Source organism: Planktothricoides sp. SR001 (genome assembly GCF_001276715.1).
Taxonomy (GTDB): Bacteria; Cyanobacteriota; Cyanobacteriia; order Cyanobacteriales; family Laspinemataceae; genus Planktothricoides; species Planktothricoides raciborskii.
The window spans coordinates 1-56,118 of sequence record NZ_LIUQ01000015.1 but is presented as its reverse complement, the minus strand read 5'-3'; the positions used below and the strand labels follow the sequence as shown (position 1 = coordinate 56,118).

Annotated in this window: 69 protein-coding genes; 59 read left to right on the top strand and 10 right to left on the bottom strand. The window is 42.5% G+C overall.

The features are described from left to right. Nucleotides 1-45 precede the first annotated feature (45 nt). Nucleotides 46-1,032, top strand: coding sequence for a porphobilinogen synthase (hemB, locus tag AM228_RS11155; RefSeq protein ID WP_054466194.1), 987 nt, complete (start codon nt 46-48; stop codon nt 1,030-1,032). Between the two features lie 708 nt (nt 1,033-1,740). Further along, nucleotides 1,741-2,229 carry a GNAT family N-acetyltransferase gene (locus AM228_RS11150; RefSeq protein WP_369817713.1) on the top strand — a complete coding sequence of 163 codons (489 nt, stop codon included), beginning with the start codon at nt 1,741-1,743 and terminating at the stop codon, nt 2,227-2,229. Here AM228_RS11150 and AM228_RS11145 read toward each other — a convergent pair. From AM228_RS11145 to hetR, 5 genes are all read right to left on the bottom strand, one after another. Continuing rightward, complete coding sequence (locus tag AM228_RS11145) at nt 2,174-3,247, bottom strand: sensor histidine kinase KdpD (protein WP_054466192.1); 1,074 nt, start codon at nt 3,245-3,247, stop codon at nt 2,174-2,176. The genes AM228_RS11150 and AM228_RS11145 overlap by 56 nt on opposite strands. Before the next feature lie 95 nt (nt 3,248-3,342). After that, a complete protein-coding gene (locus AM228_RS11140) occupies nt 3,343-3,954 on the bottom strand; it encodes an L-threonylcarbamoyladenylate synthase (protein ID WP_054466191.1) in 612 nt (203 codons plus the stop codon). Between the two features lie 208 nt (nt 3,955-4,162). Further along, complete coding sequence (gene prmC, locus AM228_RS11135) at nt 4,163-5,068, bottom strand: peptide chain release factor N(5)-glutamine methyltransferase (RefSeq protein ID WP_231636754.1); 906 nt, start codon at nt 5,066-5,068, stop codon at nt 4,163-4,165. A 98-nt stretch (nt 5,069-5,166) separates the two neighbouring features. Further along, a complete protein-coding gene (locus tag AM228_RS11130) occupies nt 5,167-5,934 on the bottom strand; it encodes a Tic22 family protein (protein WP_054466189.1) in 768 nt (255 codons plus the stop codon). Between the two features lie 547 nt (nt 5,935-6,481). Then, entirely contained in the window at nt 6,482-7,387 is a 906-nt protein-coding gene (gene hetR / locus AM228_RS11125; protein ID WP_054466188.1) for a heterocyst differentiation master regulator HetR, read from the bottom strand. Nucleotides 7,388-7,811: 424 nt separating this feature from the next. Between hetR and AM228_RS11120 the strand changes: the two genes are divergently transcribed. The 43 genes from AM228_RS11120 (at nt 7,812) to AM228_RS10920 (ending at nt 45,349) form a co-directional block, all read left to right on the top strand. Further along, complete coding sequence (locus AM228_RS11120; protein ID WP_054466187.1) at nt 7,812-8,540, top strand: Uma2 family endonuclease; 729 nt, start codon at nt 7,812-7,814, stop codon at nt 8,538-8,540. Between the two features lie 548 nt (nt 8,541-9,088). Then, nucleotides 9,089-10,153 (top strand): NAD-dependent epimerase/dehydratase family protein, encoded by a 1,065-nt coding sequence (locus AM228_RS11110; RefSeq protein WP_054466185.1) that lies wholly within the window; start codon nt 9,089-9,091, stop codon nt 10,151-10,153. A 274-nt stretch (nt 10,154-10,427) separates the two neighbouring features. Next, nucleotides 10,428-10,715: a DUF4351 domain-containing protein gene (locus tag AM228_RS11105; protein ID WP_156331700.1), complete on the top strand. Its 288-nt coding sequence runs from the start codon at nt 10,428-10,430 to the stop codon at nt 10,713-10,715. Between the two features lie 238 nt (nt 10,716-10,953). Beyond that, nucleotides 10,954-11,202, top strand: a complete 249-nt coding sequence (locus AM228_RS11100; RefSeq protein WP_054466183.1) for a hypothetical protein — start codon at nt 10,954-10,956, stop codon at nt 11,200-11,202. Nucleotides 11,203-11,263: 61 nt separating this feature from the next. Beyond that, entirely contained in the window at nt 11,264-11,716 is a 453-nt protein-coding gene (locus AM228_RS11095) for a DUF29 domain-containing protein (protein WP_054466182.1), read from the top strand. 68 nt (nt 11,717-11,784) lie between these two features. Next, nucleotides 11,785-12,708: a DUF2887 domain-containing protein gene (locus AM228_RS11090; RefSeq protein ID WP_054466181.1), complete on the top strand. Its 924-nt coding sequence runs from the start codon at nt 11,785-11,787 to the stop codon at nt 12,706-12,708. A gap of 110 nt (nt 12,709-12,818) precedes the next feature. Continuing rightward, nucleotides 12,819-12,947, top strand: coding sequence for a hypothetical protein (locus AM228_RS36155; RefSeq protein ID WP_255353185.1), 129 nt, complete (start codon nt 12,819-12,821; stop codon nt 12,945-12,947). Then, complete coding sequence (locus tag AM228_RS11085; protein WP_054466180.1) at nt 12,944-13,372, top strand: DUF29 domain-containing protein; 429 nt, start codon at nt 12,944-12,946, stop codon at nt 13,370-13,372. Before AM228_RS36155 ends, AM228_RS11085 begins: the two co-directional genes overlap by 4 nt. Before the next feature lie 90 nt (nt 13,373-13,462). Continuing rightward, a complete protein-coding gene (locus tag AM228_RS11080) occupies nt 13,463-13,693 on the top strand; it encodes a hypothetical protein (protein ID WP_054466179.1) in 231 nt (76 codons plus the stop codon). Beyond that, nucleotides 13,690-13,863 (top strand): PIN domain-containing protein, encoded by a 174-nt coding sequence (locus tag AM228_RS34170; RefSeq protein WP_197285273.1) that lies wholly within the window; start codon nt 13,690-13,692, stop codon nt 13,861-13,863. The genes AM228_RS11080 and AM228_RS34170 overlap by 4 nt, the downstream gene beginning before the upstream one ends. A gap of 47 nt (nt 13,864-13,910) precedes the next feature. Beyond that, a complete protein-coding gene (locus tag AM228_RS11075; protein ID WP_231636753.1) occupies nt 13,911-14,078 on the top strand; it encodes a PIN domain-containing protein in 168 nt (55 codons plus the stop codon). A 36-nt stretch (nt 14,079-14,114) separates the two neighbouring features. After that, entirely contained in the window at nt 14,115-14,348 is a 234-nt protein-coding gene (locus AM228_RS11070) for a UPF0175 family protein (RefSeq protein ID WP_054466178.1), read from the top strand. Continuing rightward, nucleotides 14,341-14,493: a hypothetical protein gene (locus AM228_RS32390; protein ID WP_156331699.1), complete on the top strand. Its 153-nt coding sequence runs from the start codon at nt 14,341-14,343 to the stop codon at nt 14,491-14,493. Before AM228_RS11070 ends, AM228_RS32390 begins: the two co-directional genes overlap by 8 nt. 83 nt (nt 14,494-14,576) lie before the next feature. Continuing rightward, nucleotides 14,577-14,852 carry a hypothetical protein gene (locus tag AM228_RS11065; RefSeq protein WP_054466177.1) on the top strand — a complete coding sequence of 92 codons (276 nt, stop codon included), beginning with the start codon at nt 14,577-14,579 and terminating at the stop codon, nt 14,850-14,852. Between the two features lie 173 nt (nt 14,853-15,025). After that, nucleotides 15,026-15,316 (top strand): PIN domain-containing protein, encoded by a 291-nt coding sequence (locus tag AM228_RS11060; RefSeq protein WP_231636752.1) that lies wholly within the window; start codon nt 15,026-15,028, stop codon nt 15,314-15,316. A gap of 322 nt (nt 15,317-15,638) precedes the next feature. Beyond that, nucleotides 15,639-17,465, top strand: a complete 1,827-nt coding sequence (locus AM228_RS11055; RefSeq protein WP_054466176.1) for an ABC transporter ATP-binding protein — start codon at nt 15,639-15,641, stop codon at nt 17,463-17,465. A gap of 62 nt (nt 17,466-17,527) precedes the next feature. Continuing rightward, on the top strand, nt 17,528-18,535 hold the full coding sequence (locus AM228_RS11050) for an NAD-dependent 4,6-dehydratase LegB (RefSeq protein ID WP_054466175.1): 1,008 nt from the start codon (nt 17,528-17,530) through the stop codon (nt 18,533-18,535). Between the two features lie 13 nt (nt 18,536-18,548). Further along, nucleotides 18,549-19,724: a LegC family aminotransferase gene (locus AM228_RS11045; RefSeq protein WP_054466174.1), complete on the top strand. Its 1,176-nt coding sequence runs from the start codon at nt 18,549-18,551 to the stop codon at nt 19,722-19,724. Further along, a complete protein-coding gene (gene neuC, locus AM228_RS11040) occupies nt 19,721-20,890 on the top strand; it encodes a UDP-N-acetylglucosamine 2-epimerase (protein WP_054466173.1) in 1,170 nt (389 codons plus the stop codon). The genes AM228_RS11045 and neuC overlap by 4 nt, the downstream gene beginning before the upstream one ends. 1 nt (nt 20,891) lies before the next feature. Beyond that, entirely contained in the window at nt 20,892-21,965 is a 1,074-nt protein-coding gene (gene neuB, locus AM228_RS11035; protein ID WP_054466172.1) for an N-acetylneuraminate synthase, read from the top strand. Then, nucleotides 21,958-22,599 carry an acetyltransferase gene (locus AM228_RS11030; RefSeq protein WP_054466171.1) on the top strand — a complete coding sequence of 214 codons (642 nt, stop codon included), beginning with the start codon at nt 21,958-21,960 and terminating at the stop codon, nt 22,597-22,599. Before neuB ends, AM228_RS11030 begins: the two co-directional genes overlap by 8 nt. Next, complete coding sequence (locus AM228_RS11025; protein ID WP_054466170.1) at nt 22,599-23,654, top strand: nucleotidyltransferase family protein; 1,056 nt, start codon at nt 22,599-22,601, stop codon at nt 23,652-23,654. The genes AM228_RS11030 and AM228_RS11025 overlap by 1 nt, the downstream gene beginning before the upstream one ends. Then, nucleotides 23,651-24,349, top strand: a complete 699-nt coding sequence (locus tag AM228_RS11020; RefSeq protein WP_054466169.1) for a cytidylyltransferase domain-containing protein — start codon at nt 23,651-23,653, stop codon at nt 24,347-24,349. The genes AM228_RS11025 and AM228_RS11020 overlap by 4 nt, the downstream gene beginning before the upstream one ends. Before the next feature lie 79 nt (nt 24,350-24,428). Next, nucleotides 24,429-25,604 (top strand): hypothetical protein, encoded by a 1,176-nt coding sequence (locus AM228_RS11015; RefSeq protein ID WP_054466168.1) that lies wholly within the window; start codon nt 24,429-24,431, stop codon nt 25,602-25,604. A gap of 17 nt (nt 25,605-25,621) precedes the next feature. After that, on the top strand, nt 25,622-27,157 hold the full coding sequence (locus AM228_RS11010; protein ID WP_054466167.1) for a lipopolysaccharide biosynthesis protein: 1,536 nt from the start codon (nt 25,622-25,624) through the stop codon (nt 27,155-27,157). Between the two features lie 183 nt (nt 27,158-27,340). Then, nucleotides 27,341-28,324, top strand: coding sequence for a phosphoglycerate dehydrogenase (locus AM228_RS11005; RefSeq protein ID WP_054466166.1), 984 nt, complete (start codon nt 27,341-27,343; stop codon nt 28,322-28,324). A gap of 13 nt (nt 28,325-28,337) precedes the next feature. Further along, entirely contained in the window at nt 28,338-29,207 is an 870-nt protein-coding gene (locus AM228_RS11000) for an NAD(P)-dependent oxidoreductase (protein WP_054466165.1), read from the top strand. Beyond that, the gene (locus AM228_RS10995; RefSeq protein WP_054466164.1) at nt 29,185-29,859 is read left to right on the top strand and encodes an HAD family hydrolase; all 675 of its coding nucleotides are present in this window, start codon (nt 29,185-29,187) and stop codon (nt 29,857-29,859) included. Before AM228_RS11000 ends, AM228_RS10995 begins: the two co-directional genes overlap by 23 nt. Nucleotides 29,860-29,946: 87 nt before the next feature. Beyond that, entirely contained in the window at nt 29,947-30,699 is a 753-nt protein-coding gene (locus tag AM228_RS10990) for a cytidylyltransferase domain-containing protein (RefSeq protein ID WP_054466163.1), read from the top strand. An 8-nt stretch (nt 30,700-30,707) separates the two neighbouring features. Further along, nucleotides 30,708-31,868, top strand: a complete 1,161-nt coding sequence (locus AM228_RS10985; RefSeq protein ID WP_054466162.1) for a radical SAM/SPASM domain-containing protein — start codon at nt 30,708-30,710, stop codon at nt 31,866-31,868. A 49-nt stretch (nt 31,869-31,917) separates the two neighbouring features. Beyond that, the gene (locus tag AM228_RS10980) at nt 31,918-32,742 is read left to right on the top strand and encodes a sugar phosphate isomerase/epimerase (protein ID WP_054466161.1); all 825 of its coding nucleotides are present in this window, start codon (nt 31,918-31,920) and stop codon (nt 32,740-32,742) included. Then, nucleotides 32,729-33,499: an SDR family NAD(P)-dependent oxidoreductase gene (locus AM228_RS10975; protein WP_054466160.1), complete on the top strand. Its 771-nt coding sequence runs from the start codon at nt 32,729-32,731 to the stop codon at nt 33,497-33,499. The genes AM228_RS10980 and AM228_RS10975 overlap by 14 nt, the downstream gene beginning before the upstream one ends. 21 nt (nt 33,500-33,520) lie before the next feature. Beyond that, nucleotides 33,521-34,363: a class I SAM-dependent methyltransferase gene (locus AM228_RS10970; protein WP_054466159.1), complete on the top strand. Its 843-nt coding sequence runs from the start codon at nt 33,521-33,523 to the stop codon at nt 34,361-34,363. Further along, the gene (locus AM228_RS10965; protein ID WP_054466158.1) at nt 34,342-36,201 is read left to right on the top strand and encodes a hypothetical protein; all 1,860 of its coding nucleotides are present in this window, start codon (nt 34,342-34,344) and stop codon (nt 36,199-36,201) included. Before AM228_RS10970 ends, AM228_RS10965 begins: the two co-directional genes overlap by 22 nt. Nucleotides 36,202-36,213: 12 nt before the next feature. Then, nucleotides 36,214-37,113 (top strand): class I SAM-dependent methyltransferase, encoded by a 900-nt coding sequence (locus tag AM228_RS10960; protein ID WP_054466157.1) that lies wholly within the window; start codon nt 36,214-36,216, stop codon nt 37,111-37,113. Between the two features lie 6 nt (nt 37,114-37,119). Next, nucleotides 37,120-38,232 carry a CDP-glucose 4,6-dehydratase gene (gene rfbG, locus AM228_RS10955; protein ID WP_054466156.1) on the top strand — a complete coding sequence of 371 codons (1,113 nt, stop codon included), beginning with the start codon at nt 37,120-37,122 and terminating at the stop codon, nt 38,230-38,232. A gap of 34 nt (nt 38,233-38,266) precedes the next feature. Beyond that, nucleotides 38,267-38,707 (top strand): dTDP-4-dehydrorhamnose 3,5-epimerase family protein, encoded by a 441-nt coding sequence (locus AM228_RS10950; RefSeq protein ID WP_054466155.1) that lies wholly within the window; start codon nt 38,267-38,269, stop codon nt 38,705-38,707. Further along, nucleotides 38,704-39,468 carry a glucose-1-phosphate cytidylyltransferase gene (gene rfbF, locus AM228_RS10945; RefSeq protein ID WP_054466154.1) on the top strand — a complete coding sequence of 255 codons (765 nt, stop codon included), beginning with the start codon at nt 38,704-38,706 and terminating at the stop codon, nt 39,466-39,468. Before AM228_RS10950 ends, rfbF begins: the two co-directional genes overlap by 4 nt. After that, nucleotides 39,377-40,597: a DegT/DnrJ/EryC1/StrS family aminotransferase gene (locus AM228_RS10940; RefSeq protein ID WP_369817710.1), complete on the top strand. Its 1,221-nt coding sequence runs from the start codon at nt 39,377-39,379 to the stop codon at nt 40,595-40,597. The genes rfbF and AM228_RS10940 overlap by 92 nt, the downstream gene beginning before the upstream one ends. A gap of 4 nt (nt 40,598-40,601) precedes the next feature. After that, nucleotides 40,602-41,558 (top strand): glycosyltransferase, encoded by a 957-nt coding sequence (locus AM228_RS10935; RefSeq protein WP_054466152.1) that lies wholly within the window; start codon nt 40,602-40,604, stop codon nt 41,556-41,558. Between the two features lie 252 nt (nt 41,559-41,810). After that, complete coding sequence (locus tag AM228_RS10930; protein WP_054466151.1) at nt 41,811-42,962, top strand: hypothetical protein; 1,152 nt, start codon at nt 41,811-41,813, stop codon at nt 42,960-42,962. 277 nt (nt 42,963-43,239) lie between these two features. Further along, entirely contained in the window at nt 43,240-44,406 is a 1,167-nt protein-coding gene (locus AM228_RS10925; protein ID WP_156331698.1) for a glycosyltransferase, read from the top strand. Between the two features lie 25 nt (nt 44,407-44,431). Beyond that, nucleotides 44,432-45,349: an NAD(P)-dependent oxidoreductase gene (locus AM228_RS10920; RefSeq protein ID WP_054466149.1), complete on the top strand. Its 918-nt coding sequence runs from the start codon at nt 44,432-44,434 to the stop codon at nt 45,347-45,349. Nucleotides 45,350-45,360: 11 nt separating this feature from the next. On the opposite strand, the gene AM228_RS32385 is transcribed toward AM228_RS10920, so the two are convergent. Next, nucleotides 45,361-45,648, bottom strand: a complete 288-nt coding sequence (locus tag AM228_RS32385) for a hypothetical protein (protein WP_156331697.1) — start codon at nt 45,646-45,648, stop codon at nt 45,361-45,363. Between the two features lie 673 nt (nt 45,649-46,321). After that, the gene (gene ltrA, locus AM228_RS10910) at nt 46,322-48,058 is read right to left on the bottom strand and encodes a group II intron reverse transcriptase/maturase (RefSeq protein ID WP_054466147.1); all 1,737 of its coding nucleotides are present in this window, start codon (nt 48,056-48,058) and stop codon (nt 46,322-46,324) included. 763 nt (nt 48,059-48,821) lie between these two features. On the opposite strand from ltrA, the gene AM228_RS10905 reads away from it, so the two are divergent. The 7 genes from AM228_RS10905 to AM228_RS32375 all read left to right on the top strand — a co-directional run bounded on the left by AM228_RS10905 (nt 48,822) and on the right by AM228_RS32375 (nt 51,004). Further along, on the top strand, nt 48,822-49,085 hold the full coding sequence (locus AM228_RS10905; RefSeq protein WP_054466146.1) for a hypothetical protein: 264 nt from the start codon (nt 48,822-48,824) through the stop codon (nt 49,083-49,085). Beyond that, the gene (locus AM228_RS10900) at nt 49,082-49,492 is read left to right on the top strand and encodes a type II toxin-antitoxin system VapC family toxin (protein WP_054466145.1); all 411 of its coding nucleotides are present in this window, start codon (nt 49,082-49,084) and stop codon (nt 49,490-49,492) included. Before AM228_RS10905 ends, AM228_RS10900 begins: the two co-directional genes overlap by 4 nt. Continuing rightward, nucleotides 49,461-49,640 carry a hypothetical protein gene (locus AM228_RS32380; protein WP_190878772.1) on the top strand — a complete coding sequence of 60 codons (180 nt, stop codon included), beginning with the start codon at nt 49,461-49,463 and terminating at the stop codon, nt 49,638-49,640. Before AM228_RS10900 ends, AM228_RS32380 begins: the two co-directional genes overlap by 32 nt. Before the next feature lie 52 nt (nt 49,641-49,692). After that, on the top strand, nt 49,693-49,944 hold the full coding sequence (locus tag AM228_RS10895; protein WP_054466144.1) for a hypothetical protein: 252 nt from the start codon (nt 49,693-49,695) through the stop codon (nt 49,942-49,944). A gap of 207 nt (nt 49,945-50,151) precedes the next feature. Further along, on the top strand, nt 50,152-50,439 hold the full coding sequence (locus AM228_RS10890) for a type II toxin-antitoxin system RelE/ParE family toxin (RefSeq protein WP_054466246.1): 288 nt from the start codon (nt 50,152-50,154) through the stop codon (nt 50,437-50,439). 102 nt (nt 50,440-50,541) lie between these two features. Next, nucleotides 50,542-50,853: a HigA family addiction module antitoxin gene (locus AM228_RS10885; RefSeq protein ID WP_054466143.1), complete on the top strand. Its 312-nt coding sequence runs from the start codon at nt 50,542-50,544 to the stop codon at nt 50,851-50,853. Then, nucleotides 50,840-51,004, top strand: a complete 165-nt coding sequence (locus AM228_RS32375; RefSeq protein WP_156331694.1) for a hypothetical protein — start codon at nt 50,840-50,842, stop codon at nt 51,002-51,004. The genes AM228_RS10885 and AM228_RS32375 overlap by 14 nt, the downstream gene beginning before the upstream one ends. On the opposite strand, the gene AM228_RS10880 is transcribed toward AM228_RS32375, so the two are convergent. After that, a complete protein-coding gene (locus tag AM228_RS10880; RefSeq protein ID WP_054466142.1) occupies nt 51,001-51,219 on the bottom strand; it encodes a hypothetical protein in 219 nt (72 codons plus the stop codon). The two genes, AM228_RS32375 and AM228_RS10880, sit on opposite strands and share 4 nt — an antisense overlap. After that, nucleotides 51,209-51,472: a type II toxin-antitoxin system VapB family antitoxin gene (locus tag AM228_RS10875; RefSeq protein ID WP_054466141.1), complete on the bottom strand. Its 264-nt coding sequence runs from the start codon at nt 51,470-51,472 to the stop codon at nt 51,209-51,211. The genes AM228_RS10880 and AM228_RS10875 overlap by 11 nt, the downstream gene beginning before the upstream one ends. Before the next feature lie 104 nt (nt 51,473-51,576). On the opposite strand from AM228_RS10875, the gene AM228_RS10870 reads away from it, so the two are divergent. The 7 genes from AM228_RS10870 to AM228_RS32370 all read left to right on the top strand — a co-directional run bounded on the left by AM228_RS10870 (nt 51,577) and on the right by AM228_RS32370 (nt 55,761). Beyond that, the gene (locus AM228_RS10870) at nt 51,577-52,080 is read left to right on the top strand and encodes a DUF29 domain-containing protein (protein WP_054466140.1); all 504 of its coding nucleotides are present in this window, start codon (nt 51,577-51,579) and stop codon (nt 52,078-52,080) included. Between the two features lie 166 nt (nt 52,081-52,246). Further along, nucleotides 52,247-52,702 (top strand): hypothetical protein, encoded by a 456-nt coding sequence (locus tag AM228_RS10865; RefSeq protein WP_190883086.1) that lies wholly within the window; start codon nt 52,247-52,249, stop codon nt 52,700-52,702. 60 nt (nt 52,703-52,762) lie between these two features. Next, nucleotides 52,763-53,191: a DUF29 family protein gene (locus AM228_RS10860; RefSeq protein WP_054466138.1), complete on the top strand. Its 429-nt coding sequence runs from the start codon at nt 52,763-52,765 to the stop codon at nt 53,189-53,191. Nucleotides 53,192-53,447: 256 nt separating this feature from the next. Continuing rightward, entirely contained in the window at nt 53,448-53,702 is a 255-nt protein-coding gene (locus AM228_RS10855; RefSeq protein ID WP_054466137.1) for a type II toxin-antitoxin system Phd/YefM family antitoxin, read from the top strand. After that, nucleotides 53,699-53,959, top strand: a complete 261-nt coding sequence (locus AM228_RS10850; RefSeq protein WP_054466136.1) for a Txe/YoeB family addiction module toxin — start codon at nt 53,699-53,701, stop codon at nt 53,957-53,959. The genes AM228_RS10855 and AM228_RS10850 overlap by 4 nt, the downstream gene beginning before the upstream one ends. A gap of 245 nt (nt 53,960-54,204) precedes the next feature. Beyond that, the gene (locus tag AM228_RS10845) at nt 54,205-55,242 is read left to right on the top strand and encodes a glycosyltransferase family 4 protein (protein ID WP_054466135.1); all 1,038 of its coding nucleotides are present in this window, start codon (nt 54,205-54,207) and stop codon (nt 55,240-55,242) included. A 333-nt stretch (nt 55,243-55,575) separates the two neighbouring features. Then, nucleotides 55,576-55,761, top strand: a complete 186-nt coding sequence (locus AM228_RS32370; protein ID WP_156331692.1) for a hypothetical protein — start codon at nt 55,576-55,578, stop codon at nt 55,759-55,761. A 134-nt stretch (nt 55,762-55,895) separates the two neighbouring features. On the opposite strand, the gene AM228_RS35140 is transcribed toward AM228_RS32370, so the two are convergent. Next, nucleotides 55,896-56,118: hypothetical protein (locus AM228_RS35140; RefSeq protein ID WP_231636751.1), on the bottom strand; the 223-nt coding region annotated here is incomplete at its 5' end.

Below are 56,118 nucleotides of genomic sequence, written 5' to 3'. Positions count from 1 at the left end.
TTTACACTGGTTTTACTTAAGATTATTGAACTTACGTTAACTCCTATGTTTCCAACTCATCGCCCCCGTCGTCTGCGTAGTCATCCTCAGTTACGCCGGATGGTTCGAGAAAATATCGTGACGACCAATGATTTAATTTACCCACTGTTTGCCGTACCGGGAATTGGGATCGCCAACGAAGTAAAATCCATGCCCGGAGTTTATCAGCTTTCCGTGGACAAAATTGTTGAAGAGGCGAAACAAGTCTATGACTTAGGCATTCCGGCGATTATCCTATTTGGCATTCCCGAAAGCAAAGATACGGAAGCAACTGGCGCGTGGCATGATTGCGGCATTGTCCAAAAAGCTGCCACTGCCGTCAAAGAGGCCGTACCCGATCTGATTGTGATTGCCGATACTTGTCTATGTGAATACACCAGTCATGGTCACTGTGGCTATTTGCAAGTGGGTGACTTGACCGGACGGGTACTGAATGACCCCACCTTAGAATTACTAAAGAAAACCGCCGTGTCTCAAGTGAAAGCCGGGGCGGATATTATTGCCCCTTCAGGGATGATGGATGGGTTTGTGCAAGCGATTCGGTCTGGTTTAGATGAAGCCGGATATGAAAATATTCCCATTTTGGCCTATTCGGCCAAGTATGCCTCTGCTTATTATGGGCCGTTCCGGGATGCGGCCGATGGGGCGCCCCAATTTGGCGATCGCAGTACCTATCAAATGGATCCGGGGAATGGCCAAGAAGCCATCAAAGAAATTGAACTGGACATCGCTGAAGGGGCAGATATGCTCATGGTCAAGCCAGCTTTAGCCTACATGGATATTATCTGGCGGGTCAAACAAGCCACCAACTTGCCGGTAGCGGCTTATAACGTCTCTGGGGAATATTCTATGGTCAAAGCCGCTGCCCTCAACGGCTGGATTTCCGAAGAGAAAGTAGTGATGGAAACCTTAACCAGTTTTAAACGAGCCGGTGCCGACTTAATTTTGACCTATCACGCCAAAGATGCGGCTCGATGGTTAAAAAATGCTTAATATGAAAGCTTAATTTTTAGCCCATGATGGCTAAGATTTTACGGCTGGTGGATATTTGCTTTGGCGACCGTTTGCCAATGGATTCACCTTCAGGGGGCGAGGTTCTATTCCCAGAAACCCGCCCTGGTCTTTTTCCACCCACTGTCAAAATAAATATCAATGATCCTGGGATGGCGAAGATGCCTCATTCGTCGGCGATCGCAGTTCCCCTACCCTGTCCGTGTTATAAAACATAGACACAAAAATCTCTGAAAATCAATTCATATGTGTTATAACCTTAATAAAGGTATAAAATAATACAATCAATCGAACACTTGATTCAGTTACAATCCACAAATCCAATTTGGTTCTAAAATTTTGAGACCCAAAATGAGTAACCAATTAACTAGCTGTAAGCCTAAGAACAGATCATTGGTTTTCTGGAGAAATAATTTTGATCCCAAAATTAAAGTTGTTTAGAGCTACGTTTAGCCTATATTACTGGCAACAATACCCGGTAAGTATAGTTTTATTTCTCTAAAGAATATTGAGCCATTTAGTCTGATATTCATTGATATTAAGCACCGAAATCTTCAGAGCATTCTCTGAATGATTTCTCGATTCGACGCTAAATTAATTATCCGGTCAAACAGGGGCGCTTGAAGCTAAAAATCAAAATTTAGCGATTGTTTGACGTGGTAAGTTTTCTGATTCACTTGAGGTTCAACCATTAAAAAGATGAGAAGGGATTGCAGTCACATCCAATTTCGCGAAGGTCACGCATCAGTTGATCTGAATCAACTGAAATCCTTATTTGAAATAACAGCTTTTTGGGCAAAAAAACGAGAATTAGAAGGTTTAGCCGTGGCGATCGCCCATAGTAACCCAGTCGTCACCGTCTGGGATCGCCAGCGTCTAATTGGATTTGCCCGCGCTACCTCCGATGGAGTCTACCGAGCCACCATATGGGATGTGGTGATTCACCCAGAATATCAAGGAGTCGGTTTGGGACGAAAGCTCGTGGAAACAGTCCTCAGTCACCCATTGATGAATCGAGTAGAACGGGTATATTTAATGACCACCCATCAACAGCGTTTCTATGAGCGGATTGGATTTGAGGAAAATTCCACCACCACAATGGTTCTATACAATCAGCCTGAGTTTAATCCGATTCCGGCGGTGGAGGCACCAAGGGAAGTGAGCATTGAATCCTGGTGAGATTAGGATCTTCAGCATCCGCAGGGGTTTCGAGAATTTCTAACCGCCCCTGCATTAGATCCAGGATGCTACAAGTCATCACTAAGTTAAGACCCGCAGAAACATGAGGATTAAGTTCTAAAGGGTCTTGAGGATTAAACTCCCTCGGCGGCTGCCCCTCAGTTAAAATATTGAACTGGGATTTTTTGGCCGCCCCAGAGTTGGACGCTTTGCTGCCTCGATTCAGTTCTTTGGTCAGTAAATCTAAGGCCTCTGTCCAACTTTCATGGGGACGAGGGGCTTCAATCCAAATATGAATTTGCTCCGAATATTGATCAACTTGGGCTGAGACCGAAATACTACCGAGTTCTTCGGGAGTAATGGCGCTTTCTACCAGGTTGACCAGCACAGGGGTCAGCCATTGCTCATCGGCCAGGACATAAATATTTGGGTCTGGAAGGACGATTTTTAGAGGAATATTCCGATTAGCCGCTTGCATCTCGCTGAGATAACGGACTTCCTCAAAAACTTCGGCTAATTGCAACGGTTCCAGTTTAATGGGACTTTTCCCCGATTCAGTTCGGGAAACATCTAATATTTTATCGAGCATATCGATCATTTTGACCGCAGAGATATTGGCATTAGCTAAAAACTCTCTTTCTTCCTCTGGAGAATCGCACAGATCCGACAAAATTAGCTGATGTGTACCAATCAAGCCATTCAAAGGCGATCGCAACTCGTGAGTCACCCTAGCCAAAAACCCGGCTTTAAACTGGCACATTTGCTGGGCCATGTAATAATCAAGCGTCAATTGTTTAACCTGTGCTTTCAGATCGGCAATTAACTGAGTTTGTGATGGATCGACGGCAGGCAGAGAAACTTGGGCTTCTGAAACGGGGCTGAAGGCAAACGGGTTTGAGGGCTCGATAATTTTTTGTCCTTTCCTGGGGTTGAGTAAACGCCGAGAACCCAATAGCCAGCCCAAGCTAAAGCCGACTCCCAGACCCACAGCCAGATTCACCAAGTTACTCCAATCCATAATCGATTTATCCTGATTAATTTAATTGAATAAAGATGCTTGGATGTTGCCATCCATCGTCTTTGTTTAAGATTGCCAATGTAATTTTCCGCTACTCAGAGATCATTTTCCGAGCGGTGGGTTAAATTCTGGGTTAAATTCACAGATCCTTGACGCAAAATTTGCCAACCCTCACCAGTCCACTTAGCCACCGTCGAAGGTAATCCCGATCCGGATTTTCTTTTATCCCCGTTCAAAGTAAAAACTTCTGGGAACGCTGCCGCAATTTCTGCCATCGTCGTTAGGGGCGGTTCTCCGCTTCGATTGGCACTTGTGGTCGCCATTGGGCCTGTTGCCGCCAGAATTTGGCAAGTTAGTTCACAGTTAGGGACTCTGATTCCCAAGGTGCTGGGGTCGATCGGGTTCATGGCTTTTGGCGCGATCTCTGATGCCGGTAAAACCAAAGTCAAGGATCCAGGCCAGTAGGTTTTGGCGGTTTGCTGCCAAATCTCTCGTTCTGCCGCCGTACCACTGACATAAGGCCAAAGGTCTTCAGGACTTGCCCCCATTAAGATCAGTGGTTTATCCGCCGGACGCTGTTTCGCTGCGAAAATTAACTCTGCTTGATCCGGGAGGGTTGCTAATGCGGGGACTGTATCTGTAGGAAAGCTGACAAGATTTCCAGATTTCGCCTGAGTAATTAGTTCGGTTAGAGAAACTTGACTCATCAATCGGTGATTCAGAAACGATTTCTTATTTACAGTTTGATCATAATAGGCTTTTTGCCGTTATGAATCAGTCATTGGCCAAACATTTGAGAATTAGGCATGACCGAATTGAAAATTATATATTGAAAATTATATTGAAAATTAGAGGGATTGAGGGTTTTGATGCGCTGAATCTCCAGATAGATAAAATTCAATTAGATTTTTTGATTTATTTTCGATACGCCAAGGCAAATCTTTCTATGCCCGCGAGATCCCGGTGAATGGTAATTTTTTGATAGCTGCCTTGGCTGTTTAATAATTGTCTCACTTCTGCGGCCTGACCAGCCATCATTTCAAATAGCAAAATGCCCTCTGGTTGTAAATAGTCTGGGGCTTGGTTAATTAAATGGCGAATACAATCTAGTCCATCCGCACCCCCATCTAGGGCTAGGTGCGGTTCATGGTGGGCGACTTCCGGTTGCAGTTGGGGAACAATCTGACTGGGAATATAGGGGGGATTGCTGACAATGCCATTGAGTTGACCTCGAAGTGCCTGTAATGGTTCAAACCATGAGCCTTGATTGAAGTGAATCCGGTTTGACCACCCAAGAGTTTGAGCATTTTTTTGGGCGATCGCCAATGCTGCTGCGGATATATCCACTGCATAAATTGTCGCATTTGTCAATACTTCCGCTAATCCAATGGCGATCGCCCCACTGCCAGTGCCCAAGTCTGCCCACTGTTCTGGGATTTCTGAAATAGATCGGGGATCTACCTGATCGTGAGCAGCGGCGATCGCCAGGTCGATTAAACATTCGGTTTCTGGACGGGGAATCAGCACCGCATTGCTGACCTGCAAAAAAAAGTTTCGCCAGGGGGTGATCCCGGCGATATACTGAACCGGCAAACGTTCTTCAAGTCGTCGTTGCCAAAGCTGAGTTAACTGGATCAGAGGGATTTGCATATTAATCTGCGATCGCGTTTTAAAAGATTGCAACCGTAACTCCAACTTTTCCAAATCCGCCACTGTTTGCAGCAGCCAATCTATCTCTTGCAGGGGGACATTAAACTCCGCTGCCTGAGAACGAGCCTCTTGACACCACTGCCACAGTTCTAATCCAGATACAATTACCACTCGCGATCGCCCTTGATAAATTAGTTCGATAAATTAGTTCGATAAATTAGTTCGATTAATTAGTTCGATTAATTAGTTCGATTAATTAGTTCGATTAATTAGTTCGATTGTTGGTTTGGCTGTTGATTTGGCAGAGAGCGAATATAATCTATAGATTCTTGGGGGGGAATTAACACAATCTGATTTAATTCCTGAGCGTTGCTAGTTTCCAACAGATTAATCACTCCCTCAAGATTGACCACTTGAATTTTCACCGAAGCCGCCAAATCTGGCTGTTGTTCTCTTAAACGATTTAACATCGTTTGCAACTGTTCTTTTTGGAAAAACAAGGGAATAATTTGATTGTTGCCTTGTTGAATAGTCAAATAACCGTTATCAGCACCACCTGTGGCCAAAAACAAAGGAACTCCACTAAAGTTATCCGGAGACTCACCGTTATTCTGAAGCACTTGTAAAGCTGACTGAACTTGTGTCTGTGTCGGTACATAGTCAAATACAACGGCTTCTTCAGGATTATTTTCACTTGCTTGTTCCATTTGGTAAATCTCCGCCAGGGAAACAGGAGTTACCCGGACATCACTCAAATTCGGATTATTTTGACTTAATAGCTGCTGAACAAAATTATCCGCATCTTGTTTGCTAATAAATACTCCAGCAACCGATGTAGTATTATTATCCTGACTCACCGACGCTAACAGCGGTGAACCTTGTGAGTTGGTAATAGTAAATACTGGAACCGGAATCAGCTTTTTGATAATCTGTTCTTGCGGCAAAGCGATCGCCCGCAGATTACCCAGAAAAGATGCCCCGACTAATGTACTGGTCAAGAAACCAAACATGGCGCCCCAGCGCAGTAATTTTTTCATAATTTTACCTATTTTTACCTATTTTTACCTATTTTTGATGACGACTGTTCTATAACTTGAATCAAATTCATGGAATTTGTCAGTTTTTTCAACCCTGGGATGAGATTTTCCCGGTGCTTCACTTGATCGAGACATCAGTTATTGCCAGACTGATTCCGCAAAAATGAGTCAATTCTGGGGAAACAGTAAAACCTACAAGAAAGATTGCCGATGCAGTGCCACCTCTCAATGATAAACTTTTGTCCACCAATTTTTGTGGCTGTTGACAGACCTGACCCATTTAATTTTTTTAATTTTGAGTAAATTTTCTCGAATCACCGGATGCATCAAGGGATAGATAATTTCCGTATTCTGATTCAAGATACCTATGCATGAGTCACTACAGACAGACTGGGGTAATTCCGCCAGAGTTCCCTTTATCTGAGGATTCCTCTGATCAACACTTTTGTATAAGTCAAGCTAATTTTGCCTGGGAAGTTAAGAAATAGAATTGAGGAAAGGCTCATCTCTATTTGTCCACATTTATCAACTTCCCAGATACCTACATTTATATATCGTCTTCCTTTTCCCCAAAAACCATTTGCAGGATCATCGGCTTTCCTCCGGGTTTATGGTATCTATCAGCCCAAGCGCGGATGACTTCATCCAATTCTTCCATCGCTTGTTCATGGCGTTCTGGAGGAATATCGAGTTCTTCGATCACTCGCATCACTTGGGGTTGTTTTTCTGCCCAGTCCTTCATCATTCTAAAGTACCGTGCAGTATCTTCCACCATTACATAAGTCCGCTCTTGATCGTCCGGAGGGGAGTAAGACGAGCGACTCAGGGCGAAAAAGGGCATTCCCCAAGGTGAATCGATTTTAGTCACCGTCCCGGAGTAGATTAATCGGCGCTTGATATGTTCTGCGAGTGCTTCACTCAGAGGCATTTGTCGCTCCGGTGGGAACACTTCTTGAGCGCGATTATGCAAATATTCAATCAGTTCCATAAATTGGAACGAGTTAATCACTTGAGCATCTGGCAGATATTGGGGAAGTTTTTTCTCTAACAACCGTTTTTCATCACTGGTTAGATTATTCCCCGGAATTCTGGCCATCCCCGGTTGCCAAGGATAGCGTTCTAGCCAGATATAAGGAAACTGAATTAAATAGCGAGGTTCTTGGGAACCCAACATTTTTAACAGTTTTCCTTCAGTCAGGGCTTGCTGAACTTCTTTGACAATTGCTTTAACCCGCTTAGGCTCAATATGATGCAGATGACCTGTCATCCGCAGGTTTTGACCCTGCTCCATGTAGGTCATATAAATTGCACATTTAGCAGCGGTGGCTGCCGCATCCAGAAATGCTCCGTGACGGTGCCCGCTTGTTCTCATGGCACTGAATGCCAGGTATAACATGATCTGATCCATGGCGCTGGGGCTAAGACTTTTGATCAGATCGAGGTCGTTACTCATTGCCGCTTCCTTTGAGTTGCTGATTTTACCCAGTTTCTAGCACTATAAGCCAATTGCTAGGCTAAATTACCTTGCTTTGGCTATAGGGGAACCGATCAGTAGCTGCACCTTGTTGCTTTGATGATGATCTTGGATTTGGAAACCCATTTGGGATCCTATCACATTTTCCCTGTTTGCCATTTTCCGTAAAAGTTACAATTTACGGAAAATTTGCATTAAATAAATTTGAGATGCACGTAAGGCATCCTTGGTTTTATTCTTTCCTCAAGTGTAGCAAAGAAAAACAGAATCAGTTGCTTTTGAATCATTAAAAATCCCATGAGCTTTTAGGGCGATCGCCCAAAAGCTTCCCAGATCCCAGATCCGCCGACACCACGGATGCGATCGCCTAAAATCAAACTAGAACCCAGAGAAGATAAAGCCTATGACACTCTCTTTAGACCGTAACATCATTTATCCCGATAGCGATGGACAACCAATGGCAGACAATACCCAACAATTTCGCTGGATTGTTTTAATCAAAGAAAATCTAGAATGTTTATTTGCCCAAAATGCTGAAGTATTTGTAGCCGGAGATTTGCTTTGGTATCCCGTAGAGGGACGACCAGACATTCGCGTTGCCCCAGATGTATTCGTAGTTTTTGGCCGCCCCAAAGGAGACCGGGGGTCTTATCGCCAATGGGTTGAGGAAAATATCGCCCCCCAAGTGGTCTTTGAGATTTTATCCCCTGGTAATACCTTCAAGGAAATGACCAAGAAGTTGCAGTTTTACGAGCGCTATGGGGTCGAGGAATATTACATTTATGACCCCGATCGCAATCATTTGACCGGATTACAGCGACAAGAAGGAAATCTCACATTTTTAGAAAATGTATCAGACTGGACTAGCCCTCGATTGGGGATTCGTTTTGTCCTCGAAGCAGATACCTTAGCCATTTATTACCCTGATGGTCAGCGCTTTCTGACAACTGTTGAGTTGACCCAACGCGCCGAACAGGAAAAACAACGCGCCGAACAGGAAAAACAACGCGCCGAACAGGAAAAACAACGCGCCGAACAAGAAAAACAACGCGCCGATTCCGCAGAGGTCGAAATTGCTCGCCTAAAACAACTGTTGCAACAGGCGGGTATCAATGCGGATGAAGTGAAATAATTACTTTTTTCTGGTTTCCCCCGCCCTCAAATTGACTAAAAATTAGTAAAATTTGGGGGCGGGGAGGACGAAATCAGTAAATCCCGCAATTGTACGCCCGGTCGATAAACCAATCTGCCTGAGACGATATTTGCCAAATCTTTTCCCCTTGAAATCGGACAAATTTTAGCTCCGAGTTTTTTCCCAGAGTAACATGAATTAAAGGAAATCGTGTAAATCACTATGCCTTTGTGATTTTCAAAATCAATTTTCATAAGTTAATGGTCAATTGTTAATTATTTTACCCTGTTCCCTACACCCTACACCCTAGATATCAATGATGCGATCGCCTTCGGGATAGCACTCTCCTGCACGTCCATCTTCACCCAGGGGCATCAAGCGAAGCAGCGTAACAGCGAATCCCTTATAATGATTGCCAATAGAGCGTAATGAAACCCCAGATTTGAATTTATGTCAAACAAATTTAACCAAACCCTCTCTCAAGATAACCAGACCGATCGTGGTTATTATTGTTATTATAAGTTTTCGGATAAATTAGAAAATAAATTATGAAAAATAAAAAAATTTTGGTTACGGGTTCCAGTGGCTTAATTGGTAGTGAGGTGGTTACTTTTTTCGCCCACGAAGGCTACCAGGTTCATGGCGTTGATAATAATATGCGGGAAACCTTCTTTGGCTCTCAGGGCAGTACCCGATGGAATCAGCAACGCCTAGAAAGTCAATTTGCCAATTTTTTCCACCATGAGTTGGATATTCGCGATCGCAGTGGGGTTCAATCTCTGATCGCCGCCATTAAGCCAGATGCGATCGTTCATACAGCAGCCCAACCCTCCCACGATCGCGCTGCGGCCATTCCTTTTGATGATTTTGATACCAACGCCGTCGGTACTCTCAACCTGCTGGAAGCAACTCGACAATATTGCCCTGAGTCTCCCTTTGTTCATATGTCCACTAATAAGGTCTATGGGGATGCGCCAAACCAACTACCATTAATTGAACTGGACACCCGCTGGGAGTTCGCCCAAGAACCCTGGATTGATGGCATTCCCGAAACTTTCACCATCGATCAGTCGAAGCACTCCCTGTTTGGGGCATCTAAAGTGGCTGCGGATATTCTCGTTCAAGAATATGGTCGCTACTTTAATATACCCACCTGCTGCTTGCGGGGAGGGTGCCTCACTGGGCCTAGCCATAGTGGGGTAGAACTACACGGGTTTCTTAGCTATCTAATTAAGTGCAATGTTGAGGGTAAGCTTTATACTGTCTATGGTTACAAGGCTAAACAGGTGCGCGACAATATTCATGCTTGGGATGTGGCCACTTTTATCGCCTCATTTATCCAATCACCACGAGTGGCGGAAGTATATAATCTTGGGGGAGGTAAGAATAATAGTATTTCCATGATGGAGGCTTTCGCACTGATTTCGTCTATTAGTGGCAAACCCATGAAATATGAGTATTCTGAACGGGCTCGCGAAGGAGACCACATTGTTTACTATAGTAATCTGGCAAAAATGCAAGCGCATTATCCCCATTGGCAAGTCAGCAAAGATTTGAAGACAATATTTACAGAGATATATGATAGTTGGCAAAACCGCTCGATGTTTAGTTAACATCTGGCATCTATGAGCAAAATCATTTTTCACATTATGACGGGGTGTAGGGTGTAGCCCTTCATCCCTTAGACCCTTCGACAGGCTCAGGGTTAAAGGCTTAGGGTAAGAGGTGTAGGGTGTAGGGGCTGTGTGCAATGCCAAATCGATTTTAAGCCGTACCCAAACCCAGAAAGACTTTGAAAAATACCTGGATTTGATCGTAGGGGCGAACGGCCGTTCGCCCCTACTGGTAAATAAATTCGATAATTTGAGCATTGAGGAGATACGCAATATGTTGGATCTCAGAGAAGCAGATGTTACCAAAACCCGCTTTTATCAAGAAGTGATTCAAATTGGACGGCAAGAAGGTCGCCAAGAAGGAGAACAACTAGGACAACAACTGGGAGAAGCGAATTTGATTGTGCGTCAGATATCTCGCCGTTTTGGGGCGCTGACTCCCGAACAAGTTTCACAAATTCGTAGTCTGTCGATTCCTCAACTGGAGTCTCTGGGTGAGGCTTTGTTAGATTTTCAATCTCTTGGGGAGTTAGATTCTTGGTTGCAAGCAAATTCCCTGTAGGGACACAGAGGACACAGCATTGCTGTGTCCCTACGGCTAGGTTTGGATTATTGCGATCGCCTCCCTCGCCTGAGCTTCGCTTCACGCCTTCGGAATAGCTTTGAGGAACAGAAAAAATGATCTCGCCTCAAAAGACTAGCGATCGCCATTGATTCCCAAGGGGTGAGATATCGAAGAATTTCCGACCAGTCGGTACAAAGATTAGAGTGAATCATTGCGGTGAAGGGAGGAAAAAATTATGGGGAATCTTATGATGGAAGCAATTTCGTTTGAAGCCACTATTGAAAATGGAATGATTGGAATTCCATCACAATATCTGGCGCAATTACAGCCACGGCTGAAAGTGATTGTTTTGCAAGAAAAGTTAGAGGAGACAGCAGCGGAGATCAAGAGAAAGGATGAATTTTTAGCGAAGGTAGCGCAGCATCGTTTCGTTCTGCCCCCAGACTATTGCTTTAAGCGGGAAGAACTTTATAAGCGAATCTAGATGCTTTTTTGATGCCAAGTAATTTAACTTAGGCTAAATATTTGAAAAAGAAGGAAAGAAAATGCCATCGGTAAATGTTATTTATCAAATTTATGAACAAGATTATCCTGAATGGTTAAACATTACTCTCAAGCAGTTGCAAAATAGAGAGCTAGAAAACGTTGATTGGGAACATTTAATTGAGGAAATAGCCGCTTTGGGAAATGAGCAAAGACATAAAGTAGAAAGTTATTTGTTAAGGCTTTTAATTCACCTGCTGCTTTATGATTACTGGGAATCGGAAAAAGAGTGGTCTGGTAAGGGATGGGAAACAGAAATTGATAACTTTAGATTGGAATTAGATTTGCTATTTGAGTCTAAAGTTCTTTATAACTATTGTGTCCAAGTCCTAGATAAGATTTATCAAAAAGCTAGAAAGAATGCTATTCGGAAATCTCAGCTATCTCCAGACATATTCCCAGACAATTGCCCGTATTCTTTAGCAGAAATTCTCTCTCCCGAATGGTTGCCTTGATGAAAAGACCAGTTTCTCAAGTGCGTAGTCTCTCGATATTTAAAGAAATCTGTTAAAGCTGTTAAAAGATGAAAACAGATAAGTTATTTTACCGAATTTTCTTAAATCAACCTAGTCTAATTTCCGAACTATTACAGGGAGTACCCCCAGACTGCGAATTTGACTATAGTGCGCCCGTGGTGAAGGAAAAAGAAATCCGTCTCGATGGTTTGCTTACCCCGATCTCCAATGATGTCAGCTTACCCTTGGTGTTTCTCGAAGCCCAAATGAAGACTGACACCGAATTTTACGGTCGCTACTTCGCGGGAATCTTTGTTTACCTGCATCAATATAAAATTACAAGACCGTGGCAGGGATTGTTAATCCTACGCAGTCGCAGTCTGGACTTGGGGCCAAAAATTCCTTATCAAGGCGTGTTAGATAGTTCCGTCACGCGGTTGTATCTAGAGGATTTACTGTCAGTAGAAAAGCTCAGTCCGAATTTGTCCTTGCTGAAGTTGGTGGTGATGCCTAAGCGAAAGGCTGCTGCGATCGCCAAATCGATTTTAACCCGTGTCCAAAGCCAGAAAGACTTTGAGAAATACCTCGATTTGGTCGTAGGGGCGAACGGCCGTTCGCCCCTACTGGTAAATAAATTTGATAATTTGAGCATTGAGGAGATACGCAATATGTTGGATCTCAGAGAAGCAGATGTGACCCAAACTCGTTTTTATCGGGAGGTGCTGCAAATTGGACGCCAAGAAGGTCGCCAAGAAGGTCGCCAAGAAGGTCGCCAAGAAGGTCGCCAAGAAGGAGAGCAGCTAGGACAACAACTGGGAGAAGCGAATCTGATTGTGCGGTTGCTCTCTCGCCGTTTTGGGGCGCTGAGTCCCGAACAAGTTTCCCAAATTCGTAGTCTGTCGATTCCTCAACTGGAGTCTCTGGGTGAGGCTTTGTTGGATTTTCAATCTCTTGGGGAGTTAGATTCCTGGTTCCAAGACAATTCCCTGTAGGGATACAGCAGTAGTAGGGGTGGCAAAATGCAAGCCCACCCTACCCGTGACTCCAGTAGTAGGGTGGCAGAAGTGGCGAATTTAGAAAAACTTTTGGGCGATAAAAAGAAATGATTGTGGTTGCCAATTCTAGCCGTTTAATTGCTTTAGCTAAGATTGGAAAGTTTGAACTGTGGCATTCTTTGTATGAGGAGTTATTGATTCCTGACGCGGTTCGAGAGGAGGTGGCGAGAGGATGAGTCTTTATGAGACAGACTTTTATGCTTGGACACAACGCCAAGCGGAAGCCCTAAAACAGCATCAATGGGAACTGTTGGATCTGCCAAATTTGCTGGAGGAAATTGCCGCCTTGGGAAGACGAGAACGGCAGGAACTGAGAAATCGTTTGGGGATTTTGCTGGGACATTTACTCTTATGGCAGTACCAGCCTGAATTAAGGGGAAATAGTTGGTTGGCGACGGTTCGAGCGCAACGGCGTGAAATTCTCACTCTATTGCAAGAGAATCCTAGTCTTAAACCCTATCTGCAAGAAGCGCTGGCGTTAGCTTATCAAAGTGGGCTAGACCTCGCTGTGCGCGAAACGAGTTTATCCTACACCAAGTTTCCCGAATCCTGCCCCTATACTTGGGAACAAACTTTAGATGCAGAATTTTTTCCGAATTGAAAATCGCACGCTTTGATTACACCCAATGGCGGCAAGATGGTTTGCCCAAAATTAGCCTGAAGGAATTAGCAGCAGCAAACGGAGTCAATCATGCAAGCACAGCGTTTAATCTTAGAAACGGACGAGCGAGGAAATCTTAAACATGTGCCTAAATTACCACCCAACCAGCATTTTGAGGTAATTTTCCTCGTGCTGGCAGAACCCGCAGAACCTTCAATTAAGCGGCGGACTCCTCACCCCGATCTGGCTGGTAAAGTTCAGATATTGGCAAGTAATATTATTGATAGCGTTCCAGATAGTGACTGGGAACTTCCCCAATGATTGTGCTGGATACACATATTTGGTTGTGGTGGGTTAATCAAGATTTTAACTCCCTGGCAGTTAAAAGAAAAGAACAAATTGAACTAAGTGATGTGGTGGCGGTCTCTGCGATTAGCTGTTTTGAGGTGGCATGGCTGTTTCACCATCAACACATGACAAACAATGCTTAATAGCTGATTGGTTTGAGAAGGCGTTGAATGGTTCTGGGATTCTTTTGTTGCCTATTACTCCGAAAATTGCTGATATTTGCGTAGAATTACCAGAGCATCACCGCGATCCACAAGATCGACTGATTATTGCCACAGCAATCGCCCATGATGCCTATTTGATGTCATCAGACAGCAAGTTTAAGCAATATGCAGAACTCCAGGGTAAGTTGCTTTGACTTTGACTGGGTGATTAATATATGGGAGGAATACAAATGAATCAGCGCATCTTACAGTTAAATTTTCCCAACACGGTTGCCCAAACCGATGAAGAGTTACGATTATTGATGGCGGCAAAATTATATGAAAATGGGACATTAACATCAGGTCAAGCAGCGGAGTTAGCAGGGTTAAGTAAAAAAGCATTTATTGAAGCGATCGGCAATTATAATGTTTCCGTTTTTAGTGGATTAGTTGCCGACTTAGAAGCCGACATTCAAAATGCCTAAAGTTGTTATTGCTGATTCCAGTTGTTTGATTATTTTCAGGAAAATTGGAGAGCTAGAACTATTACATTTGCTTTACGAGATTGCATCCGCAACGCTTCGCGATCGCATCTCTATTACCCCTGAAATTGAAATAGAATTTGGGTAGAGTTTGCCTGAGTGGATTGGGCTGACCAATGACCCATTACCCATGAGATTACTAAAACCGTAGTTATTTAGATATTAGCCACAATGCAAAATATTCAGTTAAAAACTACAATCCCAGAAGATGGCATTTTAAGAGTGCAGATGCCAACGGAAGTAAAGAACACCGAATTAGAAGTCTTAGTGGTGTTTCAGCCTACTATGACTGCAAAGGACGAACAAAAAGCCAGACACCAAGGATGGCCACCAGGATTTTTTGAAAGAACTTGGGGCAGTTGTGCTGACGCGCCCATAACCATTGATGAATCTGGAGTTTCTCCAGAATTAGATGACCAATTAGAAGGAATGTTCACGCATCAATAAATCCCAGTGCTTGATCTATTAGATACTAATGTCATCGCCATCTATTTAAATCGACGTTCTCTAATTCTAATGTAGGGGCGAAGCATTTCGGCAGATATTTATCGGTTAAAAACATTAACGTATTATCGAAATGCGCGGGCCAGATTAACCCAGAAGATATCGCCGTTTGTTCTGTGGTGAAATTTGAGTTGTTTTATGGGGCAATGAGAAGTGGCAATCCCCTGAAACATTTATCCCGACAACAAGAGTTTTTGGATTTGTTTGTTTCTTTGCCTTTGGACGACTTAGCGGCAAAAAAAGCTGGAAAAATTAGAAGTAATTTAGCCGCTTTGGGAACGCCAATTGGCCCTGATGATTTACCGAGCGCGGCTATTGCTATAGTCAATAATCTCACATTAGTCACTCATAATACCAGAGAGTTTGAGCGGGTGTCAGAGTTAAGAGTAGAAGATTGGCAGGTGTAAGGAGAAAAGCGATCGCCCTCTTTTAAAGAAAAATATGTGCGATCCATCGCTTTCTTTGCCCTCTGTGTCCCGAAACCCTTTTGGGAATCCACCACAGCGCAAGTCTGTCATTCCCGCGCAGTAGTAGGGTGGGCAAAATTTGCCCACCCTACCCGTGATTCTGTTCCCCTGCTCCTCTGCCCCTCTTCACAACAATTTCTCCCAACCAGGAACATTTCCTCGCAACCCCTGTCTTCCTACGAGACAAGGTAAATGAACGTTATTCACCCATAAGTTCAAGCTGTGATACTCTTAGGCAGATAACCACGAGTCAGACTAATCGATGAAATTTTTCCAAAAATTACTCTATTTATTTACAACTAGAGAACGGTGGCAAATCGCAGGGCTGTTTATCCTGATTCTGATTGGCGGTGGTTTTGAAACTTTAGGAGTTGGTTTAGTTCTGCCATTAATCTCACTTTTGGGAAATCCAGAACTGATTGAACAGCAGGGCATTTTGCGCTGGATTTATCAAGTAGTGGGAGAACCAGCACCCCGTCAGTTTTTAATGGGATGTGGGTTGGCATTTATTGGTCTTTATATTATAAAAAACTCTTACTTAACGGCACTTCACTATTTACAATGCCGTTTTATTTATGATAAACAAATTGAATTATCTTCCAGACTTTTTCGGGCTTATCTATATAGTCCTTATACTTTTCACTTACAGCGAAATACAGCGGAATTAATTCGGAATCTGAGTATTGAAACCACTCTTTTCTTTGTTAATGTTTTAGCTCCTGGTCTATTAGCTTTCACGGAACTGACAATTCTCGCTTGCATTGGTTTATTTTTATGGCTGATGGAGCCAGTGACTTTTTTAATGGCGGGTGGAGTTATTGGTTTAGCAACTGCCAGTTTCTATCGCGTTGTTCGCATTAAGTTAAGTCAGCTAGGTAAATCTCGACAATATCACCAAGGTCAAGGGATTCAAACGATTAATCAAGGATTGGGAGGCATCAAGGAAGCAAAGGTTTTAGGGCGAGAGCAATTTTTTCTCAATGTTTATCATCATCATCATGTTGCATCAAGTCGCACCTTTCAGTATTTTGAAGTTGTAAGGCAGCTACCTCGATTTTTTATTGAGACTATCGCTGTTGTCGGATTAATGCTAATTTTGGTGTCCGTTTTAGCTCAGGGTAGAGATTTAAGCGACGTAATCCCCACGCTCTCATTATTTGCCGCAGCAGCTTTTCGCTTGATGCCCTCGATTAATAGAATTTTGAATTCAGTTACAGCGATGCGTTTTAGTTCTCACACTGTTCATGTTCTTTATCAGGATTTGAGAGAACTAAAACCAGTGCTAGAAAATAGGCAATTAGTTAATTTAGTTAATTCTCGCAAAGTCGCGGAGGTGCAGCCCGTTTTAGAAACGGAAATCGCATTACAGAATGTGTTCTATCGTTATCCAGGAGCCAGCGATCGCGCCCTCAAAGGAGTATCTTTAACCATTCCTAAAGGAACATCCGTAGGCTTTGTGGGGTCTTCTGGGGCAGGGAAAACCACGATTGTGGATGTGATTCTAGGGCTATTGCCACCCACTGAGGGGCAAGTTTTAGTCGATGGTCGCGATATTTATGACGATTTATCCGCTTGGCAGCGTTTGATTGGTTATATTCCCCAAAGTATTTATTTGTGCGATGATACCCTGAGAAATAATATTGCTTTTGGGATTCCCGCAAATGAAATTAATGAGAATTGGATTGAGTCTGCGGTAAAATCAGCCCAGTTGACTGAGTTAGTCCAAAGTTTACCCGAAGGTTTGGATACTTTAGTGGGTGAACGAGGGGTGCGGCTGTCAGGGGGGCAACGGCAGCGGGTGGGGATTGCTAGAGCGTTGTATCATAATCCAGAGGTTTTGGTGATGGATGAGGCTACGGCAGCTTTGGATAATCAAACTGAGGCTGGGGTGATGGAGGCTGTGGAGAAGTTGAGTGGCGAGAAAACTCTGATTATGATTGCTCACAGATTGAGTACCGTGAAAAATTGCGATCGCCTCTATTTTATGAGTCAGGGACAGATTGTAGATTCAGGCACTTATGATGATTTATGCCAACGCAATCGAGAATTTCAGCAGATGGCTCAAGCAGTTAGTTCACTCAACAATTAAAGCGAAATCTATTATTACTTTGGATATGATAATCATAAATATTCAGTGCTGAGGAAAATCAATTGAGTTATAAGCAAAAAATTTTAGTTACTGGTGCAGACGGTTTTATTGGCTCTCACTTAACAGAAGAATTGGTGAGGCAGGGTTATTCTGTAAAAGCTTTTGTTTTATATAACTCGTTCAACTCCTGGGGCTGGCTAGATCATTCTCCAAAGGAAATTTTAGAAAAATTGGAAGTATTTTCTGGCGATATTCGCGACCCTTATGGGGTTAAAGAAGCCATGAAAGGCTGCGATATCGTATTACACCTAGCGGCATTAATTGCTATTCCTTATTCCTATCATTCACCCGCAACTTATGTGGATACGAATGTAAAAGGAACGCTAAATGTAGTTCAGGCAGCCAGAGAATTAGACATTGAAAAAGTTGTGCATACTTCCACCAGTGAAGTTTATGGCACGGCTCAATTCGTGCCCATTACAGAAGCTCATCCCTTGCAAGGTCAATCTCCTTATTCAGCAAGTAAGATAGGGGCTGACCAAATTGCCCTGTCTTTTTACCAATCTTTTAATACTCCTGTGTCCATTATTCGTCCTTTTAATACCTACGGACCTCGACAGTCAGCGCGGGCTGTGATTCCTACGGTGATTACTCAAATTGCTAATGGAACAAGGAAAATTAAGCTGGGTGCATTGCATCCCACAAGAGATTTTAATTACGTCAAAGATACAGTTCGGGGATTTATTGCCATAGCTGAGTCGGACAAATCCATCGGAGAAGTGATTAATATTGGCAGTAATTTTGAAATTTCTATTGGTGATACAGTAAAGCTGATTGCAGAAGCGATGGGGGTAGAGATAGAGATAGAAACTGATGAGGTTCGTTTACGTCCTGAGAAAAGTGAAGTGAATCGTTTATGGGCAGATAATACCAAGGCAAAACAGCTTGTGGGATGGGAACCTTTATATGGTGGACGTGAAGGGTTTAAGCGGGGTTTGGCAGAAACGGCAGAATGGTTTATGAATCCAGCAAATTTGGCAGGATATAAGAGCGATCGCTACAATATTTAGGGGTATTTGAAAAGTGGACAAACTAGAACAGGATTTTTTACGGGGGCTGCAAACTGTCTTAGGACAGCCGAATCCTTTTGTGCCACTCCACGAACCTGAGTTTATGGGCAATGAGTGGGAACTTGTCAAAAATTGCCTTGATTCCACTTTTGTTTCATCCGTTGGTAAGTACGTCGATCGCTTTGAAGTCATGCTGGCGGAATATACAGGGGCGAAGTATGCCGTAGCAGTGGTAAATGGCACGGCAGCCCTGCATATCGCTTTATTATTGGCAGGGGTTAGACCAGGAGATGAGGTATTAATTCCCACTTTATCTTTTGTGGCTACAGCAAATGCGGTGTCTCACTGTGGAGCAATTCCCCATTTTATCGATAGTGAATTTAAGACCTTGGGGATAGATCCTCATGCTTTGGATGACTATCTCAAGCAATGTAGCTTGTCTGGTTCAGAGGGATTAACGAATCGATTTACAGGACGGCGCATTGCTGCTGTTGTGCCTATGCACACTTATGGTCATCCGGTAGATATGGCCTCTCTGCTTGATGTAGCGAATCGTTATCATTTGCCCGTTGTAGAAGATACAGCAGAATCTTTAGGCAGCAGATATCAGGGGCAACACACGGGAACTTTTGGCCAGTTGGGAACCTTGAGCTTTAATGGCAATAAGGTGATTACCACAGGTGGAGGCGGAGCGATTTTAACCAATGATGCAGAATTAGCTCGACAGGCCAAACATTTGACCACAACTGCGAAACAGCCTCACCGTTGGGAATTTTTCCATGATGTTGTTGCCTGGAATTATCGCTTGCCTAATTTGAATGCTGCCTTGGGATGCGCTCAGATGGAGCGTTTATCTGATTTTTTGGGTCGCAAACGGTTATTAGCCCAGCAATATCAGGAAGTATTTAGAGATATTGAGGGAATAGGTTTTGTAGTTGAGCCTGCCAACAGTCAGAGTAATTATTGGTTGAATACTCTTCAGTTAAGGCAACCCAGTTTGGAAATGCGCGATCGCCTCCTAACCGCTGCCAATGATGCAGGGTATCAATGTCGTCCCACTTGGACATTACTGCATAAGCTGCCTATGTATGTTGATTGTCCTCATGCTCCCTTACCTGTTGCAGAGCATTTGGAAGCGAGTTTAATTAATGTGCCAAGTAGCGCAAAACTCGCAGGAGGAGGAAGATGACACCAAAGCGCAAAATTTGCATTGTCACGGGAACTAGGGCTGAGTATGGTTTGCTGTACTGGATGATGAAAGAAATTGCTGATGATGATGAGTTAGAGTTGCAAATTATCGCTACAGGGATGCACCTTTCTCCTGAGTTTGGCTTGACCTATCAGCAAATTGAGGCGGATGGTTTCAGCATTGATGCCAAGGTGGAAATGTTGTTATCCTCTGATACTCCAGTAGGTATTGCTAAGTCCATTGGTTTAGGTGTGATTGGCTTTGCTGATGCTTTGGAGCGATTAAAACCTGATATTTTAGTAGTGTTAGGCGATCGGTTTGAAATTCTAGCCGCAGCGCAAGTAGCTATGGTAGCTAGAATTCCTATTGCTCACATTCATGGGGGAGAGACTACAGAAGGGGCATTCGATGAGCAAATTCGCCATGCTATTACTAAATTTGCCCAATGGCACTTTGTCGCCGCAGAACCTTATCGTCAGCGCGTGATTCAATTGGGAGAATCCCCCGATCGCGTTTTTAACGTTGGTTCTCCAGGTCTAGACCATCTACAATATATGGACTGGCTCGATCGCCCTACTTTAGAGCGATCTCTAGGGCTGAAACTGCGATCGCCCCTCTTCCTGGTGACATATCATCCGGTTACGCTGGATCAACAGTCTCCGTCAATCGCCATGCAGGAGCTATTAGCGGCTCTGGATGGTTTTCCAGAGGCAACGGTCATCCTAACCTATCCCAATGCTGATACAGGGGGGCGCGTTTTGATTGAGCAGATCGATCAATGGGTAAGTCAAAATCAGCATCGAGCGAAAGCATTCGTTTCCCTTGGTCAGCAACGTTATTTAAGCCTGATGGGTGAAGCTGATGTCATTATCGGGAATTCCTCCAGTGGATTGACCGAAGCACCCTCCCTAAAAAAAGCAACCGTGAATATTGGCGATCGCCAAAAGGGTCGTCTCAAAGCCAAATCAGTGATTGATACGCCAGAACGCAGCCAGGATATTGTGGCTGGCATTCATCAAGCCCTATCTGACGAGTTTCAATCGATGCTACCCTCAGTCAAATCCTTGTATGGAACAGGAAACGTGAGTCAGCAAATCAAGGAAACACTAAAAGCTGTGCCACTGCAAACTCGAAAAGCCTTTTTTGACATTAAACATAATTTATAAAATGTCCACATTTATCATTGCAGAAGCAGGGGTAAATCATAATGGCGACATCAGTCTCGCCAAGCAATTGATTGATATTGCTGCTGATGCAGGGGCAGATGCCGTTAAATTCCAAACCTTCCAAGCCGATCAGGTTGTGAGTCGTCATGCACCCAAGGCTGAGTATCAAACTCAAACGACAGGCAAAATGGAAAGTCAATTAGAGATGATCCGTAAACTGGAATTGAGCAAGTCGGATCACGAACTTTTGATTAGTCATGCTCATTCCAGAGGTGTTCAATTTCTCTCAACCCCCTTTGATGTTCCTAGCTTATATCTCCTGACGCGAGATTTTGGTTTAAAAACGATTAAAATCCCCTCTGGAGAGATTACTAATGCCCCTTTTTTACTAGAAATTGCTCGTTCTGCTGAAAAGATCATTCTCTCGACGGGAATGAGTACCTTAGCGGAAGTAGAAGCAGCGTTAGGGGTTTTAGCCTTTGGGTTTAAAACGGATAAGGCGATTCCCCAGCGGGGAGATTTTGAGCAGGCTTTTGCTTCAGACCAAGGACAACAGGAGTTGCGCGATCGCGTCACCCTCCTCCACTGCACTACTGAATATCCAGCCCCCTTTGCGGAGGTGAATTTACGGGCGATGGATACTCTCGCAGCAGCTTTTGGGCTTCCGGTAGGTTATTCTGACCATACTCCGGGGGTTCACGTTTCCTTGGCGGCGGTGGCACGGGGTGCTAGAATTATTGAAAAACACTTTACGAGCGATCGCAGTCTTCCAGGTCCCGACCATCAGGCATCCTTAGAACCCCACGAATTAAATCAGCTAGTACAACAAATTCGCGAAATTGAGCAAGCATTAGGGGATGGGATTAAGCGACCTACAGCCTCGGAGTGGAAAAATCGAGATGTTGCCCGTAAGAGTTTAGTGGCAGCTAAGGCGATCGAGGCTGGTGAAGTATTTACAGAAGAAAACTTAACTTGTAAAAGACCAGGAACAGGAGTTTCTCCTTTTAGCTATTGGCAAACAATTGAGCAATTAGCAACCCGAAGTTACGATATAGATGAAACCTTAGATGTCTGAATCCGTCTATGTTTTAGGTGCAGGTGGTCACGGGCGAGTTGTTTTGGATACACTACTGGCTAACGGGATTCAAGTGACAGGTATTCTCGATGCCAAGGCTCAACTCTCAGGGCAACTACTCGGAGTTCCCGTTTTAGGGGGAGATGAATATTTAGATAATGTGTCAAGTGCCAACTCTTTTTTAGTGAATGGATTGGGTGCTAATCCTAAAATATTCAGACGCCGAAATATATTTACTGTTATGAAAACACGGGGATTTACATTTAAGTCATTTAAACATCTATCAGCAATTGTGAGCAGTGCCATCAGTATGGGAGAGGGGTGTCAGGTTATGGCTGGAGTCGTTATCCAAGCTGGAGTGACTCTGGAAGAGAATGTGGTCATTAATACAAGAGCCAGTATCGATCATGACTGTATGATTAGCGCCCACTCCTTTATTGCGCCTGGGGTAACGCTGTGTGGCAATGTCACAGTCGCCTCATCTGCTTTTATTGGAGCAGGTGCCGTAGTAATTCCTAATATTCATATTGGAGAGAATGCGATTGTTGGCGCGGGTGCAGTGGTGACAAAACCCGTCCCAGATGGCTGGATTGTGGTAGGAAATCCTGCGGTTAAGATTGGGGTCAATAACTAATGACTAAAGCGAACTGGAAAGATATTGTTATTTCTCCTGAAACATCCTTGGGAGATGCGATCGCCAGAATAGACAAATCAGCCCTTCAAGTTGCAGTAGTTTTAAATCCTGACCAAACCCTAGCGGGAATTTTGACAGATGGCGATATCCGTCGGGCAATATTAGCGGGAAAAAGTCTTCAGGTTAAAGTGTCAGAGGTGATGAATCCCAGACCGACTGCGGTTCCTATGTCCATGCCCCGGAATAAAATGTTGGCACTAATGCGCCGTAAAACCATCCACCACTTGCCGCTCATTGATGAGAATCGTCGGTTGGTAGGTCTGGCAACCTTGGACGACCTGGTTGGTGCAGTCGAACGCCCTAACTGGGTTATTATTATGGCAGGAGGTTTAGGAACTAGGTTACACCCATTAACACAAGAATGCCCGAAGCCTCTGTTAAAAGTAGGGGGCAAGCCCATTTTAGAAATTATTCTGGAAAGCTTTGCCGAACAAGGTTTTAAGCAGATATTTCTATCTGTCAACTACAAGGCGGAGATGATCCAGGACTATTTTGGGGAGGGCGATCGCTGGGGCGTACAAGTTAATTACATCCATGAAAAAGAGCGTTTAGGCACTGCTGGAGCCTTGTCTCTCTTGCCAGAACGACCTACCACCCCAATGATTGTGATGAATGGGGATATACTAACCCGCACCAGCTTTGATAGTCTGCTAAAGTTCCACGAAGCACAAAATGCTGTGGCAACGATGGCAGTGCGCGAGTATGATTATCAAGTACCTTATGGTGTAGTGCGGATGGATGGTACAAAAATTAAGGCGATTGAAGAGAAACCTTTACAGCGTTTCTTCGTCAATGCAGGCATCTATACCTTAAGCTCAGAGGTTTTAGAGTATATCCCTAAGAACACTTTTTTTGATATGCCGACATTATTTGAAAATCTAATTGCGGCTAATCAATCAACTGCTGCCTATCCGTTAAGGGAATATTGGCTGGATATTGGTAGAATGAGCGATTTAGAAAGAGCCAATCAGCAAATAGGAACTTTAATTCAATGATTCAAGGTAAAACAGTTTTGGCGATCGTGCCTGCTAGGGGAGGATCCAAGGGAATTCCCAGAAAAAACATTAGAGAAGTAGCTGGAAAACCATTAATTGCTTGGACTATTGAAGAAGCCAAAAAATCTCGCTATATAGATAGACTAATTCTTTCATCAGACGATGATGAGATTATTGAAGTGGCTAAAGCATGGGGGTGTGAAGTTCCATTCAAGCGTCCCATAGAATTAGCTCAAGATGACACTCCTGGAATCGCTCCTGTGCTACACGCTCTGGAATTTTTACCCAGATACGATTATGTCATTTTACTACAACCTACTTCTCCCTTGCGACAGGCAGATGATATAGATAGTTGTTTGGAAAAATGTCTGGCAGCAGATGCTAAGGCTTGCGTTTCAGTCACAGAAGTTACAGAAAATCCCTACTGGATGTACACTCTTGAAAAAGATGGAGCAATGCGGCAATTAATTCAAACTAATGATTTTTTTTATAGAAGGCAAGATTTACCCCAGGTGTATAAGTTAAATGGTGCTATTTATGTGGCCAATTATGAGTGGTTATTGCAAAGTAAATCTTTTTTGAGTCAGGATACTTTGGCTTATGTGATACCTTGGGAGCGATCAATAGATATTGATACTGAGAAGGATTTACAATATTTGAATTATGAATATTTCCCAAAAAATTCTAAAACCTGAATATATAGAATAGATATGTCATCTAATCATTTTCAGTGAAAAGAGAAAAAAGCAGCAAAGATATAAAAAAATAAAAGATATGATAAAAAGAATCGTTTTTTTTATAGAATCACCATTAACGAAAAGGGATTACAATCGTTTTGGAACTGAAATCTTAATCAATAATGGCTTTATTGTCGAATTCTGGGATTTTACACCTTTCATTAATCCTCTCGTTTTCGCCAAATATACTCCTCCTGATAAATTTACTTTTGAGGGATTAAAATTATTTTACTCGAAAAGTGCCGCCATAAAATCTATCAAAAAACTTTCCTACAAAGAAACGCTGGTAGTGACTTTCTTGGATTACCAAATTAAAACTCTTGAAATTTATCAAACTCTCTCTTTCAGAAAGATACTATACGGTACTGCTGCTATAGGATCTTTGCCTTCTAATTTTTCTTCAAAACGCAACATAATAAACTATCTTCTATTGAAATTGAGCAACCAGCCTTTATCCTTAATTAGGGCTATTTTTAATAGACTTACTCCTCAATGGCTAGGAGTTAAACCAATGAATTTTGTCTTGTTAGGAGGAGAAAGGGCAGGGAAAAAAAATCCTACAGATATAAATACAGAAATGATCCATGCCTGTACATTTGATTACGACTTATACTTACAAGAAAAATTTCATAAAGAAAATGAATATGAAGGTAGCATAGTTTTTCTTGATGTATATTTGCCTTTTCATTCTGATTATTTGCATATGGGAGTTCCTGCACCATGTAAGCCGGAAGAATATTACCCACCATTAGTTAATTTTTTTGAGACAATTGAATCTGCGCTTAACAGTAAAGTTGTCATAGCTGCCCATCCTCGTTCTTCCTATGAAAATCATCCCGACTATTTTGGTGGCAGAAAAGTATTGCGTGGACTGACTTCTAGACTTGTTAAGCAATCTAAGTGTGTTATTGCTCATGGCAGCACCGCTCTCAACTTTGCGGTTATTTACGAAAAGCCAGTATTATTTGTGACTTTGAACATTTTACAAAATTACAAGCATTATCAACTTGGTAAATTCTATGAGTTAATGGCAAATACTCTTGGCAACGAACTGATTAATTTGGATGAGCCAAGAAACATCGACTGGCAAGCTGAACTAGAAATAGATCATGCAGCTTATAAGATGTATCGTGATTCATATATTAAAAGTCCTTTAGCTCCTGAAAAACCTTGTTGGCAAATATTTGCAGATTATGTCAAAACCATAAAATAATATTTTTTAAAGTTTTAATGAAAGGTAATTTAACCTCAAAAAAAGAGGATTCTCTAAAAAAAAGATATTTATACAAATTGACTGCAAATCTGATCGGATTAGCGATAAATCTTGTCACTCAAAGTATAATTCCGCGTGGTCTTGCTCCAACAGCATACGGTAGCTTTAGCTTTTTAAGTGCGTTTTTTACTCAGATTGTAGGTTTTTTTGATGCTGGAACATCTATAGGATTTTACACCAAACTTTCTCAAAACCTCGAAGATGTTGGATTGATAAAAATTTATAATTTTTTTGCTGTTATTCTCAGTGCCTTTACTATTTTAGTTGTTGCCATAATTTTAACTACAGGATTTGGAGATTCGCTCTGGCCAGATCAAGAAGGTATTTACATATGGATGGGACTTTTTTGGGCTTTGTTGACCTGGTATTCCCAAATTATTAACAAAATATTGGATGCCTACGGAATCACAAGCAAAAGTGAAATTGTCCGAACTCAACAGCGATTTTTAGGGATGATCCTAGTCTTACTAATGTTTGTCTCTAATCAATTTAGTTTAACTAATTTTTTTTTGTATCATTATCTTATTTTATTCTTTCTCTGTTTTTCTTGGTGGAATCTTTTGCAAAAGCAAGGTATTGAACTTTTCCCAAAAGTTCAACAGACTGCAAGAGAAATAAGACAATATATTAAAGATTTTTACACTTATTCATCTCCTTTAATAATTTATAGTTTTGTTGGTTTACTGGTTGGTTTACTGGATCGTTGGATGCTCCAAAAGTTTGCTGGTTCAGTTCAACAAGGATTTTACGGTTTATCTTATCAAATAGGCGCAATTTGTTTCTTATTTACGAGTGCTATGACTCCCTTGTTAACGCGAGAATTTGCCAAGGCTTTTGGTGAGACAGACTTACTCAAAATGCGATCGCTATTTCAGCAATACATCCCTATGCTTTATGCGATCGCTGCTTATTTCGGTGCATTTGCATTCATTCAAGCTAAAAAAATCAGTTTACTTGTTGGCGGTCAAGACTATACTGAAGCATCAGTAGCGATTGGACTAATGACTCTTTATCCGATTCATCAAACTTATGGGCAGCTAAGTGGTGCAGTATTTTTGGCAACAGGGCAAACTAAACTATATCGAAACATAGGGATACTTTTCATGTTGTTGGGACTACCTATGACAATTCTTTTGATTGCTCCAAAAGAGTGGTTAGGATTAAACTTAGGTTCTACTGGACTTGCTATAAAAATGGTCATCATTCAATTTTTTGGAGTGAACTTACAACTTTGGTTTAACACCCGTTTTTTGAGTATGTCGTTCTGGAATTTATTGAGACATCAAATATATTCTCTTTCTTTACTGCTGGGGATCGCCTGGATTGCTGCTTTTATAGTCGATATGCTGATCGAGAATACTTTGCTGGCTTTCTTAACAAGTGGCTTAATCTACAGTATTGGCTCTATCTTACTTCTATTTTTGGTTCCTTCAGTATTTGGCATTAGCAGAAAACAATTAAATGGTATAATAAATAGACCAGTGAAAATATAAATTTTCGTTGTTAATTTTTAAGGATTACCTCAATTTTCAATAGTAATACAAACAAATTTGTGGATTTTCATGATTAGGCTTACAAAATTATGAAAAATCATCCTGATGATTAGCATAAAAACATGAAAGTTATTTTGCAGGAAATTCTCTATCGGATTTATAAACTCATCGATAATCAATAATATGCCTAAAGTTCTCATCACCACCGTTCCCTTTGCAGAACGCAACAAATTCCCTCTAGAAATGCTCGAATCCAACGGAATCGAGTATGTCATCAATCCCTTAAATAAAAAACTCACAGAAGCAGAACTAGCAGATTTGATTCCCGAATTTGATGCACTCATCGCAGGAACAGAACCCATTACCGAATATGTAATGAGTTGTGCCCCTCGATTGAAACATATCTCTAGAGTCGGAATTGGCTTAGATAGCGTTGACTTGCTGGCCGCAGAAAAACGAGGAATTAAAGTTTCTTATACTCCTGATGCACCTGCTCCTGCTGTAGCTGAATTGACTCTGGGGTTAATGCTATCTTTGCTCCGTTCTATCCACATTGCCAATACCCAAATGCACCAAGGTCAGTGGCAACGAGTTTTTGGTCGGAGAATTTCGGAAATCACTGTGGGTATTATTGGTGTGGGTCGCATTGGGACTAGGGTTTTGCGGCGAATGCGGGGCTTTGGAACTCCAAAAATTATGGTTAATGATATTCTACCCAATTTGGAATTAAACAGAGAATTTAAACTCAATTGGGCATCAAAAACCGATATCTATAGAGAAGCTGATTTAATCAGTATTCATGTCCCCCTGACTGCTCAGACTAAAAATATGATTCGCAAAGAACATCTACTACAGATGAAGCCTGATGCTTTGTTAATTAATACTTCACGAGGGGGCATCGTTAATGAGCAAGATTTATTGGAAGTGCTGCAATCGGATCATTTAGGAGGGGCAGCGATCGATGTTTTTACAGAAGAACCTTATCATGGCGATTTGGCCAAAGTCGATCGCTGTATTTTGACCTCTCATATGGGTTCTATGTCTGTAGACTGTCGGACTCGGATGGAGATTGAAGCCACTCAAGAAGCCGTTCGTTTTCTAGTCGGTCAACCCTTGCAAAGTCTTGTTCCCGAAACTGAGTACAATGTGCAACGTCAAGGTTTATGAGTTATAAGAAAGTATGCAAAAAGTTTGTGTAATCGGAGGATCTGGTTTTCTGGGTTCCCATGTGTGCGATAAACTCAGTGAAGGGGGTTATCCGGTGTCAATCTTTGATCGCACTCCCTCACCTTGGCTGCGTCCCGATCAAGAAATGCTGGTGGGCGATCTTTTAGATGAAGCAGCTTTAGATCGGGCGATCGCAGGTAGTCAAGTGGTTTATAATTTTGCAGCGATCGCGGACCTTGATGAAGCCCGCGATCGCCCGTTAGATACGATTCGGGTTAACATCTTGGGGAATGCTCAGGTGTTAGAAGCCTGTAAGCGTCATCAAATCAAGCGTTTTGTCTATGCCAGTACCGTCTATGTGTATAGCAGAGAAGGGGGATTTTATCGCTGTAGCAAACAGGCTTCTGAGCATTATGTGGAAGAATATCAACGAACCTATGGGTTAGATTACACGATTCTGCGCTACGGCTCTCTTTATGGGCCTCGTTCTGACCACCGTAATGGATTATGGCGCATTGTAAAAAGTGCCTTAGAAACTGGTAAGGTGTCCTATCAAGGTAGCCCAGAGGCAATGCGAGAATACATTCATGTAGAAGATGCGGCTCGTGCTAGTGTTGCAGCTTTAGGTGAGGAGTTTCGTAATCAGAGTGTAGTTCTAACAGGGCAAGAACCGATGCGGGTCTTGGATTTATTGAAAATGTTAGCGGAAATTTTAGGCATCCCTGATGCAGTGGAATTTATTGAAGGGGATCATATTGGGCATTATGTTCGCACACCCTATGCTTATCAACCCAAGTTAGGGCGGAAGTATGCTCCTCCGTTGCACGTCGATTTAGGGCAGGGGTTATTGCAATTAATTGATGAAGTCCGCCATTGTGTGTAAAGCAATTCAGTTACTACAGAAATCCGATCTTATCTTCTGGGACTTTGATGGAGTCATTAAAGATTCTGTTACTGTTAAATCTGTGGCATTTGAACAGCTATTTTTAACCTACGGTTCAGATATTGCCAAACAAGTTCGCGTTCACCATGAGAATCATGGCGGAATTTCCCGATATGATAAAATACCCATTTATTTAGCTTGGGTGGGTGAGCCTACAGATAATTTCACCGTAGAAAAATTTTGCCAGCAATTTTCGCAACTGGTTCAGCAAGCGGTAATTGATGCTCCTTGGGTGCCAGGGGTAGAATATTATTTACGGAAGAATCCCCATAATCAAATCTTTATCTTAGTCACAGCTACGCCACAGGCAGAAATTGAAACCATTTTATCAGCCTTGCGTTTGCGTGAATGTTTTACGGCAATTTATGGATCTCCTGTAAGTAAAAAACAAGCAATTCAAAATACTTTAGAAACTTACCAAGTTGAGCCACAAAATTCTGTGATGATTGGAGATACCAAAACAGATTGGCAAGCAGCGCTGGCAAATAACGTTCCTTTTCTTTTCCGTTGTTGCGATCGGAAAGAGCGAGGAATGGAAAATTATATAGGAGAGTCAATACCCGATTTTACAGATATTGTCAAAAACCTCTGAGCAATTCAGGGAAATTTCATCATCAATTTCTTCGTCTAAACCCAGCTTTGCACTAAAACCTCAATATTTCATATTTAATTTAATTCAATGATTTGTGCCTTAATGATTGGTCGTGCCGGTAGCACAGGTTTTCCCGGTAAGAATACTTATCCGATTTTGGGTCGTCCCCTTTGTGCTTATCCCCTGATGGCAGCCCGCAATTCCCGTTATATCTCTCGGCTCTTTGTTTCCACCGATTGCCCAAAAATTACTGCTGTTGCCCAAGAGTTTGGGGCTGAATTTATACAGAGACCGTCAGAACTAGCCACGAAAGAGGCTTTAGGGGAAGATGTCTTTGCTCACAGCTATCGAGAAATTAAACGTCAATTAGCTGCTGATGGTGAGAGCATTGAGTTGATGGTGTTACTTTTTGCTAATGCAGCGACCATTACATCTGAACTCATTGATCAAGGGATTGAAGCGTTACGTCAGGATTCTTCTTTAGATTCAGCCGTTACGACCTCCGTCTATAATATGTGGAGTCCACTGCGGGCGCGGAAAATAAAAGAAGATGGCTGCTTACACCCTTTTGTCCCTTTTGAAACATTTGGCGATCCCAAAACACTCAATTGCGATCGCGACTCTCAAGGTGAAGTTCATTTTGCAGATATGTCCGTCTCAGTCGTTCGTCCCCATTGTTTAGAACATCTTGAAGATGGGCTATTACCCCAAAAGTGGATGGGACAAAAAATTGCGCCAATTCGCTCTTGGGGAGGATGCGACATTGACTATGAATGGCAAGTGCCAATGGTAGAGTTTTGGCTGAAAAAGCACGGTATCAAAGACGCGAGTGAGGAGTGACTAAAACTATGAAATCCCAAAGTCAGCTTTACCAAAAACACAATAGCTTTGTGGAATTACGCAACCACAATCGTCAGGGAATTGAAAAAACTCTCAACAGAATTTCCACCCTGCGATCTTCTACCTCTGAACGGAATCCATTATTAAGTAGCGACCAACAGTCAATATTACAACGGGTTTATCGAGACTTACTCGATGGGGGTGTACCAGAAGAACCACAATTTACCCTCAGTCCTAATGTAGTGGAAGAAATCGATCGGATTGAAGACTCAGACTTGCCCCGTTACCTTATTCACCGCTATCGTTATGAGATTTATCCCCAGAATCATACCTTAGACGGCTATCCCCCTTATTTACAAATTGAGCCTACTTCAATCTGTAATTATCGTTGTGTTTTCTGTTATCAAACCGACGATGTTTTCACACAACGCAAGAATGGATTTATGGGACACATGACCCTTGAAACATTTCGTAGGATTATCGATCAATCTGAGCGAAATATTGAATTTATCTCCCTAGCTTCTCGCGGTGAGCCACTTCTCTGCCCAGAGATTGAAGAGATGTTAGCTTACACGCGGGGCAAATTTCTCAATCTCAAAATGAACACGAATGCTTCTATGTTAGATGAGCGCAAAGCTCATGCAATTTTACAAAGTGGTATTCAAACCTTGGTATTTTCTGCTGATGCGGCTCAAGAACCCTTGTATAGTCAGCTACGAGTCAATGGCAAGTTGGAGCGGGTTTTAAGTAATATTAAGCAATTTCAAAAAATCAAGGAAACCCAATACAGCAACTCAAAAATTATTACTCGTGTTTCAGGAGTTAAGTTTGATGAACGTCAAAATCTAGATGATATGGAACAATATTGGGGAGAATTAGTCGATCAAGTAGCTTTTGTTAACTATAATCCCTGGGAAAATGTTTATGAAAGTTCACCCATAAAAGTTCAGAAACCTTGCTCTGACCTTTGGCGAAGGATGTTTGTGTGGTGGGATGGAAAAGTTAATCCTTGTGATGTGGACTACCGCTCCACTCTTGCTGTTGGATTTATAGGTGATAGTGATTTATCGTCGTTATGGCGTTCACCAGCTTACGAACGTTTACGGATTTCTCACTTAGAGCAACGTCGCAGTCAAATGTCTCCATGCGATCGCTGTACTGTTATTTAATAACATTCAATTGCGTAATCGGGAGAATCTCTAACTTATCAACAAACTAATGAAATTAGCCATTTCCAATATTGCTTTACCAGCTTACGAACATACATCCTTCTTTCCAAAAATCAGAGAAATGGGAGTGAAAGGGCTAGAACTGGCTCCTAGTAGAGTATGGATGAATACATGGGAATCCTTAACATCTCGGCAGGTTTCGCAGTATAGGCAATCTATTGAAAATTCAGGATTAAAAGTAGTTGGGTTACATTCTCTATTTTTCGATCGCCCAGAATTAGGCTTATTTAGCAGTTCAGACATTACTCAGAAAACCCTTGATTTTCTGATTCATCTTTCTAAAGTTTGTCGCGATCTGGGAGGAAAAACACTGATTTTTGGCTCCCCTGCGGCTCGTCGCCGCAATAATATTCCCTTCGCTCAAGCTGAAGCGATCGCCGTTGACTTTTTTGGCACTCTATGCAATAAAATTGTCGCTCATGGTACTTGCATTTGTTTAGAGCCACTCACGACTAATGAATCAGACTTTATTAATTCAGTTACAGATTCTCATCGCATAGCAACTATTATTGACCATCCGGCATTTAAAATTCAAATTGATGCCAAAGCATTAACAGATGCTCAAGAAGTAAACTCAGAAACTTTTAATAAGATTAGCTCTCAGCTAGTCCACTGCCATGTCAATGAACCGGGTCTTGGTCTGCTTGGTACGGGAATAGTAAACCATCCACAGATCGCCAATTTTCTTTATTCAATTAATTATTCAGAATTTGTTTCTTTAGAACAGCGTATGTTGGATTGTGCCAATCCTCTTGAAGCTATTAAGTTAAGTGTATCTTTTATGAAAAAAATTTACTTAAATGAGTCGAATTGAATTCCCAAATTGGGTTCCCAAATTAGAGAAACATCAACGTATTCTTGTTACTGGTGCATCAGGAGGAATTGGTCGGGTCTTAATTTCAATGTTGCAAGAAGGCAGTGATTGTATTTTGGGTTTTCATGCTTCTACTGCAACTATGCCAACTGCTACTAATAGTTTAATCCCTCTACAAAAACAACTAAATGGTGAAGCAGATTGTCAAAATTTAATCGCTCAATTTGTGAGCAAAGCCCAAGGTATTGATGGATTAGTTATATTAGTTGGGGGAATTTCTAATTCTACTCACTGGAAAAATCTATCGTCTGATGAATGGCGTAGGGATTTAACACTCAACTTAGATATTCCTTTTTTTCTAGCTCGTATTGCTATGCAATACATGATTCAACAAAACCAAGGAGGAAGCATAATCCTTTATGGTACGGAATCAGCTTTACATGGCGGTAGCCCTACAGCCCTTCCTTATGCTGTTGCTAAACGAGGAATAGAGTGTCTTGTTCAGGGTTTAGCACGGGAGGGTGCAAAGTATGGCATAACTGTAAATGGCATACGTCCGGGATTTATCGCTAGTGGTTTCCATGAGCGTTGGCAAGGTAAAAATAATGATGACCTCCAAAAAAGAGCAGAAATGGTTCCCCTAAAAAGAGCAGGTACGCCTGAAGAGGTTGCCGCTCTGACAATTTATTTGTTGTCAGGTTGGTCACGGTTTATTACTGGGCAAATGTTTGCCATTACAGGTGGCGATTGGTTGTAATTATTCGGATTGGAGATATAAATGTACGATTTCTTTTTTGGTTCTTCCCAAGATATTGAAAACGATCCTCAAACTTGGCTTTTATCCATAAAGCGAATGCTACCGCGATGGCCTAATGGTATTCCAGATTCTGAATTTTTGGCACTTTTCGATTTATTAAATCAATATGACTATGAATCGACTTGTACACCTAATAAACGACCTGTTTTGATCGAAACTGGGAGTGGAGCTTCTACGATTGTACTCCTGTATTTTGCCTGTAAGTGGAATACTTGCTTGTACACCTGGGATATTGCCTCAACTAAACTAGCTTTTTTACGAGGAGTCTTGAATGATACTCTATTCCGGCAGTTTCGAGACCTCAATATGTTTAATTATTGGAAATATATTGCCTATGATAGTACCAACCAATATGCGGGCATACCAATTCTAAAAGAAACTAACGATACTGTATGTGCTGCTTTTTATGACTCCGAGCATACTTGGCAGGTTTTAGGTTCTGAGATTGCAGCAACCATGCCATTTCTTTGCAACGGGGCAATTTTGGCAATTGATGATGCCAACTATGCTTACAAAGAGAGCAACACTGCATATATTAATATGCTCCGCACAAAACTCGATCTCCCTGCGGTTACAGTATCAAATAACGAATGTCGCCCATTTTGGGAAGAGGTGGAATCTCTACTTTCTCAGAAATTCCCGCGAGTGAAAAATCTAGACGGTGGTACTTATCGCCAGAATTATCAAGATGATATTTTTTGGAGCTACTATAGTAGCGATCGCAATAATATGAACAAATTAGGAATGGAAAAGCTGGAAAACTTGGCCTATCGCTTTGAAGCATGGAAAGTTTTTCTAAATTAGTCATTTTTAAAAATATTTTTATCAAAAATATGCGATTTTTCCTGACTCATGCTCGTTTCCCTAACTCTAATTGCGAATCCTGGAAAGGAAGGTGGATGTATATTGGACGAGACTATCTCAGAATGAGAGATTGGGAACAACGCCTAGTTGGGCAGCGGATTTCTTTAAAAGAATTTATCCAAACAGAGTCTATCAAACAGCGACCATTTATTCTTGATTGGATTGCTCGACAACGAGAAGCTAATGATGATTCTCTCTATTGGTGGATGACTGACTTGGCAGGACGTAACAATATGTCCAGTCGCTTTTTTGATGATATCGTCCACATTGCTGCACTTAAGTCTTGGATCGATCAAAATTTATCCTATCAGGATGAAATTTTAGTTATATGTGAAGATAGCTATCTGCTTGCAACGATTGAAACTAACTTAAAGCCACTGATCAAAATCCGTTCTCTGCTCGGATGGCAGATAATCTTACTGTTGGAGTCTGGTTATTATATACTTCGAGGATTTGCGACTTTAGCTCGGCAAATCTTACGCTTCTGGAAGCATTATCACGCGGCGCGAGCATCTCGTTCATCTAATCTACAGACTCCTCATGGAGAAGTGTATCTGATTCATCAATGCCTTGATGAGAAAGCCTTGACTAAAGATGGGCCGCTCGCTTGTCGCTATTTTACAGTTTTACCTCAATGGTTAGAGAAACAAGGTAAGCAAGTTTATCGTCTACCTTGGCTTTTCAACATATCACTACCATTGGACAGAGTTTATCAACGACTGCGGGAATCTTCCTGCTTTATTCCCGATGACTGGGTAAATTGGAAAGATTATGTAGCTGCTTTATGGGATGGGTTTAAAACGACTTTGGCTATCAGTCATTCTATAGATTATGAGAGTTTTCACCTCAAAGCATTAGTAATTCGCGAGCGTCTTAAACAGTTAGCAACAGGATTTTCTGCATCTCAGTTTTTTCTGTATCAACCTGCCCTAAAAAATTGGGGAAATACTTTAAAACGTTTGGTTTCGATTAGCCACTATGAATCAATGCAACCAGAACGAGTTCAACCTTATTTTGGTCGAACCTCTGGTAAATTCAACTCAAAATGTATTGGATATTATCATAGTTTAGTTTCAAGTGATTTCTTAGCCTATCATGCTCCACTAGGGGAAGTTCGATCAAAGGTTTTTCCTGACGTAATAATTACCAATGGGAATTTGGCTCGTTCAGTTTTAATCAAGCAGGGTTTAGATTCAGAAAAAGTACAATCAGGCCCTGCTTTAAGGCAGCAGTTCACTCCACCAGTGAGTGACGACAACCGTAAAGCCCTAGCTGTGCTGCTGTCTTTAGATTTACAAGCAGTAACCGAAACTTTAGATAAACTATCCGACCATCTTGATTGGATTAATGACCACATCAAGGTTCCTGTCATTATTAAACCGCACCCTATGATGCGGAAAGAAGTCATATTAACTCAAATGGAATGGACTGATCTACCTCAAGGGTGGCAATGGTATGATGGTGAAATCATGGATTTGCTGACAAGATCACGGTGCTGTATAACTCTAGCTACTGCTTCTATTTTTGATGTTTTATTGTTTGGTTGTGTCGCTTGTTCTCTTGATCGTGACCTAACCACTGCTTGGAATTATGCCGATTTGCTAGAAAAAGAATTTCCGATCTTAAAGTCAGTGTCTTATGAACATTTGCGCCAGCGCTTAGAAGAAATTTTTGTCACTTCCTCCCAATGGTATGATGAGGAATTTATGAAGATTCGCGAAAAACTTCTAGATGGATTAAATCCTGTTTCCGATGAAACATTATCTGTTTTTTTATAAACAACTCAGCTTATGAAAAAAATTATCTACCCATCGTTTTTTTTGACAAGTCGAGTTTTTGATAAATTGTCTAGAATATTTCGTGGTGTAGCGAATAACTTTGAACCTGAAGATATTCAGGAGAACTTAGTTCGCAAGTCAACCCAGTATAATATGGTTACGGCTCCTGATGAGCCTTACTACGCAGAGCAGTATTGGACATTTATTCGCCCTCATTTAGATAAGCTTTCAGGTCAAATTCAAGCTATCGATCTCGGTTGTTGCCAAGGCCGTTTTACCTTACGTTTAGCCCAGCTTTTTCCTACAGGTCAAGTAGTTGCTTGTGATTTTTCTCCAGATGCGATTTCTACTGCCAAGCAATATGCTCAAAAAGCGTCTGTCACCAACATTTCCTATAGAGTCCAGACTATTTCCGAGTGTCTAGAAACCATTGAGCCAAATACCTGTGATATCATTTTAATGACTGAGGTGACGTTTTTTTACCCCAAATGGCAGCTTGATTTGCCAAAAATTGTAGAATCTCTCAAGCCAGGGGGTATTCTGGTCATGTCATTTAAGAGTAAATATTTTTATGCCCTAACGATCGCCCGTCATCGTGTCTGGGAAAATGTAGATATGCTAATAAATCAAACCCAGGGTCGAATTGGTAGAGGTTCTCCAGTAGAATTTACTTGGCAAACTTCAACGGAAATTCGTGAAATTTTGACGGATAAATTTGGCCTAACTTTGCTCGATCTAGTAGGGATTGGAGTGGTATCAGGCATGAAAGGGCACGACCCCCATGATGATATTGTTCAGCCTTCTTTGTTGAATAATTCAGGAAGAGAAGCATTAATGAAGTTAGAACTTACGTTGGCTCCTCAAGTCCCTGATACTGGACGCTATATTTTGGCAGTTGCCCGTAAACCTTAAATTTCTATGTTAGAAACTTTTAGTAATAAATCTATTTTAATTACAGGAAATACTGGATTTAAAGGATCTTGGCTTACCGCTTGGCTACTTCATCATGGAGCCAAAGTAATTGGATTATCTAAAGATATTCCATCGCACCCCAGTCATTTTGAAGCAGCGAATATGGGCGATCGCATCACCCACATTTGGGGAAATATTGAAAATCTAGCAACCTGTCAAGAATTAATTCAACAATATCAACCGGATTTTATCTTTCACCTTGCGGCTCAACCCCTAGTCAGGCAATCCTATCGCGAACCTCACACCACATTTACGACCAATGTTGTGGGAACACTCAATATTCTCGAAGCCCTGAGACTCTCGAACCATCCCTGTACTGCTATCCTGATTACCAGCGATAAATGTTACGACAACCTTGAACAAGTGTGGGGATATAGAGAAACCGATCGCTTAGGGGGAAAAGACCCTTATAGTGGTTCTAAAGGGGCGGCTGAACTGGTCATCCGCAGCTATACTGCATCCTACTTTAGTTCTGGCGACTCACCCGTCAAAGTCGCAGTGGGGCGAGCCGGAAACGTCATTGGTGGGGGAGATTGGGCCTGCGATCGCATTGTTCCAGATACTATAAAGGCTTGGTCTTCCGATCAACCCGTCTTAATCCGCAATCCCCATGCTACCCGTCCTTGGCAGCATGTTCTAGAGCCTCTATCTGGTTATTTAACCCTAGCAGCAAAACTGGCCAATAACTCCCTTCTCAATGGTGAGACTTTTAACTTTGGACCCAGTGCAGAGCAAAACTACACGGTTGCCAATCTGCTGAATTCAATGCAACAGCATTGGACAAATGCAGCTTGGACAGATTGCTCCAACCCAGAATCCCTATATGAAGCTGGATTGCTCAAACTTTGTTGTGATAAAGCTTTACATTATCTGGGATGGAAGCCTATCTTAACGTTTAAAGAAACAGTTGCTTTAACAACACAATGGTATCAAGCATACTACTCCGATAGTCGTGAGGTCTGGCAGGTGACTCAAGAACAAATCGCCTGCTACGAAACTTATGCCCAAGAACGTCAGGCTGTTTGGACGATTTCTTGTGCCTCACCCGCAACGAGTTAGAATTCTTCTATATGACTTCAATAATCTTTCCACTATGTTAGATGGTGTACTTTTGACTCCGCTTCGCCGCATTTCCTTGGATGCAGGTGATGTTTTGCATGGGATCAAATCCTCCGATCCAGGTTATGTGGCGTTTGGTGAAGCCTATTTTTCCACCATTCATTATGGTGTCATCAAGCCTTGGAAACGCCATAACCGGATGACTCTCAATCTTGTTGTTCCCAGTGGATCTATTCGTTTTGTATTATACGACGATCGCCCAAACTCCCCAACTCAGGGAAAAATTGAATCTACGATTGTTTCTCCCGAAAATTATCAGCGTCTCACTGTTCCTCCGAGGATTTGGATGGCATTTCAAGGTTTGAGTCAAGAACTCAATCTTTTGCTGAACCTCGCCGATCTTGAACACGACCCAGAAGAAATCGATCGGGCTGAACTTAACTTTGTCCCATTTGATTGGACGCTAAACTCATGAAAGTTATTCTTCTCGCTGGCGGTTTTGGCACTAGACTGGCTGAATATACTGAGATTTTGCCTAAACCAATGGTTACCATCGGCGGGCAGCCTATTCTCTGGCATATTATGCAACTCTTTGCTGACTACGACCATAAAAATTTTTATATCGCCTGCGGTTATAAAGCAGAAGTTATTAAACAGTATTTTCTCAACTATCCTGCTCTCAACGCTGACTTTACCATCAACCTTGCCACAGGACAGGTGACAACTTTGATGAAAAAAGAAATTGATTGGCAGGTTAGTCTTGTTTATACTGGAATTAACAGTATGACCGGAGGACGGGTCAAACGACTCCAATCACTAATTGGTAATGAAACCTGTTTTTTAACCTATGGGGATGGTTTAGCTGACATCAATTTAGATGACTTGCTGGCTTACCATCGCAGTCATGGTCGCATGGTGACAGTCACCGCAGTAAGACCCTCGGCTCGTTTTGGCGAATTGGAAATTTCTGATGGTCAAGTGATTTCTTTTCAAGAAAAACCCCAAGTTCGTCAGGGATGGATTAATGGGGGCTTTTTTGTCATAGAACCTGAGTTTTTTGATTTAATTGTAGGTGAGGATACAGTGCTAGAAGCTGAACCCTTAGAGAAAGCAGCCGATTTGGGCGAGCTGATGGCTTATCAGCATGAGGGATTTTGGCAATGTATGGACACGAAACGCGATCGCGATTTACTGGAAAACCTTTGGCAAAGCGGTAAAGCGCCCTGGACACGATAAGATGCTCTCAAAAACACCATCATCGATCAGACTCTCAAAATCTTGCCTCACTGACGCAGAAAAGCAAGCGGTCATGGCAGTTCTAGACCGTGAATTTTTGGGCATGGGTGAAGAAGTTAAACTCTTTGAAGAAGAACTTAGCACCTTTTTTGGACGACCCGTTGCCTGTGTGGTCAACGGCACTGCTGCTCTTCACCTGGCCCTACAAGCCTGTGGAATTGGCAGAGGTGATGAGGTTCTAGTCCAATCTTTAACCTACGTTGCCTCTTTCCAGGCTATTTCAGCAACAGGCGCGACTCCTGTACCTTGCGATATCGATCCCGAAACTCTAACGCTTGACTGGAGAGATGCTGAAAAACGGATCACCTCCAGAACTAAGGCAGTGATGCCCGTCCATTATAGCGGGGGTGTGGGAAAACTAGATGAGATTTATGATTTTGCTAGAACTTACGGGTTAAGAGTCATAGAAGATGCTGCCCATGCCTTTGGAACCAAATATAACGGTCAATTGGTTGGTAGTTTTGGCGATATCACCTGCTTTAGCTTTGATGGTATTAAAAACATTACCTCTGGTGAAGGGGGTTGCATAGTCTCTAATGATGAAGAGATTATGCGCCAGGTTCAGGATGCTCGTCTGCTAGGGGTAGAAAAAGATACAGAGAAACGCTTCCAAGGACAACGCAGTTGGGATTTTAATGTGACTGCCCAGGGCTGGCGATATCACATGAGCGATATAATGGCGGCGATCGGGCGGGTACAGTTGCAGCGTTTTCCCGAATTGGCTGTAAAGCGTCAAAACTTAGCTCGTTACTACGATAAAAAGTTGTCCCAACTTTCTATCGTGACTCCCTTAGCTCATAATTATGAAGAAGTTGTGCCCCATATTTATCCCATTCGTTTAGCAGATGGAACATCTAAAACTTCTCTCCGTCAAGATTTGTTAGATTTTGGCATTCAAACAGGGTTACATTATCTACCCAATCATTGCTTATCTTTCTTTTCTCCTAGTCCTAATTATGAATTGCCAGTCACGGCCAGAGTATATCCCACATTAATGACCTTACCCTTGCATCCCGATTTGTCAACAGAACAAATTGACCTGATTTGCGATCGTTTATCTAGCTATTAAAAACATGACGGAAACCAACGACGAATATTCACAACCCGATTCCGATAACCATAAAGACTATCCATTAGTGAGCGTCATTATGAATTGCTATAACGGGGAAAAGTATCTGAAAGAAGCGATCGACAGTGTGATGGCTCAAACTTATCAGAATTGGGAGTTGATCTTTTGGGATAATCAATCTACTGATTCCAGTGCAGAGATTTGTCAAAGCTATAATGACTCTCGAATTCATTACTTTTACGCTCCACAGCATACAACCTTGGGTCATGCTAGAAGTCTAGCGATTGAAAAAACTCAGGGAGACTGGATTGCTTTTTTAGATTGTGATGACCTTTGGCTACCGGATAAACTAGAGAAACAAGTTAAAATTATCAATGAAGAAACTTATGAATTAGGGTTGATCTATGGTAGAGCAAAAGTCAAAATAGAAACCAGTGGTTTAGTAGAATCACCTTTTACTTTACAAGTCAAATTTAGTCAAAGCACACTCCCATCAGGTTACAAGTTACTCCCCGAAGGTAGAATATTTGAAAAATTAGCTTATCGAAGTTTTGTTCTTATTTCAACCGCTTTAATCAATAAAAGTTTTTATTTAAAAGTTGGTGGAATTAGTGAAAAATATAAACAGTCAGAAGACTATGATATTTTTTTAAAAATTTCGGCGATTGCCAAAGTAAGAGCGTTGAATGATATATGTACTGTTTATCGTGTTCATGGAACAAATATTTCACACTGTCAAACAGAAGAAAGCTATATAGAATTTATTGATATACTCCAACAATTTTCCCACCATACAATATACCCAAAAGCTATTCGTGCAGCTAATACCAACTATGCTATATACTTGCTTAGTCAAAAGCAGTGGAAAAGAGGAGTTTATAAATTATTATTGAAAAGTGATATTCCAAGTTTAGTCATCCAAATATTCAATAAACTTTATAGATACATTTTTCCAACCTGAGAGAAACTATTATATCCAAATTAAAATAGTAGGCACATTTTTATAATCATTTTGAGTATAGTCTTTTATAAAATATTTAATAATTTAATTGTTATGTCTAGCTATATGCCTCATTAATTATTTTCTCTTTGTTAAGAATAAAACAACTCATTTTTTTTTATTATAAATGAGTTTGTAACATGATTATTTATCAAAATTAATCTTATTAAATCGCATGAGATGATAATTTTTTAATATATTAAAATCAAAAGTATGGTCATAGCATTACTCATTTTCGTTTATTGGTTTTCTTTTCAAGTTATATTTTATCCGATTTTATTAGGGGCCGCATTAACCAAGCTAACTATTAACCCTCGAAGCAACAAGTCTGGGCTAGTCTTTTTATTGATTTCAATATTGTTTTTTTGTATTGTTACAGCTTCTATGTTGATTAGAAGGGCTTCTCTTGATTTGATTGTAGACTCAAATCGCTTTTATTTAGGCATATTATTTGTATCCTCTGTCATGCTTTTTAATCGTAAATTAAAACTGACAACATGGCATTTAATTATGCTAGCAGTCATGTCAATTTATGAAGTCTTATCTTTGAATGTCCTTCGTTTAAATCCCATATTTTATCAATTTTCATCATCGTGGAGTGCAAGCGATCTTTTGACACGCTCTGCAATTGGCGGTGGTTTTTACAGGGCGCTCGGTCCAGCGTTAAATTCTTCAGTTTCTGGTTCTATCTATGCAATATTTTTCTGGTATTTTTTAAAATCTCGAAATTTTAATCTCAAAGGATTTGAGGATTATGTTGCTTGCATAACATTGGCTCTGGCTTTCTTGGCCTGTGCATCGGCAACGGCTGTAATAAGTTTTGTCATTCTTGCTGCTTGCCTTTTTATACCTAAATATGCTAAGAGAAAAACTTTTAAGATTAAGAAAAAAATAATATTTTCGGCCATAATTTTCTCATTTTTGGCATTTTTTTTAGCCCAGCATTTTTATGATTTTTTTAGATATTTTCGAAAAGCAAAGTTAAGCTCTGAATATTTGGAATTTATTTTCGAGTTTAAAAAACAACAGCTACAAGTTGCGGTTCCCGATTACGTTAGTCTGCTATTTGGTAGCGATCTTTCACGCCTTGATAAAATCGCTATATTTGGTGATTTTCTGTTCCTAGATGCAGTTGTTGTGATTGGCTGTGTTCCATTAATATTGGTGTTTTGGTTGATGTACCTTACTTGCCCCAAGAAAAATAGGGTATTCCTGATTGCCGCGATCATATCATCTATGCACTATGGAACCTTGTTTTCACTAACTGGACAGATTGTGTTTGCGGCGCTCGTCACTAATCAAACTAACCTTGAACGGGGTCTTTTACTTAAAAAGCCGTTAAAATCATCAAAATTACAAATGTAACTTGTTAAGCTTATATGTTAAAAAAGCGAATAATGTTCATTTGCTGATGACCACAAAAAATAATCTATTAGAAAATATACCTCTGGAGGATGAGTTCAAGCAGAAGATAATAGAAACATAAAAAAATTTTATATTGAGGGTACTGGCCAAATAATATGAAAAATTCTAAAACAGTTAACCTAAGAGAATTTAGGAGACTAAAATATCCATATCTAGTTTAAAATTATCAGATGATAGAGTGATTAGTTAGCCACTTTTTTTTATAAAGGTTGAATTTGTGAATAAAATAACAGTAGTTCAAAGCAATAAAGCCTACTTTCCTTCCACTAATGAGGCGATGGAAGCTTATTTTCCTAGAATTGGTGGCATTGAAATAGTAGTGCAACAATTAGCTGAAGGATTTGCCCAACGATTTAACGATTCAAGTTATGTTGTAACTTGCAGCAAAGACTTCCAAACATATTCTGAAAAGCGAAACGGTGTGTCGATTATATCAACAGGTACATTGGGACGTATAGCCTCACTGCCTATTAGTCCATCATACCCATTTCATCTACTACAACAAACAGGAGATATTCTGCAACTTCACGAACCTTTTCTTTTAGGTGGAATGACATACCTAACATTTTTAAAACAAGCAAAAAAACGGTTTAAACGTCTAGTAGTATGGTGGCATAGTGACATTATTCGTCAAAAAGCATTAGCACCGCTTTATACTCCGTTACTAAATGCAGTTTTGCATGAAGCTGATGCAATTATAGTCGCAACTCCCAAACACATAACATCTTCAAAATTTTTGGGTAATTTTTCAGCAAAATGTCACGTTGTTCATTATGGGGTAGATATATCAAAGTTTAAAGAGACTCTTGAATCTGAAACTAAAGCTACCTACTGGCGCGAAAAATATAATAAACCAATTATCTTATTTACAGGCAGATTGGTTTATTACAAAGGAGTCAAATATTTAGTTTCAGCAATGGAAAATGTACCAGATGCACATCTGGTTATTGTGGGAAAAGGACCATTGCGGGAAGAATTAGAAGAAATAGCAGTTAAATGTCCTAATAATGTTTCCTTTATCCCTTTTTTATCCGAAACAGATTTAATTGCCATGTATAAAGCCTGCGAAATTTTTGTTTTACCATCGGTAGAAAATAGTGAGGGATTTGGAATTGTACAAATTGAGGCAATGGCTTGCGGAAAACCAGTGATTACAACTGACTTAGAAACCGGAGTTACTTATGTTAATCAACATGGAAAAACGGGATTGGTTGTTCCAAAATGCAATTCGCAGGCTTTGACAGACGCTATTAATGAGTTACTCGCAAATTCTGCGATGCGTTCTGAAATGGGTGAGGTGGCTAAATCTCGTGTGTTCAAAGAGTTTACCGTTGAAGGAATGGTCGATAAAACTTTAGATGTCTATAATAAAATATTAAGCTAAAAAAAATAACTTTAGCATTTGATATATGGATGTATTCAAGCAAGTAGAACCTATCATATTTACTGGCACTACTTGTCTGCCAGGAAGTTTACAGCTGAAAAAATTAAGTACAGTTAATCCCGGTGGTAAAGTTTTTTGTCTAGTTAGACCAACTAGCGATACCAGACATATTCAAGAACTAGATTTAAATATAAATTATTTAACTGGGGATAGCTCGGATGTTTCAACTTGGACGAAAATCTTACCCAAGCACAGTCCTAAAACTATAGTTCATATCGCCTCTATTCGCCATATCCCAGCGATTCTTGAAAGTCTGGAAATCTGTCAGCAAACTCCTCACTTAATTGTTATTGGAACGACAGGAGTCTATTCAAAATACAACGAATTTTCGGCCACTTACAAGAAAATTGCCGCTCATCTGCTTGAGTATCGTGGCTCCTACTGTTTGCTGCAACCAACGATGATATATGGTTCCCACCGAGATAAGAACCTGCATAAACTGATAAAATTCTGCGATCGCTACGGCTTCTTTCCCGTCTTTGGTTCTGGTGACAACCTCATACAACCCGTTCATGCTGAAGACTTAGCCCAAGCCATTTTAACCGCACTTCAAAGACCCCATATCCAAGGGGCATACGACCTCTCTGGTGGTACGGTTGTGACCTTCCGAGACCTGCTAACTTTAGTCGGAAAACTACTCGGCAAACCAGTACGCCAGATTTCTCTCCCTCTCAATGCAGGTGTCTGGTCAGCCACAATTCTAGAAAATCTCTTACAAGAGCGATCGCCCGTTCGCCGCGAGCAAATCCTGCGATTACAAGAAGACAAAGCCTATCCCCATGATGCAGCCCAAAGGGATTTAGATTTTTTCCCCCGCACCTTAGAAGAAGGCTTACGTCAAGAGGTAGAGTTAATGCGTAGCCTAGGCATGATTTCCAGTTAGCCATGTATCTTTTAATTGCGATCGCCACCTTGGTCGAAAATCAAAGGGGATGGAGCGTGAATCCAGAAAGAGCTAGACAGGTGCAGGGGGGCAGGAGAGTAGGGGAGCGGGGGGGCAGGGGGGCAGGGGAGCCCGCCATCGGCAGGGGAGCAGGGGACAATAATTTTGTAGGGGCGATCGCGATCGCGCCGTGAATTTTCGCTACCAACGCGCAACCTATTACGCGAATGCTTCGCCCTTTGTCGTGGGGTGTAGGAGTGTAGGGGCGATCGCCTGAGCGCCTGGAGTTTTTGCAACAAATCAGCAACCTGTTACGCGAAATAGGGCGAAGCATTGGCCAAGATAAATTTGGGTGGGGATACAAACATGGTCGTGGCCAATGCGATCGCCCCTACAGGGGGCAGGGGGGCAGGGGGGCAGGGGGGCAGGGGATAATAATTTTGTAGGGGCGACAGCATTCGCGCCGTGAATTTCCGCTACCAACGAGCAATCTGTTACGCGAATGCTTCGCCCTTGCCCTTTGTCGTCGGGTGTAGGGAAGCAGGGGGGCAGGGGCGATCGCATTTGCGCCTTGAATTTTCGCTACCAATCAGCAATCTATTACGCGAAAGAGGGCGGCGTTGCATGACCGTATATAAGTTATCGTTGAGAAGCATAAATTTACTGCGGTCATGCTGTCGCCCCTACAGGGGATAATCATACAGGGGATAATCATACAGGGGACAATAATTTTGTAGGGGCGACAGCATTCGCGCCATGAATTTTCGCTACCAACAAGCCACCTATTACGCGAATGCTTCGCCCTTTACCGTGGGGTGTAGGGGATCCGCCAATCGAGCAGGGGAGCGGGGGAGCGGAGCGGTTATTAGGGGTCGATGGGGGAATCACTTCCCCCACCTCCCATTCAGAACCCAGCGTGCCACTTTCACGGCACTAGGCTCCTACCTATGTTGACCCCTTACATGGGTACGACTACCAGAGTAGCAGTTCTTCTTCCTGATGCCCTTGGGCGCTTCTATCATATCTTGACTTTAAATCGTGACAATGAGCGTGAAGCAATTGCAGGTTTTTGTATTCATCCTTTCCGCCTTGGCTTCTAGGAATGATGTGGTCTACTTCGAGCAGGTCGCTGCTTGTGAAGTATTGCCCGCAATATGGACATTTACCCTTCTGCTTTTTCAGCAGTTTTGCCACTCTTGTGGGGGCTTCAATGTCTTGTCCTCGCCTGGTACTCCAGTAAATCCAGTCGCCATCATACGGGGATTTGTCAGGCTTGACTAAGGTATGTCGTTTGATTTCGACGTCCGCGTGTTTCCATAGTGTTAGTCCGTCTGCTGTGGCAAACGTCCATGTACCATATCGACCCTCGCGATAATACTTGCGTATTGCTTGGGCTTTTTGTTTTCTTCCACGTCTTCTTACTGACCATGCTCTGAGCATTTGCCAAAGGTTGTGGTCTTCTGATGAAAACGTTTCCTTGGCTGCTACCCCTGAGTAGTAGTTTGCCCATCCTTTAATCATTGGGTTTAGTTTTCCAATGAGTCCCGCTTGTGGGGCTGTTTTATGGGTCTTAATGACTACTTTTAAGGCTACATGGTGGGCTTTGATTGCTTTCTTACTTGGTTTAATCAAGGTTTTGAATCCAAGTAGTTCCGATTTGAAGCCACCTGTTTTTCCTGACTTGTGTTTCCCAACTGGGTACTGTCGGATATTGAACCCCAGGAAATCGAATCCGGGGGGTACAGTCAGTTCACTTTCTGGAGTCTTAATATGCTCCAGAGTGTGGCATATCCTGGTTTTCTCCGGCTTCAATTCCAGCCCAACTGGTTGTAACCAAGCTTCGATTGCAGCTTTAGCTCCTAAGATGACCTTTAATTCCGGGTGTAGAACCACAAAATCGTCTGCGTATCGAATGATTCTTGCTGGTGGGTAATTTCCTTTCTTTGGGAACTTTGATTCCACTTCGCGAATCATCCCATCTAGTGCTATATTGGCAAGTAGTGGCGAAATCACCCCACCTTGAGGTGTGCCTGCTACTGGCTTTTCAAAGGCTCCTTTGTCCATAATTCCGGCTTTTAACCAAGCACTAACTTGGCGTCGGATATTTGCTGGACATTGGAGCTTTTTCAGTAAGTAGGTATGATCGATTTTGTCAAAACACTTGGATATATCCGCATCCAAAACATAATTCGGTTTCTTGTTTATCACAAGATATATCCTGGCTACGGCGTCATGTGTTGACCTACCTGGTCTAAAACCATACGAGGTTTCTTCAAATTTAGATTCCCAATATGGCTCTAGTGCCATTTTTACCAATGCCTGACGCGCTCTATCTTCGACTGTAGGTATTCCTAACGGGCGTTTTTCATCCCGTCCGGGTTTTGGTATCCATACTCTGCGGACTGCTTTGGCCTTATTGGTTAGTGACAGTCTGGAGGCCAGACTGAGCCTTTGTACGGGTGTTAGTGATTTTATCCCGTCTACCCCGGCCGTCTTCTTTCCTCTATTGAGTTGGGTTACTTGCCTTACAGCGAGTAGTTTTGCGTAGTATGACTTTAACAGTAGTTTCTGAAGCCTTTTTGCTGTGACATTGTTGCCCTCACTAGCCGCTCTGTAGATTCTCTTTTGGAGCTTGAACACTTTCCGCTGTACTAATTTCCAGGGGATTCCGTTCCATTCCACCATCAACTTTTGTCGTGTTTTGGACATATATACTTCTACTTGAAACTCTACATTTCAACTTAGGCACAGGCTGTCTGCATATACCAGTTGTTAGGCTGGTCTTTGGCTTCTGCACTGTATCTCTCACCCATATGGCTTGCGCTTACACTTATCACTACTTAGGAGTATCGACCTATCCTGAGAGCCAATATGGGCTTTAATTCGTTCCATGGATTTGGGATTATTAGTTTTAGGATGCTGTCCTGTCCCCCTGGGTACTTTGGGATTTCGTTAATACGTGAGGTATAAAACTCCGTATCTTTGTAGGCAACTCATAAAATTTACCTACCCATTCCCCGTGACCTTTTGGTCGCAGCGTATCAACCAGATTTCGCTACTTTATGCTTGAGAGGGTTCCTGTCGAACATTTGCCTTACGGCTGACCTTGACTAATTGGCTCGAAGGGATTCCCTTACTGGTTAAGCGTTACCTCCTTTTCAGCCCGCTTCACACCAGTGAATAGTGAGTCTCCGGGTGGGGCTGATGCCTAACTACCCCTGGTAATTGTTAAATCTTTGTTAAGATTCTTCTTTTTCCAGGAAATCCGGGTAATTGTCTTCCATTTAGGACAACAAATCCACAGTTGCAATGGTCTCGTGACTACGATTTAGGCAGATGCCTGTTAGTTCACTATGTCTATCGGAACCATTACCACGCGCACGTTTCAGGTATTCCCATCTACTTTCCGCGTGAACGAATCGCACTTATGCTATCATAATAGCCAATCAAACTGATAGCATCGGAGTGTAGCATGGCGAATATCAGTGTCCGAGGACTGGAACCGGAAACCCTATCCAAGCTGAAAGCACTGGCAAAAAAAGAAAACACCAGCGTCAATGCCTTAGTCCTGCGTCTGCTCGATCGCGGTGTTGGTCTGGGACAGGAAAAACCCCTCTATCAGCGACATGAAGACCTGAGCGAACTAGCTGGTACTTGGAGCCAAGAGGAAGCAGAGGAATTTGAGGCTAATACCGCTTCCTTTGGCAACATTGACCCAGAGCAATGGCCATTATGAGACCAATTTTGTTGGATACTAATGCTTACAGCGACTTTATGCAGGGCGTGGCCGATATCGTGGAAATCATCGCCTTAGCCGATCGCATTTACCTCAGCAGTACCGTCTTGGGAGAACTATTGAGCGGATTTGCCGTGGGAAAACGAGAAGCACAAAACCGCTTGGAACTGACAAAGTTTCTCCGTTCACCACGGGTCGAGATTTTATCGATAACAGACAGCACAGCCGATTTTTATGCCACGATTTACGCCAACTTACGTCGTAAAGGCCGACCCATCCCAACCAATGATATGTGGATTGCGGCCAGTGCGATGGAATGCGGCGCAATCCTCATCACGCGAGACCAACATTTTGCCCATATTGAAAACCTTCGCCTTGGGCAAACAGCCGCAGACATTATGCCATAAATTAAATTGCGATATTGCATCCGCAACGCGATCGCGATATTGCATCCGCAACGCCCCAAGCGATCGCCTCCTAGGTGTCCTCGTCGTGGATAGCAGCAAAATCCGCAATACCCTAGGCTACATTAAAATTATGGCGATATCATCATAGTAAACGTCATCCAAAACTTGCCCTTCTGCACCTTCCATAAATGAGCCTATAAATGAATATTTCCCAACTTCAAGCTCTAGTTAAATACGTTTCCAATGCCCAAGGAGAAAAAACTGAAGTAATTATTCCCATCGCAGTTTGGAACAGTTTGTTGCAAAAAATCACTTCTATCGAACTCTATTCAACCCCCAGTGGACTCAGCCCCGTTGATGAAAATGAGCCAAAAACTCAGATTATAGCTGACTTACAAGAGTCTATTCGCGCAGCCAAAGCCGGAGAAACTTACCCAATTTCCCAATTATGAGTGAATGTTAACCAGCGCAGGGCGAATTTTTAACTGGCCATATTTTACCACTCCGTAAGCAATAAATTCAGTTATTAAGTAGGTGAACATAATTAATTGCACTTTTCGTTCCCCGCCGATAGACTGTGGATTCCCGCATTCGCGGGAATGACAGTTTTTCTTGTGATATGGTCTCTGGTGCATTTATTTCTGCCCACCTACTTAACAATGATTAAAGATTTTAAAAATAAAAGATTAGCCGCATTTTTTAGAGAGGGCAATAACAAAGGAATACCCAAAGAATTTGAGAAAAGAATTAGAGTTAGGCTGGAAGCGCTCGACTCAGCATCATGCCTAGACGACTTGAAAATTCCTGGATACAATCTACATGAACTAAAAGGCGACAGAAAAGAAACTTGGTCTATTGCTTTATCGGGAAATTGGCGCATCACTTTTAAGTTTGAACAGGGCAAGGGCGAAGCATTCGGACAGAACACTTTTCTTTTTGTGTCATAAATTGTCGCCCGAATGCTTCGCCCCTACAACCAACAACAAACAACAAACAACAACCAACAACCAACAAACAACAAGCAACAAACAACAAACAACTAATATATCATGCAAAACCTAGAAAATATCGTCAATAACAGACTTAAAAGACCCGCTCATCCAGGGGAAGTTCTGGCAGACATTTTAGATGATTTACAAATCACTGAAGCTGAATTTGCCAAAGCTTTAAATGTATCCGCAGAGACAGTTAATGAAATAATACATGGCAATAAAGCCATTACCATAGACCTGGCAATTCGTCTGGGGAAAGCCTTGGGTAATGGCCCGCAACTTTGGTTAAATCTTCAGCAAAAAATTGATATTTGGGATGCCATGACCGTCAATCAAGAGCAGTATGAGAAAGTTCATGCAATTGTTTAGGGCAGGGATTTCTTATATTAAAGCAGACTCGCAAATGCTTCGCCCTTGCCCTTTGCCGTGGGATGTAGGGTGTGGGGTCAGAAACCGGGTTTCTAGAAAATTTGGGGTGGGTGGCGACAATTTTGGCCAGAAACCCGGTTTCTCAAGTTAACCCAGAGCAATGGCCATATTGAAAACCTTCGCCTTGGGCAAACAACCGCTGACATCATGCCCTAAATTAAATTGCGATCGCCTCCAGCACCCTGCGGGATATTGCATCCGCAACGCCGAAGCGATCGCCTCCAACACGCGATCGCGATCGCCGATGTATCGATCGTCATCACGAAGGCAAATAGGGGCGAACGGCCGTTCGCCCCTACACATCATAACCGAGAATCTCGTCCATATTGCGGCGATCGCAATCTGGCAAAGCCGCACAGCGCAAAGAAATCTCCGTCAACCGCTGCTCCAATAAAGCAGACTTTGGCGATCGCGAAGCGGCGCGGAGGCAATCGTCTTGGGTTTTTGCTTGAATTAAAGCCCGTTCAACCGCCATCTTCACCGCTGCGGTCAGACTCAGCCCAGTTAGCTGGGCTAATTCCTTAATCATGGCATGAACATCAGGGTCTTTAATATTCATCCCCCTTGTCAATACCTCGGTATAAAAGTTATACCATGATACCCTGATACAATAAAATCAGCCCCTTGTCCCGGACAGATTTCAAAATAAATTGTGGGATAAAAATGAAACCAACATTACCCTTATACGACAAAGACTATCAACTTTGGTTAGAACAAACCATCGCACAGTTGCAAACCCAGGATTTCAGCCATATTGATCTAGAGAATTTAATTGAGGAGATAAAAAGTTTGGGAAAAAGAGACAAAAGGGCTATTTGTAGCTACCTCATGCGACTGTGCGAACACTTGCTCAAAGTCAAATATTGGGAACAAGAACGAGAAACTTGTATCCAAATTAGAAACCGGGTTTCTTGCTTAAATCTTTGTGAAGAAACAGAAATGCTGCTAGAAACCCGGTTTCTTAATATTAGAAATTTTCGCTTGCAGATTCAACTCATCCTCAAAGATAGTCCCAGTCTCAAAAACTATCTCCAGGAAAACTTTATTCAGGAATATCAAAATGGCAGGAAACTATTTCTCGATGCCACAGGGATGAAATCAGATATGATTCCCGCAGAGCCTGGTTTTAACCTAGAGCAAGTTCTGGATGAAAACTGGCTACCCTAGGGAGGTGATTCAAGGGACAAGAAACCGGGTTTCTTTAGACTATCTCTGTCACCCCACCAAAACTATAATAGAAACCCGGTTTCTACCCCGTTTCTAAATCAGCAACCTGTTGCGCGGAATAGGGCTTTCGCATTGGCCAAGATAAATTTGGGTGGGGATACAAGCATTGTCGTGGCCAATGCTGTCGCCCCTACAGAGGATAATAAGAAAGAGAAAAGAGGAAAGAGAAAAGAGAAAAGGGGAAAGAGGGGCGATCGCGCCAGCCGTTCTCGCTACCAATCAGCAACCTGTTACGCGAATGCTTCGCCCGACGCTGCAAAGGGCTTTCGCATTGGCCAAGATAAATTTGGGAGGGGATACAAATATTGTCGTGGCCAATGCGAAAGCCCCTACAGAGGATAATAAGAAAGAGAAAAGAGGAAAGAGAAAAGAGGAAAGAGAAAAGAGAAAAGGGGAAAGAGGGGCGATCGCGCCAGCCGTTCTCGCTACCAATCAGCAACCTGTTACGCGAATGCTTCGCCCGACGCCGTGGGGTGGGTGTGGGGGCGACGGGTTGCTTAAATCTTGCTTAAATCGGGGGGCGATCGCGATTTACTGCTGCATCATCACCAAGATTTGGTGAAAAAACTAGGCTTCTCAGATTCGCGGTAAAATAGGACTAAACCTTGACAGCCATAAGATTATGGAAGAATTGCTAACCCTCAAAGAACGACTTTTGTGTGGAGACATTTCGGGAGCATTAGTCATCGTAGAAGAACTAGAAGAAATGAGCCGTGACGACAAAATTAATAACATTAGAAGTTATGCGGTTATCCTGCTATTACACTTAATCAAACGAAAAGCCGAAAATCGCACAACTCGCTCGTGGGATGTCTCAATTCGCAACAGCGTTCGGGAAATTCAGGAGAAAAACAAGCGCCGGAAAGCAGGTGGCTATTATCTGACATCAGAAGATTTGCTCGACACTCTAGAAGTAGCCTATCCAATGGCAATCGATCGCGCCTCCTTAGAAGTAGCCGAAGGAATTTACGATCCTGATACGTTAGAAACCCTAGTCAACCGGGAAGAAATTATTGAGCAAGCACTGGCATTAATTGCCCCAGGAACCTAATTCGCATAGGGGACTGCTGGGGTGTAGCAACAGGTTTCTCGGATATCGCAGGAAGGAAGATCGCTTCATAAGTGTGATCGCCTACGGCAACGCGATCACGAAGCTGTGCGGATGCACTATCGCTCCCTCTCAACACCCCAACCATTGATCGCCTCCTGGGTTCCCTCGTCGTGGATAGCAGCAGAATCCACAATACTGCATACAGTATAGGATTTAGTGTTACTTTGATGATAGCTAATGGTTTAACTAAATCAACATGAAAGCAATTACCAGCAACCAAGCCAAGCAAGAATTAGATGAAATCATCGAGCAAGTTATCCTTGATGTGGAACCAACCATTTTATGTAGCGATCGAGGTCAACAAGCTGTTTTAATGTCTTTAGATGAATTTAACTCTTGGCAAGAAACCATCTATTTACTATCAAATCCAGCCAATGCAGAACATCTATTAGAATCAATCAAACAGGCCAAATCCGGTAAAAAATCTGTTAGAGAATTGCTTGACGAATGAAAATCAGTTTTACGGAAGCCTCTTGGTCAGACTATCTCTGGCTACAAGCAAACGAGCAAAAACTCTTAAAAAGGGTGAATTTACTAATTAAAGATATAATTATAACTCCATTTGGAGGGATTGGCAAGCCTGAACCTCTCAAGGGTAATTTATCAGGATATTGGTCAAGGCGGATTAATACTGAACATCGTTTAGTCTATGGCATTTCTGAGGAAGAAATAACCATTATTTCTTGTAAATTTCACTATGAGAAATAAATGAAACCGATATGTAGGGGCGACAGCATTCGCGCCATATTCTTGATAAATAATCAGCAATATTTTATATGCAAAATATGGCGGCGAAGCATTGGCCAAGATAAATTTGGGTGGGGATACAAATATTGTAGTGGCCAATGCTGTCGCCCCTACAACGTTTGTATCCTTACCAGTATGATGACCGTAGGAACATCGTCTTCCCCTGTCCTCTCATCTATAGGGATTCTCAAACCAGCCCCCCATCAATGCTCCAACTCCTAATTCTATCTCTTATCACCTTCCTCCTCAGCCTCCTAACCACAGGCTGGGTCAAACAACGCTTCCGCCAAAACCTCCTGGATATCCCCAACGATCGCAGTTCCCACAGCCAGCCCACCCCACGGGGCGGCGGCTTAGGCTTCATCATCGCCTTTGCCTCCTTTAGCATACTTATACCTATTTTGTCAAGTTATTTTCCTAAAATTTTCCCAAATAATATATTACAGATAACAGCTTCATCACAAATATTAAACATTTGGCTCATTCTCACGCCCCTAGCCATCATCGGCATCATTGACGACCAGAGGAACGTCCCCGCCAGTATCCGCTACCTAGTCCAACTCAGCGCAGCCAGTATAGCCATCTTCTGTTTCGGTCCCTTTCCCCAACCGTGGCTCACCCCCTGGGGAACCGTGGGCAACATCATCGCCTACACCCTCAGCGCGATCGCCATCACCGCCCTGATTAACTTCTACAACTTCATGGACGGTCTGGACGGTCTAGTAGCCGGAGTCACCGCAGTGCAACTAGGATTTTTCGCCCTCTACCTCAACCAACCCGTCTGGTGGCTACTTGCTGCTGCCCTCCTAGGCTTTCTGTGGTGGAACTGGTCCCCCGCCAAAATCTTCATGGGCGATGTGGGCAGTACCGTATTAGGTGCAGCGGTGGTTATCCCGATGCTAAATACTGACAACCCAACCCAAGCCTGGACAGCGATCGCCATCACCCTACCCCTCACCGCTGACGCCATTTATACCCTGATTCGCCGTCTGATGCGTAGAGAAAACATCTTCAAAGCCCACCGCAGCCATTTATATCAAAGATTGCAGCAATCCGGCTGGACTCATGCCCAAGTTGCCAGTACCTATATTGGCTGTACAGTGCTAATTGCCCTGAGCATTCTGGGGTGGGGGGCAATGGGGGCTGGGATAGGTTTAGCCCTGGTGGTAGTGGGAATGGTCGGGGGAGAAGTGTATTTGGGCAGGGGAGCGGAGGAGCGGAGGAGCGGAGGAGCAGGGGTGTAGGGGAGCCGCCAATCGAGCGGGGGTGTAGGGGCGATCGCATTGCCCACGATCATATTTGGATGCCGAAAATTTTGATTGGCTAATGCGAAAGCCCTCTTCTTCACGGGTGGGGAGTCTTAACCGGTTTCTCAAACATATGTTGGGTTGAGGGACGAAACCCAACCACCTAGCCGCGATCGGGTCAGAAACCCGGTTTCTCATAGAAAATCTGGGGTTTTGGCGAGAATTCTGATCGGAAACCCGGTTTCTCAAGTGGAACCCTCCCCAGCCTCCGCTCTCATCTGATTCAGGGAAACACGGTTAAATACCAGTGAGTTTGTCAGACAGGGCTAAGTGGGTAATCGTAATGGTGCGATCGCCTCATCTCCTCGGCTTAGTCAACAACAATATCCGCCAAATGGCGTAGAAGAATTACGCCATTTGGCGGATGCTTTTCCCCGCTCTAGGGTAGAAAATGAATCCATTGAATCGAGAAATTCATTGAAGTTCCCTGGTATAAGCCATCGCCCGGTCATTTGATCGGGTTTTTTGTTTGTGGCCTTCAAGAATATACGCCAAATGGCGTAATTCGTCTACGCCATTTGGCGGATGTTTTTCTCACGCTTTAAAGGAGACAAAATCCACTGGAAAAGATTCTGGCAACGATTCTATAGTTATTTCAATTGTGCGACTCGGAAGAGCGCAAAAGCGGAGGCTGATGGGGTTTCCCCCAGGTTGGACGGTCGTCGAGGGAGAGTCCTTGGTAACGCCGTTGTCCCCGCGATCGCCGAATGGATCGGCAGAAAAACTCTAGAAATAGAATCTATGGGATAATTTCTAAAAATGCCAAAAATTAGGGACAAAATCCACTGGAAACTATTAGGGCGTGTCATCAAT

Bases quoted from the DNA above. Each gene is read 5' to 3' on its own strand.
- hemB (WP_054466194.1), top strand. From the start codon at position 46: ATGTTTCCAACTCATCGCCCCCGTCGTCTGCGTAGTCATCCTCAGTTA.
- AM228_RS11145 (WP_054466192.1), bottom strand. From the start codon at position 3,247: ATGGATTGGAGTAACTTGGTGAATCTGGCTGTGGGTCTGGGAGTCGGC.
- AM228_RS11140 (WP_054466191.1), bottom strand. From the start codon at position 3,954: ATGAGTCAAGTTTCTCTAACCGAACTAATTACTCAGGCGAAATCTGGA.
- AM228_RS11130 (WP_054466189.1), bottom strand. From the start codon at position 5,934: ATGAAAAAATTACTGCGCTGGGGCGCCATGTTTGGTTTCTTGACCAGT.
- hetR (WP_054466188.1), bottom strand. From the start codon at position 7,387: ATGAGTAACGACCTCGATCTGATCAAAAGTCTTAGCCCCAGCGCCATG.
- AM228_RS11120 (WP_054466187.1), top strand. From the start codon at position 7,812: ATGACACTCTCTTTAGACCGTAACATCATTTATCCCGATAGCGATGGA.
- AM228_RS11110 (WP_054466185.1), top strand. From the start codon at position 9,089: ATGAAAAATAAAAAAATTTTGGTTACGGGTTCCAGTGGCTTAATTGGT.
- AM228_RS11105 (WP_156331700.1), top strand. From the start codon at position 10,428: ATGTTGGATCTCAGAGAAGCAGATGTTACCAAAACCCGCTTTTATCAA.
- AM228_RS11100 (WP_054466183.1), top strand. From the start codon at position 10,954: ATGGGGAATCTTATGATGGAAGCAATTTCGTTTGAAGCCACTATTGAA.
- AM228_RS11095 (WP_054466182.1), top strand. From the start codon at position 11,264: ATGCCATCGGTAAATGTTATTTATCAAATTTATGAACAAGATTATCCT.
- AM228_RS11090 (WP_054466181.1), top strand. From the start codon at position 11,785: ATGAAAACAGATAAGTTATTTTACCGAATTTTCTTAAATCAACCTAGT.
- AM228_RS36155 (WP_255353185.1), top strand. From the start codon at position 12,819: ATGATTGTGGTTGCCAATTCTAGCCGTTTAATTGCTTTAGCTAAGATT.
- AM228_RS11085 (WP_054466180.1), top strand. From the start codon at position 12,944: ATGAGTCTTTATGAGACAGACTTTTATGCTTGGACACAACGCCAAGCG.
- AM228_RS11080 (WP_054466179.1), top strand. From the start codon at position 13,463: ATGCAAGCACAGCGTTTAATCTTAGAAACGGACGAGCGAGGAAATCTT.
- AM228_RS34170 (WP_197285273.1), top strand. From the start codon at position 13,690: ATGATTGTGCTGGATACACATATTTGGTTGTGGTGGGTTAATCAAGAT.
- AM228_RS11070 (WP_054466178.1), top strand. From the start codon at position 14,115: ATGAATCAGCGCATCTTACAGTTAAATTTTCCCAACACGGTTGCCCAA.
- AM228_RS32390 (WP_156331699.1), top strand. From the start codon at position 14,341: ATGCCTAAAGTTGTTATTGCTGATTCCAGTTGTTTGATTATTTTCAGG.
- AM228_RS11065 (WP_054466177.1), top strand. From the start codon at position 14,577: ATGCAAAATATTCAGTTAAAAACTACAATCCCAGAAGATGGCATTTTA.
- AM228_RS11055 (WP_054466176.1), top strand. From the start codon at position 15,639: ATGAAATTTTTCCAAAAATTACTCTATTTATTTACAACTAGAGAACGG.
- neuC (WP_054466173.1), top strand. From the start codon at position 19,721: ATGACACCAAAGCGCAAAATTTGCATTGTCACGGGAACTAGGGCTGAG.
- neuB (WP_054466172.1), top strand. From the start codon at position 20,892: ATGTCCACATTTATCATTGCAGAAGCAGGGGTAAATCATAATGGCGAC.
- AM228_RS11030 (WP_054466171.1), top strand. From the start codon at position 21,958: ATGTCTGAATCCGTCTATGTTTTAGGTGCAGGTGGTCACGGGCGAGTT.
- AM228_RS11025 (WP_054466170.1), top strand. From the start codon at position 22,599: ATGACTAAAGCGAACTGGAAAGATATTGTTATTTCTCCTGAAACATCC.
- AM228_RS11020 (WP_054466169.1), top strand. From the start codon at position 23,651: ATGATTCAAGGTAAAACAGTTTTGGCGATCGTGCCTGCTAGGGGAGGA.
- AM228_RS11015 (WP_054466168.1), top strand. From the start codon at position 24,429: ATGATAAAAAGAATCGTTTTTTTTATAGAATCACCATTAACGAAAAGG.
- AM228_RS11010 (WP_054466167.1), top strand. From the start codon at position 25,622: ATGAAAGGTAATTTAACCTCAAAAAAAGAGGATTCTCTAAAAAAAAGA.
- AM228_RS11005 (WP_054466166.1), top strand. From the start codon at position 27,341: ATGCCTAAAGTTCTCATCACCACCGTTCCCTTTGCAGAACGCAACAAA.
- AM228_RS11000 (WP_054466165.1), top strand. From the start codon at position 28,338: ATGCAAAAAGTTTGTGTAATCGGAGGATCTGGTTTTCTGGGTTCCCAT.
- AM228_RS10995 (WP_054466164.1), top strand. From the start codon at position 29,185: ATGAAGTCCGCCATTGTGTGTAAAGCAATTCAGTTACTACAGAAATCC.
- AM228_RS10990 (WP_054466163.1), top strand. From the start codon at position 29,947: ATGATTTGTGCCTTAATGATTGGTCGTGCCGGTAGCACAGGTTTTCCC.
- AM228_RS10985 (WP_054466162.1), top strand. From the start codon at position 30,708: ATGAAATCCCAAAGTCAGCTTTACCAAAAACACAATAGCTTTGTGGAA.
- AM228_RS10980 (WP_054466161.1), top strand. From the start codon at position 31,918: ATGAAATTAGCCATTTCCAATATTGCTTTACCAGCTTACGAACATACA.
- AM228_RS10975 (WP_054466160.1), top strand. From the start codon at position 32,729: ATGAGTCGAATTGAATTCCCAAATTGGGTTCCCAAATTAGAGAAACAT.
- AM228_RS10970 (WP_054466159.1), top strand. From the start codon at position 33,521: ATGTACGATTTCTTTTTTGGTTCTTCCCAAGATATTGAAAACGATCCT.
- AM228_RS10965 (WP_054466158.1), top strand. From the start codon at position 34,342: ATGGAAAGTTTTTCTAAATTAGTCATTTTTAAAAATATTTTTATCAAA.
- AM228_RS10960 (WP_054466157.1), top strand. From the start codon at position 36,214: ATGAAAAAAATTATCTACCCATCGTTTTTTTTGACAAGTCGAGTTTTT.
- rfbG (WP_054466156.1), top strand. From the start codon at position 37,120: ATGTTAGAAACTTTTAGTAATAAATCTATTTTAATTACAGGAAATACT.
- AM228_RS10950 (WP_054466155.1), top strand. From the start codon at position 38,267: ATGTTAGATGGTGTACTTTTGACTCCGCTTCGCCGCATTTCCTTGGAT.
- rfbF (WP_054466154.1), top strand. From the start codon at position 38,704: ATGAAAGTTATTCTTCTCGCTGGCGGTTTTGGCACTAGACTGGCTGAA.
- AM228_RS10940 (WP_369817710.1), top strand. From the start codon at position 39,377: ATGAGGGATTTTGGCAATGTATGGACACGAAACGCGATCGCGATTTAC.
- AM228_RS10935 (WP_054466152.1), top strand. From the start codon at position 40,602: ATGACGGAAACCAACGACGAATATTCACAACCCGATTCCGATAACCAT.
- AM228_RS10930 (WP_054466151.1), top strand. From the start codon at position 41,811: ATGGTCATAGCATTACTCATTTTCGTTTATTGGTTTTCTTTTCAAGTT.
- AM228_RS10920 (WP_054466149.1), top strand. From the start codon at position 44,432: ATGGATGTATTCAAGCAAGTAGAACCTATCATATTTACTGGCACTACT.
- ltrA (WP_054466147.1), bottom strand. From the start codon at position 48,058: ATGTCCAAAACACGACAAAAGTTGATGGTGGAATGGAACGGAATCCCC.
- AM228_RS10905 (WP_054466146.1), top strand. From the start codon at position 48,822: ATGGCGAATATCAGTGTCCGAGGACTGGAACCGGAAACCCTATCCAAG.
- AM228_RS10900 (WP_054466145.1), top strand. From the start codon at position 49,082: ATGAGACCAATTTTGTTGGATACTAATGCTTACAGCGACTTTATGCAG.
- AM228_RS10895 (WP_054466144.1), top strand. From the start codon at position 49,693: ATGAATATTTCCCAACTTCAAGCTCTAGTTAAATACGTTTCCAATGCC.
- AM228_RS10890 (WP_054466246.1), top strand. From the start codon at position 50,152: ATGATTAAAGATTTTAAAAATAAAAGATTAGCCGCATTTTTTAGAGAG.
- AM228_RS10885 (WP_054466143.1), top strand. From the start codon at position 50,542: ATGCAAAACCTAGAAAATATCGTCAATAACAGACTTAAAAGACCCGCT.
- AM228_RS32375 (WP_156331694.1), top strand. From the start codon at position 50,840: ATGCAATTGTTTAGGGCAGGGATTTCTTATATTAAAGCAGACTCGCAA.
- AM228_RS10880 (WP_054466142.1), bottom strand. From the start codon at position 51,219: ATGATGTGTAGGGGCGAACGGCCGTTCGCCCCTATTTGCCTTCGTGAT.
- AM228_RS10875 (WP_054466141.1), bottom strand. From the start codon at position 51,472: ATGAATATTAAAGACCCTGATGTTCATGCCATGATTAAGGAATTAGCC.
- AM228_RS10870 (WP_054466140.1), top strand. From the start codon at position 51,577: ATGAAACCAACATTACCCTTATACGACAAAGACTATCAACTTTGGTTA.
- AM228_RS10860 (WP_054466138.1), top strand. From the start codon at position 52,763: ATGGAAGAATTGCTAACCCTCAAAGAACGACTTTTGTGTGGAGACATT.
- AM228_RS10855 (WP_054466137.1), top strand. From the start codon at position 53,448: ATGAAAGCAATTACCAGCAACCAAGCCAAGCAAGAATTAGATGAAATC.
- AM228_RS10850 (WP_054466136.1), top strand. From the start codon at position 53,699: ATGAAAATCAGTTTTACGGAAGCCTCTTGGTCAGACTATCTCTGGCTA.
- AM228_RS10845 (WP_054466135.1), top strand. From the start codon at position 54,205: ATGCTCCAACTCCTAATTCTATCTCTTATCACCTTCCTCCTCAGCCTC.